We start from the raw sequence: 57,671 nt of genomic DNA on the forward strand, positions 1-57,671 counted from the left end.
GCGCTTCTTCATCTGGGTGAGTGTCTTGGGCAACGCTATCTCCGTATCGAGTGCTTGGGCACAATTTTGCTCATCTGGACGCTCATTGTTTCCAGGCAGGTACCGCGCTTCGTCACCGAACCGCCTGCTGATTGAGGCTCAAATAGCCATCCGCAAGGGGGTTATTTGACCTGCGTTTCGAGGTCGGAATACAGGGTGGGTAATAGCATTGCCCATTCCAGGAGTTAGTCCTCTTCGTCGCCAGCTGGGAAGGCATCAGTCGGCGCTCCAAATGCCTGTGCAGGGCATCGTTGAGATGCCTTTCGCGCTTCATGAAGTCAACTGGTGCTCCCCAATTGGGAACTTGGGGAGCCATGATTTTGGCAGGGGCTCCGGTTACTTGTGGACCAGCATGATGATTGCAGCGAACCAAGGCAGAATGGCCAGAAACGACCACAGCATCCCGTGTCGGACCCAGCGAAACTTCTCGCAGGCAATTTGAGCGTTGCGGTGAATTTGAGATGTCCAATCCGTGAGAAGTGCGTCAATGGAAGCACCTTTAAAGCTGTTGATGTAGTCGGCCTCCTCAGTTTTTCCTACGCGCCCAAAGAAAAGCAAGGATGCAGCGGGCCCGCTAACGCGAGGCAGAACTGCAAAAGCTGCGCAAACCAGACCGATACCCAAGCAAAGTGCCGCCCCCAGGGTGAGCAAATAGGCCCACTGCGTGCGCATAGCCACATCAGCCGTGCTGAAAGCTGCCCCTAGTCCTCCCAGCATAGCGGTGTCGATGGCGACGATGACGCCCACTTTTACTTCGGCGGCTGCAACCCATCCAAGATTGCGCTCCAATACCCACTGCGCCGTTTGCAGGCGCTCATTTTCTGTACTCACGTTGATCTCCTCGAAATTCTCTGCGAAAGCGTTTGACCGACGTGACAGCCCCTTGATCATGCTGCAAGGATCGCCCTAGCCCCGTTCTGCTGAAATCCACCTCTTCTTGAACAGATACACCGTCGGGTGCACCTAGCCTGACGCGAATCGGTGCGTGCGCTCTACGAAAGGCATGGGTGGACCCCACCAGCCGGCCGCTCCCGCCAAGCTTGACGATCAGCAGCACGAGAAATGTCGAAGTCTGTTCAGGATCATGCATTTCCAAATGCATGTTCCACACGTCAGGTGGACTCGGCAACGCCAAAAAGCTGGGATGGGAGTGCCACTCGCCGAGATAGTTGAATCGCTCAGGATTGTTCCCTGTGAGCATGCGGAAGCGCCGCATGAACCTGCGATGCTGCAACGGATCGCGCACAAACGACGTCGGGGTGCCATCGCGCTGCACGGAAAGATCTCTGACGAGAAACTGGCCGTCCGCAATCTGCTCAGCGGCCATCACGCCACCGATTTCGTTGCGTCCCGCAGCTTTTAACTCCCTTTTGAGCTTGCGCACGCATCTGGCGCTAAGAATGATGTCGATCATTGTTCAGACGGAGGCACAAGGTCTGGCAGAACTGTGGCAGCCGTCGAAAGGAAGGCGCCAATCGCTCCCAAAGCTGGTGGCGGCTTAAGCTTAATTGGGAATGTTTGAAATGGCTCTGCGAAGATCCACTCTGCGCGCAACCCGATGACATAAGCCGAATACGGATAGTCCGATTCGTTGGCGGGAAGCATTGCATCAAGAGCCATGCGCGCCAAATGGGCGGCGATGACCGACACATCCGCATCATCAGCAATCATGCTCGGCTGGTTGTCAGGCTCAACTCCATAGTCAATGTCACTGTCCTTGGGCGGCTTTGGAAACTCGGGATTGGTCATCCAAGTATAGATTTCATGCCGCACATCAAGTGCATCTGCTTCAAGGCCAGGCCGACTACGCGCAACGTAGCCGCCATATCCTCCGCCGAACACGCGCCCCCACACCATTGGGATGTCATCCATCGTCGCAACCTGGGCGGCCATACCGAAACCTTGGCCACTGGCTGTGGTCTCGACAATCAAATCGCACTCGGCCAGCTTGCTCAGGCAAGTAACAAGGTTTGCCGTGGAAAACTGGCCTCCAAGATGGCCAATCCAACCATCAACTTTGATCTCCGGATTGATCGCTTGCAGCCTCTCTGTCACACCATCCACTTTGTGCGCACCAACTGCCGTCCAGTCGAGATCGTTGCGCACAATGTTGGCGATCTTCATTACATCGCCATCTACGAGGTAGAAGTCCGTGACGCCGGCACGAGCGAGACTAGCAGCGACCTTGCTTCCCATTGAGCCGCAGCCTACGATGGCCACACGCTTGCCAGCCATCGCAGTGTTCCGAGCTGGCGCTCGTTGTTGGTAGTCCATAGGAACCTTGGCTAAGTCGTAGGCCTTTTCTCCCAGCCATTTGGCGAGCACTTGTCCATCCAGGAGGCCGATGGCGACACCGTATCCTGAATACGCAATCGAAGAAAACCGCGCCCAAACCTCGTCAGGGGAGAGCTTCTTGTCAAGCAGTGCGAGGTGGCGCGCATCGCCTTTCTGGAGCACAGCGACTCTCGCCAGCCGATTCGCCTTGGCTCGTAAACGCGAGGGGATTCCCTCATCTACCCAAGCGTTGTGTTCGGCAGATCCGACCAGGCCGACTGCGAAATGCACTACGCAGTTTTCGTGATCGACAGCCGTGAGGTCCATGCCATGTACATCTCCTCCTCGCCGGATCACTTCAGCAATCATTGCGTCGCTGATGACAAGACGCGCAGCTTTGAAATGCAGTAATTGCGCCGGTGTGACGTGATGGGTTGTTGGCACCCGCATTGCATTGCCGACATCATCGACCTGCGCTTCGGTACCAAGCAGATTGCGTGCGCTGATCAGCATGTCAGCCCCATTGAAGTCTGTGTGCCAGTTGTCCGCACGCATCTCCAAACACAGCTCACCACTCGGCCACTGGTGGATTGACCAACGCTCTCCCTCCGCCCGAGGTAACACCTGTATCGGGCAGAAGGGATAGACAAACGGATAGACGAGTCTGACTTCTCGCAGCCAGCCGCCCGCTTCAAAATCGACCTCAGCCGATACCGTCCCTGCCGACTCATCGACCGCCCAAACTACTCGCTTTACCCATCCTTGAGGGAGCAGATTCTCAAGGGCTTCCTGTTCGTGCACAAGACGGTCAGGAAACCGCTGAAACCAGTTCAAGCAAAGCCTCGCTGGCTATTGGAGGGCTGCGCTGCGACCTTGCCAAAGGCGAAGCCAGCCGCTGCTGCTGTGGCCGTGGCGGGCTGCAGAAGCCCACCACTGAGTGTGGCGGCCTTCTTCGCTTCGGTTTTGGGGTTGAGCGCCTCTTCTGCCGCGACATAGTCGAAGTCGGCGCGGCGCCGGTCGGCACCGAAAAGCGTCTGGAACTGCTCAGGAGCATGTTTGTAGAGTTCGGGACCCATGGCTGTCTGGCGGCCATTGCAGCGCTTCTGCTCCCCCTCGGAGGCAAGCACTGAGCGGCTGATGCAGCAACGAGTACGCTCACCTTTGATGCCAAGGCGGGTGACCGAGATAACGCCGTGCTCCACGCCGATCGCCAACCCAAGATCGCCCGCGTCGATTTCTGCCGCCTTGAGCTCACTCATCGCCAGATTGAAGCTGCTACGCATTGCCGCGGCGCACAGCAGAGCGTTCTTGGCTGTCTCGGCGTCGTCGGTGGTTTGGGCAGTACCCTCAACCAGGACGCCGTGTATGCAGTCTCCGATGAAGCGGATCTTGCGGCCCGCGAAATCGTCATAGAGTACCGAATCGAGCTCGCCGCGCAGTACGTGGAGTGTCTTGACCACACTTGCTGCACTTTCATCGTCTTCAATTCGATCTGTGATGTAGCGCGTGAAGTTGTCGATGTCGGCGTAGACGGACGCGCTTTCCTGGCGACGCGAGTTGCCAGGCGTCAGCTTCTCCAGGTCGATATCCTTGAACGGTGGAGTATGGCGAGAGAAGTCAAACGACCCGATCGGATTGTTCGCCAGATCAGCCTCCCAGCTTTTGACAACGCTGCTGACGGTCACAGGAAGGTCTGCTGCCTTCTGTGCTTCTTCGATCTGGGCTTGGGTCACTTCCGTCTCGTCCATATCGATGACTTCGTCCCACCCGAGTACCGCACGGGCAGTGTTGGTCATGTAGATACCCTCAACATCGCCCCCAGCTCGCTTGGCAGCCTGATTGGCGGGATCGCCGAGAAACAGCGGCTCGCGGCTTGACCGCCGGCCATTGTTTACAGCCAGGGCCTTGCCGGAGTCAATGCCGACACGCGTCTTTGCCGCAGGCAATGGGTCGTCACCACCTTCACCGGTCTTGGTCAGCACATCACGGATCAATTGAGCCGTGGCCACCGCCTTGAGGATGCGCGCTTTCTCATCCCCGTAGGGCTTGGCGAACACGGCGTGCAATCGCTGGTTGTGGAAATCGATCTCGATTGCATCAACATCCGCCAGAATGTCGCGTACAGCGCGGTAGTGCAAGTTCAGAAACCTGAGCGTACGGCGATGGCTTGTGGTGCCCTCGTAGTCCGTGACATTGAGCATGTCACCGATGTTCAGGATGTCGATGTACAGGTGGACACCATCCACTCGATAGGCAACCCCATTTGCGATCCCCTGCAGGTCAGTGGTTCGCACGTACTCCTTGATGGTCACCGTACTGACTTCGGCCAATCGCGCTGTGATGCGCTTTTTCGCCGCAGCTTCGCTCCAACTCCGTTTCGCCATACTCGCTCCAACTGGTTGAATTTTCCCCGGGGCACTTGGCGCCAGGTAGCTCTCCTCAGCAGCGCAAATCAGGGCCGAGTCTGAGAATTCAAGCCACCAGCGCGGACAAAGCGCGGGGAGGCAGTCTCTGGGGAGAACGCGAGCCATCATCGCGCTCGCTTTGGTTATCGCCCCACTGTTGCCTGCGGCAGCCCTAAACCTCAGTTTTCCTTCATCGCTTGGGCCCGATTGGATCAAATTTCCAAGAGATGCGCAAAACGATAACAACGCTACCTATAGTGTTTTCGTGATTGAAGAACACTACATATAGTGTTTTTATGGTTTTCGGATTGAAGAGGTCCGGGTCCCGGCAGTCGTCTCCAGCAATGAGCGAACTGGAATGTGGGGTCGATCATTTGCCTGGGGGAGATCGAAGCGCGTCCAGGCGATTCATCAACTCTGTCGTGAGTTGCTGACGAGCGGCATCTGCTGCGACGGTTGCTGAAAGCTGTCGCTCCAGCTCCAGATTGCGCTGAGTGGCCTGGAGCAGATCGGCCTGCAAACCTCTTCTGGCGTCGTTGCCGGATCTTGTCGTACTACCCGTACTGCCTGCGACGCAGTGCCTAGCCAGAACCGCTTCGCTGAGTTTTGTTAGCCGCTCTCAGCGCAGCAGCGATCCATCCGCGCCGCCAAACATTGCCAGGATCTCCACGCGGGGCGCGGCAGAACACCGCCTTGTCGTCCCACACCTCACCCAGAAAGCCGAAGTCGCCGACTTGAAGGTCTCCACATTGCCGGTGTGCGTCTTGGTCATGCTGCGCGCGGCGTTGGGCTAATTGTTCGGACTGTAGACCCGTCAGCGCTTGGCCGAGAGCGGCGCCTTGCAGATGCCCCCCTGGCGCGGCGGCGGTGCCTGGCACGCCAGCACCATGCGCGCCGAAAAGCTGCCATTGCCCACGCCGCTGGACGAGCCGCGCAGCCAGGGGGCTTGCTCGCGTACGCGGGCCAGTGCGGCCCTGGCATCGGCGTCGCTGGCACGGCCTTCGAGCAGCACCACGCCGCCCTCGCGCAACTGCAGCCGGGTCAGGTCCACCTGGGGGCCCAGCAGGGGCAGCAATTCGCCCCGGATCTGCTCCTCGGTGTAGGCGGCACTGCTGTTGCCGCTGCCGTTGCCCGGCAGGCAGATGCTGGGCTCGCCGGGGGCCTGGCAGGCCAGGTCGAACAGCACGCGAAAGGCCACCTGCGTACCCTGCGGGCGGGTGTAGCCAACCTGGGCATAGACCACGTCGGGCGAGCGGCCCAGCGACTGCACCAGCGTGCGCACGGTCGCCACATCGGGGGCCGTGCCCTCCATTGCACCACCGGCTTTGTGCAGGTCCACGGAGGCCAGTTCCACACCGGGCGGCAGGTAGGGCCGAAAGCCGTCGGCCACCAGCTGGCGCGGTGCGGTAGCCACCGGTGGGCCGGGCACCAGCGCTGCGGGCCCGGGGGATGATGGCAGTGCTGGCGAGGGCCCAGCGCGGCCCAGCACCTCGTTGCGCAGGGCCAAGGCCTCGCGGCGGATCTCTGGCGTCAGCGCCATGGGGTGCACGCGGCTGGCGGGTATGTTCAGCGCGTCCTGCGGGCCGTCGATCCAGATCGGGTACAGATCGGCCAGGTTGCCGGGGGCCCGGGCGGGCTGGTAGTAGCCTGCCTTGGTGTCCGGGCCAATGCGGATGGAGTAGCGCGCCCCGGGGGTCAGGCTGCTCACGCCGATGTGCCGGGCGTTCACTTCGTGGAACAGCATGGCAGTGCTGCGTCGGTTACTGGTGAGCTTCAGCCACTGCACCTGGCCGGTGCCGCCAGCAATTGCACCGGCGTTGGATTCCACGCTCAGCAAGCCCATCTTCACGTCCTGGAACCACACGCGCAGCTGCGAGCTGGGGTTCAAGAAGACCCGCATCGCCGGCTGCTCCACCCGGTCGAACAGGTAGGTGGCACCGTCGCCACTGAGGAGAAAATAGTCCGCCGTGGCCACCTGCAGCGTGAAGCAGGGCGCGCCGCGGCCCTGTTGCTGCTGCTGCTGCGCACCGCCGCGCATGCGCAGCACCACATCGCGCGGCACGGTCTTGTCGCCCGGTATGTAGTTGTCCTCGCCCACGTCCACCTTGTCGCGCGGGCCGATCAGCCGGTTGTCTGGCCCCGAGATCACGCGCACCGTGCAGCCCTCGGCCACGATGCGCACCTGCCGCAGGTTGCCCAGTTGCCCCGAAGCGGGGTCCCACGCCCGGTCGCGCGACTCGCGCACCAGGCGCGACTTTTCGATCAGGGTGTCCGGCATGTCGGGCAAAGGTGCCGCCGTGGCGGCCAGGCCGGAGCCCAGGGCCAGAGCAGTCAGGCCGGCACGCAGGTAGGAGGGCGAAACCATGCAGGCATTGTGTGCCGTTATCGGGTATTCAGGCTGCGCTGGCGGGCCGCTCGGCGCCTTCGGGGTGCGGAAACACCACACCCTGGGTGCCATCCACCCAAGCGTCAAACTTGGGCATCACGCCCTCGAACAAAGCACTGGCCTGCCACTGTGCCAGCCAAGCCTGCAGCTTGGGCCAGGGCTGCGCCACCCACCAGTCGGCATCGATGCCCGCAAACTGCCGCACAAAGGGCGCAATCGCCATGTCGGCCAGCGCCGCATGGTCCCCAAACAGGAACGGCTGGCCCGTCAGCCGCGCCTCCAGCCCCTGCAGCCAGTCCACGGCCTGCACCCGCGCCTGGGCGCCATCGGCCTCGGGGTAGCGGCTCGGGTACTTGCACTGGTCCAGAGCCTGCTTGAAGGGGCCGTCGCACTCGGCGATCAGCGCCAGCATGGCGGCCTCGTCGCCCTGGCCGGGGCGCAGCCAGCCGGCGGGGTCGTTCTGGGCCAGGGCCCAGCGCATGATGTCCAGGCTTTGCTCCAGCACCGTGCCATCGGGCAGCACCAGCACGGGCACCGTGGCCTTGGGCGATGCCTGCAGCAGGCCCTGGGGCTTGGCGCGCAGCACCACCTCGCGCAGCTCGCAGACCTGGCCGCTCACGGCCAGGGCCAGGCGGGCGCGCATGGCATAAGGGCAGCGGCGGAAGGAGTAGAGGACGGGGAGGGCGGTTGTGCTGCTCATGCAGGGTCGTCCTCCGCCCTGCTGCGGGCTGGCGTGCCGGGCTGGCGGGCGCCGATGTGTTCCTCACCGCGCGCCTTGGCCAGTTGCATCTGCCGCTCGCGCTCGGCCAGGGCCTGTTCCTGCTCGGGCGTGCGGGTGCCGTGGCAATACGGGCAGCTCACGCCGGCCACATAGTGGGGCGAGGCCAGTTCGGCCGCGCCCAGCGGCATGCGGCACGAACGGCACAGCTGGTGGTGGCCGGGCGCCAGGCCGTGGCCTACCGACACGCGCTCGTCGAAGACAAAGCAGTCGCCATGCCACAGGCTGTCTTCCTCGGGCACGGTCTCCAGGTATTTGAGGATGCCGCCTTCGAGGTGGTAGACCTCGTCGAAACCCTGGGACTTGAGCAGCGCAGTCGATTTTTCGCAGCGGATGCCACCGGTGCAGAACATGGCCACGCGGGGCTTGCCGGCCAGGGCGCCGCCGGGTTGGGACTGCGCCTCCACCCAGGCCGGAAACTCGGCAAAGCTCTTGGTGTGCGGGTTTATGGCGCGCTCGAACGTGCCTATGCCCACCTCGTAGTCGTTGCGCGTGTCCACCACCACCACGGCGGGGTCGGCGATCAGGGCGTTCCAGTGCTCGGGCTTGACGTAGGTGCCGGCGTTGCGCGCGGGGTTCAGGCCAGGCACGCCCAAGGTGACGATTTCGCGCTTGAGGCGCACGCGCATGCGGTAGAAGGGCTGGCGCTCGCCCAGGGCCTCCTTGTGCTGCAGGGCGGCAAAGCGCGCATCGCTGCGCAGCCAGGCCAGCACGGCCTGCACGCCCTCGGGCGGGCCGGCGATGGTGCCGTTGATGCCTTCGGGCGCCAGCAGCAGCATGCCGCGCACGCTGTGGGCATCGCACAACGCCTGCAGTGGGTCGCGCAGGTCCGCAAAGTCCGGCAGGTCAACGAACTGGTAGAGGGCGGCGGTAAGGAAGCGGGGCGTGACGGACTGCACGGAGCGGCTTGTAAAACTGGACAGAAAGGGCTGATGATAGCGGTCACTTTTGGTTACGATGGGTGGTCGCCAACGTTGCAGCCAGGGTCGCTTCATGAGCAAGGAATCCACCGTCCACCTTTTTCGCCGGCTTGAGCAGCTCAACGGCATTGGTGCGGCGCTTTCGCGCGAGCGCGACATCGACCGGTTGCTGGAGAACATTCTGGAGGCCGCCAAGGCCATCACCGGGGCCGATGGCGGCACCCTGTACAGCGTGACGGAGGAGGGCGATGCGCTGAAGTTCGAGATCGTGCGCACCGATTCGCTCGACATCCGCCTGGGCGGCACCACGGGGCGGCCCATTGATTTTCCGCAGCTGCCGCTGCGCAATGCCGACGGCTCGCCCAACGATTCGCTGGTGGCGGCTTACGCTGCCATCCACGACCGCACGGTGAACGTGGGCGACGCCTACAGCGAAGAGGGCTTCGACTTCTCGGGCACGCGCCTGTTCGACCAGCGCACGGGCTACCGCTCCAAGTCGTTTCTCACGGTGCCCATGCGCAACCATGACCGCGAGCTCATCGGCGTGCTGCAGCTCATCAACGCGCGCGACCCCGAGACGGGCGAAGTGACCGAATTCTCCACGGCCGACCAGAGCCTGGCCGAGTCGCTGGCCTCGCAGGCGGCCATTGCGCTGACCAACCGGCTGCTCATTACCCAGCTCGAACGCCTGTTCGAGTCGTTCGTGAACCTGATCAACCTGGCCATCGACGAAAAGTCGCCCTACACCGGCGGCCACTGCCAGCGCGTGCCGGCCCTGACCATGATGCTGGCCGAGGCCGTGAACGCCACGCAGGAAGGGCCGCTGGCGGGTTTCACCATGACCGAGCGCGACCGCTACGAGCTCAAGATGGCAGGCCTGCTGCACGACTGCGGCAAGATCACCACGCCTGTGCACGTGGTGGACAAGGCCACCAAGCTGCAGACCATCTACGACCGCATCGGCCTGGTGGACACGCGCTTCGAGGTGCTCAAGCGCGATGCCGAGCTGGCCGCCCTGCGCCGCCAGCTGGCACTGCGGCCCGTGGTGGACGCGGCGGCCGAGGCACAGGAGCTGCAGGGCCTGCAGCAAAGCATCCACACGCTGGAGGAAGAGCGCGAGTTCATGCGCCGCAGCAACCAGGGCGCCGAGGCCATGCGCGCCGAAGACCAGCAGCGCGTGCGCGACATCTCGGCCGCGCGCCAGTGGCGCAACCCCCAGGGCGTGCAGACAAGCTTTCTCACGGCCGAGGAGGTGGAGAACCTGACCATCCGCTCGGGCACGCTCACCCAGGCCGAGCGCGATACCGTCAACTACCACATAGTCGCCACCATCAAGATGCTGGAGACGCTGCCCTGGCCGCGCCACCTGAAGAACGTCCCCGAGTACGCGGGCGGCCATCACGAGCGCATGGACGGCAAGGGCTACCCGCGCGGCCTTACGCGCGACCAGATGTCGGTGCAGGCGCGCATGATGGGCATTGCCGACATCTTCGAGGCGCTCACCGCAGCCGACCGGCCCTACAAGAGCGGCATGACGCTGTCGCAGGCCCTGGCCATCATGTGCAAGATGCGCGACAACGGCCACATCGACCCCGACCTGTTCCAGGTGTTCGTGCGCGAGGGCGTGTATGCGCGCTACGGGCAGGAGTTTCTGGAGCCCAACCAGGTGGACGAGATCCCGGCCGAAGTCATTGCCAAGGCTTTGGGCGGCTGAAGCTCACCCCACCTGCGCCATCAGCCACCGGTGAAAGGCCTCCATCGCCGGGCTGGGCGTGCGTGATTTGAGGCGCGTGAGCCAGTAGGCCCCGTGCTGCAGTTCCAGCGCAAACGGGCGCACCAGCCGGCCTTGCTGCAGCTCGCGCGTGAACATGCTCACCGGCAGCAGCGCCACGCCCGCGCCCTGCACGGCGGCTTCGGCCAGGGTCAGCGACGAGTCGAACACGGCGCCGCGCACCACGGGGCAGGGCGCGCCTGCGGCGTCGAACCAGGCCGCCCACTCGTCCACGCGGTAGGTGCGCAGCAGGGGCTGGCGTGCCAGGTCGGCCGGGTGGCGCAGGTGGTGGGCCAGGGCGGGGGCGCACATGGCCGTCATGGGGGCGTGCAATATGCACTGCGCCTCGGTGCCATGCCAGGCGCCGTCGCCAAAGCGGATGGCGTAGTCCAGGCCCTCGCCGGCCATGTCCACCCGGTTGTTGTGCGTGAGCAGGCGCAGGTCCACGAAGGGGCAGGCCTGCTGAAAGTCGCGCAACCGCGGCAGCAGCCAGCCCACGGCAAAGGTGCCCACCACGCCCACGGTCAGCACCTCGCGCGGGCGCGTGTCGCTCATGTGCTCCAGGGCGGCTGCTATGCGCTCGAAGGCATCGCTGAGCACGGGCAGCAGCGCCTGGCCCTCGTCGGTGAGCGCCAGGCCCCGGGGCAGGCGGCGGAACAGGGGCTTGCCCAGCCGGTCCTCCAGGTTGCGGATGTGCTGGCTCACGGCCGTCTGGCTCACGTTGAGTTCGTCGGCAGCGCGCGTGAGGTTCAGGTGGCGGGCCGACACCTCGAAGGCGCGCAGAGCGTTGAGCGGCAGGTGCATGGCAGTAGTGGGCATTGGAGCGGGCAACAAAACTCAGCGAAGCGGTTCTGGCTAGGCGCTGCGTCGCAGGCAGTACGGTAGTACGACAAGACGCGGCAACGACGCCAGAAGAGTTTTGTTGATCGCTCCAAGTTTTTCTTGGGTCTCGGGGAGATTATTGTCGATAGTGCTTTGGACCCGCCATAGGTATCGTTGCGTCCATTCCAACAACCACTGCACAGGTAAGAAAATGCAACGACGCGATTTTGTGGCCGCTATCGGCCTGCTGCCCCTGGCCACCTGGGCCCAGACCAGCCCGCAGAAAAACAGGGACTCCGCAGCCGACACCGCCTGGAAAGCCGAGCTGGCACGCATCGAGGCCAGCATAGGCGGGCGCGTGGGCGTGGCCGCACTCGACACCCACACCGGCCGCCAGATCGCCCACCGGGGCGGCGAGCGCTTTCCCATGGCCAGCACCTTTAAGCTGCTGCTGGCCGCCCAGACCCTGCGCCGCGTGGACCAGGGCCACGACAAGCTGGACCGCCGCATCACCTACGCCAAGAAAGACCTGGTGACCCATTCGCCCGTGACCGGGCCGCACGCCGATGGCGCAGGCCTCACGATGGAAGAGCTGTGCGCAGGCACCATGACCCTGAGCGACAACACCGCCGCCAACCTGCTGCTGGCCAGCAACGGCGGCCCGCCAGCCCTCACGGCCTATGTGCGATCGCTGGGCGACAGCATCACGCGGCTGGACCGCATCGAGCCCGCGCTCAACGAGGCCAAGCCCGGCGACCCCCGCGACACCACCACGCCCGTGGCCATGGTGCACTGTATCCAGGCCCTGGCGCTGGGCGAGGCCCTGTCACCCGCCTCGCGCGAAAAGCTGCAGGGCTGGCTGCTGGCCAACAAGACGGGCGACAAGCGCCTGCGCGCCCGCCTGCCCGAGGGCTGGAAGGCGGGCGAGAAGACCGGCACCGCATCGCGCGGCACCAGCAACGATGCCGGTGTGTTCTGGCCACCGGAGCGCAAGCCCATCGTGGTGAGCTGCTACCTGACCGGCGGCGAGGCCCCGCCCGAACAGCGCGACGCGGCCATGGCCGAGATCGGTGCGCTGGTGGCGCAGTGGGCCCTGGCGGCGTGAGTGTGGCTGTCCGCTACTGCAGGCTGCAATCCGCACGAGCGCTTTGAAACTGGCGCGCCCAATGCCAGTGCCCCCGTGCAAGGGCCGCCCCGCCGCACTGGGGGCGTCCCCCTGGGGGGATGGCGCGCAGCGCCTCAGGGGGGCAGCAAATGTTTTGCGTGGAGGGCCATCATCTTCTCTTCGTTGGCAGCGATGACCAGGGTCTCGAATTTGCCCAGCATGGGCAGCCTGGCCAGGATGGCGGCGCGCACGGTGTCGGCGTTCTCGCCGATGCCGCCGGTGAACACCAGGGCATCGACGCCGCCCATGGACACTGCCAGCATGGCCGTGTACTGGGCCACCTTGAGCGCAAAGTAGTCGATGGCAAAGGCCGCCTGCGGGTCGGTGCTGGCCTGCAGGGCCTGCATGTCGCTGCTCACGCCCGACAGGCCCTTGAGGCCCGACTCCTGGTACAGCAGGTGCTCGACCTGGTCCGCATCCATGCCCAGTGTGCGCTGCAGGTAGAGCACGGCGCCGGCGTCGATGGCGCCGCTGCGTGTGCCCATGGGCAGGCCGTCGAGGGCGGTCATGCCCATGGTGGTGTCCACACTGCGGCCGCCCTGCATGGCGCACAGGCTGGCGCCATTGCCCAGGTGGGCGGCCACCACGCGGGCCTGGGCCAGGTCGGGCCGGGTGCGCGCCAGTTCGTGGGTCAGCCACTCGTACGACAGGCCGTGGAAGCCATAGCGGCGCACGCCCTGGTCGCGCAGGGCCTGGGGCAGAGCGAAGGCCTGGAACAGCGGGTCCATGCGCGCGTGGAAGGCGGTGTCGAAGCAGGCGATGTCCAGCGCATGGCTGGCCAGGCGCTGCGATGCGGCAATGCCGGCCAGGTTGTGCGGCTGGTGCAGGGGCGCCAGCGGGGCCAGCGCCTGCAACTGGGCCAATATCTCGGGGGTGACGACCACCGGCGCATGGAAGGCCGCGCCGCCATGCACCACGCGGTGCACCACGGCGGCCAGGCGCCAGCCGTCGTCGTGCTCGTCGATCAAGGCGACCACGGCGGCCATGGCGCTGTCGTGGTCGGCCGCGGGCAGGGCAGTGCGCACGGGAGCCTCCGCACCGGTGATCTTGGCCGATAGCTGGGCGCTGGTGCCGATGCCGGTCACCTTGCCCGCCATCAACACCGCCAGCGATGCGCGCTCGAACACCTGGAACTTGATGCTGGACGAGCCGACGTTGAGCACCAGCAGCACGGGGACCAGCGGCTGTTGCGTCATTTGATCTGCCCCTTGCTGCGCGCATGGGCCAGCAGCAGCGCCACGGCGCACGACAGCAGGCGCGCGCGCTGGCTGTCGGCCCGGCTGGTCAGGATGACGGGCACGCGCGCACCGAGCACGATGCCGGCGGCCTCGGCCCCGCTCATGAAAATGAGCTGCTTGGCCAGCATGTTGCCGGCCTCGATGTCGGGCACCAGCAGGATGTCGGCGTCGCCCGCGACCTGCGAGACGATGCCCTTGGTGCGTGCCGCCTCGGCGCTGATCGCGTTGTCCAGGGCCAGCGGGCCGTCGATCAGGCAGCCGGTGATCTGGCCGCGGTCGGCCATCTTGCACAGGGCCGCGGCATCGAGCGTGGCCACCATCTTGGGGTTGATGGTCTCCACCGCCGCCAGCACCGCCACCTTGGGCAGCACCGACACGCCGAAGAGGGCATGCCACAGCTCCAAAGCGTTCTGCACAATGTCGGCCTTGGTGGGCAGGTCGGGCGCGATGTTCACGGCCGCGTCGGTGATGATGAAGGCCTTGGGGTAGCTCTCCAGATCCATCAAAAAGGCGTGGGAGATGCGCCGCTCGGTGCGCAGCCCGGCATCGCTCTTGACCACGGCGGCCATCAGCTCGTCGGAATGCAGCGATCCCTTCATCAGCGCATCCACCTCGCGCGCGGCGGCCAGCGCCACGGCCTTGGCCGCCGCGTCGTGGCTGTGCTCGGCGTCGATCAGCTGCCAGCCCGAGATGTCCACCGACGCGGCCTCGGCCGCCTCGCGCGTGCGTGCCGCGGGCCCCACCAGCACGGGGGTGATGAGCCCTTGCTGCTGGGCTTCCTGGGCGGCGCTCAGCACATTGGCCGTGACCGGGTGGACGATGGCCGTGCGTGCCGGCGCAAGCGTACGGCAGTGGGCGAGCAGGGAGTCGGCGTCAAAGCTGTTCATCGTCCATCACGAAAGTTGAGGAAGACAACAAGGGTACAGGGCCCGGCCTCACCGGTGGCCCAATACCCATTCGGCAATGCCCGGCCAGGCGCTCTTGAGCGTGCCGCCGCCCATGAACAGACCGATGTGCCCGCCGGGCACCAGCTTGCGCACGATGTTGTGCTTGGGCGTGCCGATCAGGTCGGCCGCGGCAAAGACCTGCTCGGGCGTGGTGATGTCGTCCGCCTCGCCGCCCAGCAGGTAGGTGGGGATGGTGATGTCGCGCAGCGCCAGCGTGCGCCCCAGCCCGACAAACTGGCCTTTGGCAAAGCGGTTCTCCTTGAACAGCTGCTCGATGGCCTGCAGGTAGTAGGCGCCGGGCAGGTCCACCGGGTTCTCGTACCAGCGCTCGAACTGCTCGGTGCGGGCGACCTGGCTCTTGTCCTCGATGTGCTGGTACAGCGTGGCGTACTTGTTCGCGTACTGCTCGGCCGGGTGCATGTTCTTCCAGCCGGCCAGCATCAGGCTGCCGCGCATCAGGCCCTGGCCTGCGGCCACCATGTCCCGGTAGGTCGAAAGCGGCAGGCTGTGCGCCAGGCGCTTGATAGGGCCGTCGCCCGCATCGGTGTCGATGGGCGAGCCCGCGAGCACCAGGCTTTGGACCTTGCCCGGAAAGCGCGCCGCGAACATCGCACTGAGCCAGCCGCCCTGGCACAGGCCGATCAGGTGCACCTGGCCGCCCAGGTCGTCGATGGCCACGTTGAGCTCGGCCAGGTAGGTGTCGATGTCGAAATAGCGCATGGCCGGCGTGGCGCTCTTCCAGTCGGTCACCAGCACGCGCGGCGCTCCGGCGGCCATGAGCACCTGCACCAGGCTCTGGCCGGGCGCATAGTCGGCAATGGTGGAGCTGTGCCCCGCAAAGGGCGCGTCGACCAGGATGGGGATGCCCTGGGCCGCACTGTCGGTGAACTCGCGCAGCCGCATGGTGGGCAGCTCCAGCCGCACCTGGTTGGGCGTAGCCCAGGCGGGCTGCGGCGGGTGGTCGATGACGGCGGCCTCGGTGGCGAAGTCGGCGCTGCGCTGCATCAGCGCAAGGGCCTGCCCACCCAGGTGCCAGGCGGCCGCCATGGGCCAGAAGAGGGGGACGCTGTGCTCGGCGGGCAGGGGCGCAGCAGCAGCGCCCGCGCCGTGTGAAACCTTGCCGTGATCGGACATGGAAAGCTCCCAGTAGGGTACCCGGCAGGCGGCGCCCCAAGACCTGGGCGCGCGGGCACGGGCATTCTGTTGCGGTGCAGCAATCAGCTTAACATGCGCATGTGGCGCTTTTTTCCGGGTGCCGCAAGCCCTACTGGAGAACACCGCATGGACCACGAAGAGCGATTCACCGCGTCCCACTGGGAAGAGCTGCTGCAGGAGATCGACCTGGAGGTTGACCAGATGGCCATCGTCTGCCAGGTGCCGCTGGCCGCACCCGGTGTGGCCGAGCGCGTGCTGTCCAACGACGGCTTCGTGGCCGGCCACGACAACCCGGCCGCCTTCAAGAAGCTGCGCGGCCTGCTGGCCATGCACTACGCCGTCACGCGCCAAATGGTGGGCGAGTTGGGCGGCGACGCCACAGCGGCCATTGCCGAGCATGTGCGCCAGCACCTGGCGCCGCGCATCGGGCACCAGCTGGATGCGCCCAGAACCGACTCCTGACCCACGCAAGCCCTTCGCTTCGCCCCTTCACTTCGCGATGGCACGGGCGGTTGTGCTCCAGAGGGCCTGGCCCAGGCTCCCGACACCCTGCAGGCGTTTGCGGACGCGATCCAGTGGATGCTGAGCGATGTGCGCTCTGGCAGGCAGGGGCGTGGCCGCAGCGCTGGCGGGTGGAGGCGGGCGGGTGGAGGCGGGCGGGACTGTCTTGCACGGAATGGATCTGTGACCGGGTTGTGAAAATTTATGTACATAAATTTACTTTGATGATTAAATTGCCATATAAATTTTCATTCATATGGCACACGAACCCATCACCTCCGAACATCCGGTCCTGCGGGCCGTCCTTCCCTCATATGGGCACCTGACGCAGTTGCGACGTGACTTTCACGCTTGGCCCGAGCTGGGTTTCGAAGAAGTCCGCACCGCCCAGCGGGTGGCCGCCGAGCTGCGCCTGCTGGGCGTCCAGGTGCACGAGGGCGTGGGCCGCACGGGCGTCGTGGGGGTCATCGAGGGGCAGAGCACGGCCAGCGGCCGCAGTGTGGGCCTGCGTGCCGACATGGACGCGCTGGCCCTGTGCGAGCTCAACACCTTTGGCCATGCGTCCCAGCGCCCTGGCGTCATGCACGCCTGCGGCCACGACGGCCACACGGCCATGCTGCTGGGCGCGGCCCGCTACCTGGCGCACAACCGCCGGTTCAACGGCACGGTCTTCCTGATCTTCCAGCCCGCCGAAGAAGGGCGCGGTGGGGCGCAGGCCATGCTGGCCGACGGCCTGTTCGAGCGTTTTCCGGCCGACGAGATCTATGCGCTGCACAACTCGCCCGTGCTGCCCGTGGGCACGGTGGCCGTGGCGCCCGGCGCCTGCCTGTCGTCGGCCGACATGTTCACCCTGCGCATCACCGGCCGGGGCGGGCACGGGGCGCATCCGCATCTGGCCGCCGACCCGGTGCTGGCGGCGGCGCACGTCGTTTCGGCCCTGCACCATATCGTGCCCCGCAACGTGCCGCCAATGGAGAACGCCGTGCTCAGCCTGTGTGCCATCCAGGGCGGAGACATGCTGGCGCGCAACGTAATTCCGGACACGGTGGAGATCGGCGGCACGGTGCGCACCTTTTCCGAGCCCGTGCGCAGCCTGATCGAGCGGCGCATCGCCGAAGTGGCCCAGGCCACGGCCCAGGCGCACGGCTCGCGCGCCGAACTCGACTACGCCCGCCTGTTTCCGCCCACCGTGAGCACCGAGCGCGAGGCGCGCTTTGCCGCCACGGTGGCCACCGGGCTCGTGGGGGCGGCAAAGGTGATCACCCAGCCCATGCCCTCCACGGCATCCGAGGACTTCGCCTGCATGCTGGAGCAGCGCCCCGGCGCCTACCTGCGCGTGGGCCAGGGCGGGGCCGAGCAGGGTCGCACCCTGCACAACCCGCACTACGAGTTCAACGACGCCATCCTGCCGCTGGGCGCCAGCCTGCTGGCCAGCCTGGCGCTGGAAGCCCTGCCGCTGTAACGGCCTGCCCCCCAAAGAAGAAACCACCAGGAGACAAGACCCATGAACCCCGTTCGCCCCCCCACGCTGCGCCGCCTGGCCGCAACCCTGGCCTTTGCTGCGCTGGCCCCCTGGGCCACCGCCGCCACCCTGCGTTTCGCCGACCAGGGGGACGCCATGTCCATGGACCCGCATTCGATGCAGGAGTCCTTCCAGCTGAGTTTCCTGGCCAACATCTACGAGCCGCTGGTGGGGCGCGGGCGCGACTTCCAGCTCATCCCCATGCTGGCCACGCAGTGGGAGCAGACGGCGCCCACCGTCTGGCGCTTCCAGCTGCGCCGGGGCGTGCGCTTCCAGGACGGCACGCCGTTCACTGCCGACGACGTGCTCTTCAGCTACGAGCGCACGCGCTCGGAACCGTCCGACACCAAGCTCTACGTGGCGCCGCTCAAGGAGATGCGCAAGATCGACGCCCACACCATCGAGATGGTGACCCGGGACCCGTTCCCGACCCTGCCGGACCTGATCTCGGGCTGGCTGATCATGGGCAAGGCCTGGTCCGAGAAGAACCAGTCCGCCGTGCCCACCGACGTGCGCAAGGGCAAGGAGAACTTCGCCAGCCTCCATGCCAACGGCACCGGCCCCTTCATGCTGGTGTCGCGCCAGCCCGGTGTGCGCACGGTGCTCAAGGCCAGCCCCAGCTGGTGGGGGCAGAAGGAGCACAACCTGGACGAAGTGGTGTTCACGCCCATCGCCAACGATGCAACGCGGGTGGCGGCGCTGGTGTCGGGCGAGGTCGACCTGATGGAGCCCGTGCCCTTGCAGGACATCCAGCGCCTCCAGTCCGACCCCAAGCTCAAGGTCCTGCAGTCGCCAGAGCTGCGCACCATGTACCTGGGCCTGGACGTGGGGCGCGATGAGCTGCTGTTCTCCAGCGTCAAGGGCAAGAACCCGCTCAAGGACCTGAGGGTGCGGCGCGCGCTCTACCAGGCCATCGACATCGAAACCATCCGCAGCAAGGTGATGCGCGGCGCGGCCCTGCCGGCCGGGCTGCCGCTGGCCCCCGGGGTGCGCGGCCACGAGGCCGACCTGGACAAGCGCCTGCCCTACGACCCTGCCGCCGCGCGCAAGCTGCTGGCCGAGGCGGGCTACCCCGAGGGCTTCGAGCTGGGCCTGCATTGCCCCACTGATCGCTATGTCAACGATGCCGAGATCTGCCAGGCGGTCTCCTCCATGTGGACCAAGGTGGGCGTCAAGACCACGCTGTCTGCGGAGACCAAGTCGCTGTACCTGCCCAAGGCGCTCAAGCGCGAGGTCTCGGCCTTTCTGCTGGGCTGGCAGCCCGCCAGCAACGACGCCCACAACACGCTGTGGGCCTTGCTCAACACCCCCGGCAAGGACGGCCAGGGGCGCTTCAATCTGGGCAGCTATTCCAACCCCAGGCTCGACGAGCTGACCCAGCAGATCGGCGTGGAAGCCGACCCTGCCAGGCGGCAGGCCCTGATGCGCACCGCATTGACGCTGGTGAACACCGAGCTTCCCCTGCTGCCTTTGCACACCCAGAACCTCGCCTGGGGCGCCCGGCGTGCGATGGACCTGGTGCAGCCGCCGGACAACAGCGTGCCGCTGCGCTACATCCTGATGAAATGAGGCCGACCACCCTTGTGCGGCTTCGTCCTGGCAGGGGCCGCACCGGTTTCGCGCCTCGCGGGGAGCCCAGCGCCATGCGCAACTGACATAACATCGGTCGACATCGCTTCGGACCTCCCCCTGTGAACGCTGCCCGCCACCTGCAATCCCGTTATGCCGACCTGACCGCGCAGCAGCGCCAGGTGGCCGACCACATGCTCGCGCACCCCTTCGAGGCGGCCACGCTGGCCATCGATGCGATGGCGGAGCGCTGCCATGTGTCCGTGGCCACGATGAACCGCTACGCCCGGGCGCTGGGCTACCCAGGCTACAGCGCCTTGCGCAAGGACTGGCAGCAGGTGCTGCATGGCGCAGCGCCTCCGGTCGACAAGCTGCAGCAGCAGCGTACCCAGGCCACGCAGCCGGCGCAGCGCCTGCAGGCGGCGTTGGAAGACGGGGTGGAGCAACTGCGTTCGGCTGCGGCACTGCTCCATGCCGACACACCGCAGCAGGTGGCGCAACTGCTCGCGCAGGCGCCGCGCGTGGGTGTGCTGGGCAGCGATGTCAGTGCCTATCTGGCGAGTTACTTCGTGAGCTATGCCAGCCTGTTCCGGGGCGGGGTCGACGCCATCAGCGGCCTGGGCGGGGCGGGCGAGGCGCAGCGCCGGGTGCTGGCGCTGCAGCAAGGCGACATGCTGCTGGCCATTTCGCTGCCCCGCTACTCCACGCTCACGGTCGAGCTGTGCGCCCTGGCCCGCGAACGGGGCGTGTGGGTCGTGGCCATCACCGACAGCCCCGCATCCCCCGCGGCGCCCCACGCCCACCATGTGCTGCTGGCACCGTCGCAGCATGCCGTGCTGCCGGCCGGCGGCATGGGCGTGCTCGGCCTGCTCGAAGGCCTGTGCGCGCTGATTGCCGCACAGAGCCCGCGCTCGCGCGAGGAACTGCTGGAGCTGGCGCTGGGCGCATCGCGGTTCCACACCGACGCGCTGCCGCGCCGCCCCCGTTCCTGAAGAAAACCCAGCGCTCGTGCAGCAGGCGCTGGCAGCCATCCGTCGTGATGGTCAGAGCTTCTTGACCAGCACCTGGCTCTTGCGGTCCCAGTTGTACTTGCGCTTGCGCGCGTCGGGCAGCCAGTCGGGGTCCACGGGCTGGAAGCCGCGCTTGATGAACCAGTGCATGGTGCGCGTGGTGAGCACGAAGATGCTCTCCAGCCCCGCGGCGCGGGCGCGCTGCTCGATGCGCTTGAGCAGCTTTTCGCCATCGCCCGTGCCCTGGCTCTGCGGCGACACGGTGACGGCGGCCATTTCGGCCGTCTTGGCCTCGGGGTAGGGGTAGAGCGCCGCGCAGCCGAAGATCACGCCATCGTGCTCGATGATGGTGTAGGCGGCGATGTCGCGCTCGATCTCGGTGCGGTCGCGCTTGACCAGCGTGCCGTCCTTCTCGAAGGGCTCAATCAGCTGCAGGATGCCGCCCACGTCGTCGATGGTGGCCTCGCGCAGCTCTTCGAGCTTTTCGTCGATCACCATGGTGCCGATGCCGTCGTGCACGTAGACCTCCAGCAGCAGCGAGCCGTCCACCGCAAAGGGCAGGATGTGGCTGCGCTCCACGCCGGCCTTGCAGGCCTTCACGCAGTGCTGCAGGTAGAAACCGGTGTCCGTGGGGTTCTGCGCCACCGGCAGCGTGGCCAGCAGGGCCTGGGCGGCCGCCAGCGGCAGCTCGGTGTCGATGGGGTTGTCCTCGCTTTCGGGCTCGCCGGGCTGCATGCGGATGCCGGGCACCTCGGTCAGGAAGATCAGCTTGTCGGCGCGCAGCTCGATGGCCACGCTGGTGGCCACTTCTTCCATGCTCAGGTTGAAGGCCTCGCCCGTAGGCGAGAAGCCGAACGGCGAGAGCAGCACCAGCGCCCCCATGTCCAGCGTGCGCTGGATGCCGGCAACGTCCACCTTGCGCACCAGGCCCGAGTGCTGAAAATCCACCCCGTCCATGATGCCTACGGGCCGCGCGGTGAGGAAGTTGCCCGAGATCACGCGCACCGTGGCACCGGCCATGGGCGTGTTGGGCAGGCCCTGGCTGAAGGCAGCCTCGATCTCGTAGCGCAGCTGGCCCGCGGCCTCCTGCGCGCAGTCGAGCGCCACCGAGTCGGTGATGCGGATGCCATGCGAATACTTGGCCGCGTGGCCCTTGGCCGCCAGCTGCTCGTTCACTTGCGGGCGAAAGCCGTGCACCAGCACGATCTTCACGCCCATGGCCTGGATCAGCGCCAGATCCTGCGCGATGCTGTGCAGCTTGCCCGCGGCGATGCCTTCGCCCGTCAGCCCGATCACGAAGGTCTGGTTGCGGAACTTGTGGATATAGGGCGCCACCGAGCGGAACCAGGGCACGAAGGTGAAATTGAAGACGGCGGACATGGCGGCGAAGGGTGGGGCGACCGGTGTAATAAGAATATTGGCAGGCGCGCATCATAAGGGCGTACCCCGCCCCCTGCTGCAGGGCGCATCACACGCCCTTGCGGAACGCCCCCAGTTTGGCGGCAAACGGCTCCAGCACCAAGCCTTCATCGGGCAAACCGCCGGGCGCCGGGGGTGCGAGGGCAATGCCGCACTCTGCCAGCAGGGCCACCATCTCCACGGGGGCGATGGTGCCCTGGCGTAAGAGCGCGTCCACCGTGCGGCCCAGGGCTTCGCGGTGGGTCTGCAGCAGCTCCTGGGCGCGGCGGTATTGCTGCTGCATCAGCGTCTCGATGGCGTCGTTGCTCGGCCCCACATCGGTGTTGACGTGGTTGTCCATCTCCACCGTCACGTCCGTGCGCGCCAGCCGGGCGCCAAAGCCGTGGTTGCGGATGTAGCGCGCCGCATCGGCCGTCACCTGCTTGTAGTCCTGCTCGGCGCCCGTGGTACAGGCCATCTCGCCAAAGACCAGCTCCTCGGCCACGCGGCCGGCCAGGCCCACGCACATCATGTCCAGCACGTTCTGGCGCGTGGTGGCCTTGAGGCTGGAGAAGCTGTTGTAGCCGCCCTCGAAGGAGGCGATGTTGATCTTCACCTCCTGCGGGGCATGGCCGAACAGCACGCAGTACGCCAGGCCGTGGCCGGCCTCGTGCACCGCCAGCAGGGCGCGGAAGTCCGCATTGGCGCGCTGCTTGAGCCGGTTGAGCTCCAGCACCACCGGGAAGGTGGTCTCGCAAGGCCCCAGCGGCCCCAGGCCTTGCACCAGCAGTTGGCGCTTGCCGGGCGCCAGGTGGATGGGGAACTCCTGCGACAGCGGCAGTTGCTCCTGCAGCACCCACAGTGCGGCGTTGACCAGGTTGGCGCTCATGATGGCGTGCACCGACGAGAACAGCGGCCGCGTGCCCTGGGCCGGAAAGACCGCATTGGCATACAGCTCGTCGAGCACGTCCTGCCCGATGGCGAAGCGCACGCCGCACTGGGCGGCGATGTCGTCCACGTAGCGCGCGCACAGGTTGCGGATGAGCTGTTCGTAGGTGGCCTTGCTGAACGAGGGGTAGATCACATGCCCGTTGCCCAGGCGCGCGATCTGCTCAGGCTTGAAGCGCTCGCCCAGGGCCTTCTTCACGTCGATCAGCGAGAGCTTGCTCGTGAGGCGGTGGAAGATGTCGGCGTCGGTGTCGCAGTCTTCCACGCGCTGGGCGGTCTCGTGGTACATCTCGTCGAGGTTGCCGCAGACGAAGACCAGGAGCTTGCTGTAGTCGGTCTCCCACGACTGGTGCGACTGCTGGAAGCGCGTGAACAGCGCCTGCACCTTGGCGGGCGGCCACTGCATGATCTCGGCCAGCGGCTCCTGCAGCTTGAGCATGCGCTTGAGTTCCTGCGCGTCCCAGGCGTCGAGCTGGAAGCGGTAGGGGGCCTTGCCCGCCCGGTCATCGTCGCCGTCTTCTGCGCGCTCGGCTTCGTAGTGGGCGTCGGCCAGCTTGCGCTCGATGTTGGACAGTGCGCTCAGCGCGGGCGGCAGGCGCCCGTCGGAGAGCAGGGTCCAGACATCCTGGTAGCGCTCGACCTTGACGTCCTCGCCCTTCCTGTCCATGGTGCGAAAGCGCTGGAACTCGTCGAGCACCAGGATGCCGGGCGCTCCCTCGGTGATGCCCGAGTCGCCCAGCATGCCCGAGATGGTGGAGCTGCGGTAGCTGGCGCCATGGCTGAAGCCGTCCATCTGCACTTCCACGAAGCGGTCGTAGTAGCCGAGCAGCTGCGCCAGGCGCCGTGTGAGCTGGGTCTTGCCGGTGCCGGTCAGGCCCCAGAGGCAGACGATGACCGGGCGGCTGATGAGCTGGGGCAGCACGTACCAGGCGCGCACGGCATCGATGACGCGGTCGATCACGTCGTCGATGCCCACGAGCTCGGCCTTGAGCTGCACGGCCGCCAGGGCCAGCGCCTGCTGGCGCAAGGCCAGGTCCGCAGCGCTCACCGCGCCGGTGGATGCCCCGCCGTGGGCGTGCACCGGGGCCGGCGCATGCGTTGCCGGGGTGGGCACCCCGCCCGCAGCCAGGGCCGCGGTGGGGTGCAGGGGGTGCCGCAGGTGTGGCGGCACGTCGTTGGTGAATGGATTCATATCGTCAATCAATCGCTTTGCAGCTTGCCTTGGATCGCCTTGCGCAGGGCGACGTTGTCCGCGCGGCGCTGGGCCCCGCGGCTGCGTATGTGCTTGCCTGCCGCACTGGACAGGCTGCGCTGGGCCAGCGCGGTGGCCACAGGGTTTCGGGGCGGGCCCGAGGATTCGAGCTTCAGTACCAGGGGCTGCTTCATGCGGCGCAGCTTCTTGATTTCACCCTGGGCGTAGGCTCGGGACAATTTTTGGGCACTCATGTGTGCACTTCCACAAACAAAAAACCCCGGCGATGTAGCCAGGGCTTGTGGAGCGCCGCACTGGGTGCGAAAGAGCGCTTGTTTGCCGTGGCTGGACTCGTGAATGCACAGTCCAGCCGGGGCGGTGGACTGTGGTCAGGCGGGAGCGAACAAGGGAACAAACATAGCGGTGACCTCCAGTGGATGCTTTCAGCGGCGGCCGACAGGGCCGTGCATGGCTGAAAGAAGGCGCAATTGTGCCGAGCCATGCAGCGCGTGGCAAGCCGGGGCGCTGGCCGAAGCGACGGACTGTCGCGCGAAAGGAACAGTGCGGTATGCCCTGTTCAACCCGGTCGGTGCGGTCAGCGCAGTCAATCGCCCTGGCGGTAGACCCAGCCCGCCGCATGCAGCCACTCCTGCTGGTCCTGGGTGCGCACGACCAGCTCGACCAGGTCGCGGCCTTCCTGCAGGGGCACCCGCACGGCCATGCCGGCGCGGTCTGGCGACAGGGGCAGCAGGAACTGCCGGTCATCCCAGAACAGGTAGCCGCGCAGCTCGGGCAACTCTCTCAGGGTGGCGGTGGCCATGCCGCCGGTGGCGAGCAGGATGGACTCCGGCGCCTCGTTGGCCTGGATCCAGGTGCTGTCCAGGCGGTCGGCCCAGGCGGCAGGCAGCGGGGCGGCGGCGCGCGGCATCTGCTGGGCCATGGGCGTGGTGACCCAGTAGTGCCCGGCGCGGGCCGGTTCGCGCGACAGCAGGTAGCGGCGGCCGTCGGCTTCTTCCCAGCGGTAGTGCGTGCCGGGCCTGGCGTCGGACCACCACCAGCCGTCGCTGCGCAGGCGCAGCCCCTCGCACAGCGGCTCCCAGCCCTTGAGCGTGGCGGACCACACCAGGAGGTCGATCAGCTGGCTGTCGGGCGAGACCACCTTCAGCGGCTTGGACGCACGCCCATAGATGCCGAGCACGGCATCGACATCGGTGGTGGAGGTGGTGGCCATCGAGGGCACGGTGGTGCTCACCTTGGACGGCAGGGCCTGCAGCTGCCCGACTTCCTGCAAGGCCCGCAGCAGAATGCCCTCGGCGATGGGGCCGGGGCGAAAGCCCGGGGCGTTGCCCGTGAGCAGCAAGGCCATGCCGGCCTGGGGCAGCACATAGAAGTCGCTGGCGCAGAACACCGTGCTGCCGCTCTTTTGCCAGGCCCGCACGCCGGCGGGGCCCAGGCCCGGATGCTGGGTGCTGTCCCAGCCCAGGCCCCAGTGCCAGTCGGGCGTGAGGTCGATGCGCATGGCCGGGTTCTGGTCGTTGCCCATCTCCAGCACGCCCGCCTTGGAAACGATGCGCTGGCCATCCTGTTCCCCGCCCTGGATCAGCAGGGCGGCCAGGCGCATCATGTCGCCCGGCGTGGTGCACAACCCGCTCGTGGCATAGCCCATCACGAATTCCTGGCCCTGCCGGGCCTGGCCGATGTAGCCCGGCGCGAAGCTGCCTTCGGCCAGGGGTTGCAGCGTGAACCCCGAGCGGCCCATGCTCAGCGGGGTGAGGATGGCAGACTGCACGAAGGCGGTATAGCTCTGGCCCGTGACCGCCTGCACGATGCGCTCGATGAGCGTGAAGCCATCGTTGCAATAGACCGCCATGGCCCCGGGGGCGTGCTTGAGGTGCATGTCGGCCAGGGCGGCCTCCAGCCCGGCGGCATACCCGGGCAAGGGGGCAAAGGCGAACATGTTGCGCAGGTAGGTGCCGGGCAGGCCCGAGGCGTGGCTCAGCAGGTGGCGCACGGTGATGTCGCGGTAGCCCGGCGAGAGCATGCTGAACTGCGGCAGGTAGCGCACCACTGGCGCATCGAGCTGCACCAGCTGGCGGTCCACCAGGATCATGACCGCCAGGGCCGCGACCACCTTGCTGACCGAGCCGACGTTGAAGCGCGTTTCCGGCGTGGCGGGTGTGGCCGGTGACTCGCGCAGTACCCCGAAGGCCTCCTGCCAGACGATGCGGTCGCCGTACATCACCGCAATCGAGGCGGCCCGGGTTTCGCTGGCCTGCATGGCCTGGCGGATCTGGCGGCGTCCCCAGGCCATGGTGGCATCCAGGTTGGGCGTGGGGGCGCCGCTGCCGCCGCAGCCGGGCAACCACGGGGCCACGGCCGCCGTGCCGGCCCAGGCCAGCCAGTCGCGGCGCGATGGGCTGGGGAGCTGCTGCGGGTCCAGGGGCGGCGTGGGAGCAGGGGGCTGCAAAGGCATTCGGGGTGATCTTGGCTGCGCGCGGCGTGAAGAAATGGCCGGGGGTGATTACATCCTGAAAATCACCCCTTTCAGGCCTCGCCGGGGGTCGGCGAGGGTGGCTTTTTTGCACAGCCGCCGGCCAGGGGTCGCCGGCCATGCCCGGTGTTGCACCGGGCCAACGCAGGCCTCCGATAATGCAGGCCTTCATGACCGACTCCACGCCTCCCATTTCTGCCGTTTCCCCGCCTGCCGCCCCGCGCGCAGCGCCGCTGCGCATCACGTTCCCCGAATCCCTGCCCGTATCGGGCAAGCGCGACGAGATCATGCAGGCCATGCGCCAGCACCAGGTGGTCATCGTCTGCGGCGAGACCGGCTCGGGCAAGACCACGCAGCTGCCCAAGATCGCGCTGGCCCTGGGCCGGGGCAAGTGCAATGCGCCCGCGGGGCAGAAAGGCCGGCTGATCGGCCACACCCAGCCGCGCCGCATCGCGGCCAGCAGCGTGGCCAAGCGCATCGCCGAAGAACTCGAAACGCCGCTGGGCGACGTGGTCGGCTTCAAGGTGCGCTTCCAGGACCGGCTCTCGCGCGACGCCTCGGTCAAGCTCATGACCGATGGCATCCTGCTGGCCGAGACGCAGACCGACCCGCTGCTCAAGGCCTACGACACCATCATCATCGACGAGGCGCACGAACGCAGCCTGAACATCGACTTCCTCCTGGGCTACATCCGCCAGATCCTGCCGCGCCGGCCGGACCTCAAGGTGGTGGTGACCTCGGCGACCATCGATGCCGACCGGTTTGCCAAGCATTTCGAGTCGGCCAAGGGGCCGGCGCCCATCATCTATGTCTCCGGTCGCACTTTTCCAGTGGAGCAGCGCTGGCGCCCGTTCGAGGAAACGCGTGACCATGGCCTCAACGAAGCCATCGCCGACGGGGTGGACGAGCTGTGGCAGGGCAACGCCTCGGGCGACATCCTGATCTTTCTGCCCGGCGAGCGCGAGATCCGCGAGGCGGCCGACCACCTGCGCAAGCACCTGTCGCACCACCCGGTGATGCGCAGTGCCGAGGTGCTGCCCCTGTTTGCGCGCCTGTCGCAGGCCGAGCAGGACCGCATCTTCGACGGCCACACCGGCCGGCGCCTGGTGCTGGCCACCAACGTGGCCGAGACCTCGCTCACGGTGCCGGGCATCCGCTACGTGATCGACGCAGGCACGGCCCGGGTCAAGCGCTACAGCTTTCGCAGCAAGGTGGAGCAGCTGCTGGTCGAGCCCATCAGCCAGGCCGCCGCCAACCAGCGCGCGGGCCGCTGCGGCCGGGTGGCCAACGGCATCTGCATCCGCCTGTACGACGAGGCGGATTTCAATGCCCGCCCGCGCTTCACCGACCCTGAAATCCTGCGCAGTTCGCTGGCCGGCGTCATCCTGCGCATGAAGTCGCTGCACCTGGGTGACGTGGTGCAGTTCCCCTTCATCGAAGCGCCCTCGGGTCGTGCCATTGCCGACGGCTACCAGCTGCTGGGCGAGCTGGGTGCGGTGGACGATGCCAACGAACTTACGCCCATGGGGGTGGAGCTGTCGCGCCTGCCGCTGGACCCGCGCGTGGGCCGCATGATTCTGGAGGCGCGCGACCGCAAGGCGCTGGACGAGGTGCTCATCATCGCCAGCGCCCTCAGTGTGCAGGACGTGCGCGACCGCCCCATGGAGGCGCAGCAGCAGGCCGACCAGGCACATGCCAAGTTCGACGACGAGAAAAGCGAGTTCAGCGGCTACCTCAAGCTGTGGAAATGGATCAACGAGGCCCGGGGCGGGGCACCCAGCCTGCCATCGGCGCGCGCGCAAAAGGCCATGGCCAACCAGCGCGCGCCCTCGCACGCCCATCTGCCCGTGGCCCAACGCTCGGTGGCTGCAGCCGCGCCCGCGCCCGCGCCCGCCGTGGCCGCCGCAGCCACAGCGCCCACGCACAAGCTGAGCAACCGCCAGTACGAGCAACTGCTGCGCCAGAACTTCATCAGCATCCGCCGCTTGCGCGAGTGGCGCGACATCCACACCCAGCTGCTCACCGTGGTGACCGAGCACAAGTGGGCCATCAACACCCAGCCCGCGAGCTACGAGCAACTGCACCTGTCCATGCTGGCGGGCCTGCTCGGCAACATCGGCGCCAAGGGCGAAGAGGAAGACTGGTACCTGGGCGCGCGCGGCATCAAGTTTTACAAGCACCCAGGGGCCCACCTGTCTAAGAAGCCCGGCCGCTGGATCGTGGCGGCCGAACTGGTGGAGACCACGCGCCTGTTCGGCCGGGGCATCGCCGCCATCGAGCCGCAGTGGTTGGAGCAGGTGGGCGGCCACCTGCTCAAGAAACAACTGCTCGACCCGCACTGGGAAAAGAAGTCGGCCGAGGTCACGGCGCTGGAGCGTGCCACGCTCTACGGCATCGTCATCTACAGCGGCCGGCGCATCAATTTCGGCAAGATCGACCCGCATGCCGCGCGCGAGATCTTCATCCGAGAAGCCCTGGTGGGCGGCAACTGGGAGAGCAAGCTGCCCTTCCTGGCGGCCAACCAGAAGCTGATCGCCAAGGTCGAGGAACTGGAGCACAAGTCGCGCCGCCAGGACGTGCTGGTGGACGACGAGTTGATCTACGCCTTCTACGACCAGCAGCTGCCGCCCGACGTGTGCAGCGGCCACGGCTTCGAGGCCTGGTACCGTGAGGCCTCGCGCCTGCAGCCGGACCTGCTCAAGCTCACGCGCGAGGAGCTCATGCGCCACGAGGCGGCGGGCATCACCAGCAACGCCTTTCCCAAGACCGTGCGCCTGGGCGGCGTGGACTGTGCGGCCACGTACCTGCACGAGCCGGGCGATGCGCGCGACGGGATCACGGTGACGATTCCACTGTTCGTGCTCAACCAGGTGAACGAAGAGCGCTGCGAGTGGCTGGTGCCCGGCATGCTCAAGGACAAGATCCAGGCCCTGCTCAAAAGCCTGCACCAGCGCCCGCGCAGCCGCTTCGTGCCGCTGCCCGAGAACGCCGCGCGCCTGGCCGAGCTGCTGGGCGCGCCCGAGCGCTTTGGCCAGGGCGGGCTGACCGACGTGCTGCTCAAGCAGGTGCGCGACGAGACCTCGCTGGACGTCAAGCGTGCCGACTTCAAGCTCGACATGCTCAGCCCCCACCTGTTCATGAACTTCCGCGTGGTGGACGAGCACGGCCGCCAGCTGGGCCATGGCCGCAACCTGGGCGCCCTGAAGGCCGAGTGGGGCGCCAAGGCGCGCGGCGCCTTCCAGGCGCTGGCCGGGCTCAAGCTGGCTGCCGGTGCGCCCACCCCACCGGCGCCAGCCCCTGCCGCGCCCGCACCAGGCAAAACGGCTGCTGCGACGAAGGCACCGGCGGCTGTCGCGCCTGCCAAACCCGCTGCGCCGGCTGGCCAGCGCTACACAGCCTGGACCTTTGGCGAGCTGCCCGAGCTGATGGAGATCCGAAAGGCCGGGCAGACGCTGATCGGTTTTCCGGCGCTGATCGACGGCGGCGATGCCGTGACCATCGAGGTCTTCGACGAGCCCGAGGTGGCTGCGGCCAAGCACCGCGCCGGCCTGCGCCGCCTGTTTGCGCTGCAGATCAAGGACGCGCTCAAGTACCTGGAGAAGAACATCCCCGACCTGCAGAAGATGGCCGTGGCCTACATGCAGGTGGGCCGCAATGCCGACGGCACCGGCGGCGGCACGCAGGAGGAGCTGCGCAACCAGATCATCGACGTCGCGCTGGACCGCGCGTTTTTGCTCGACCCGCTGCCCACCGACGAGTTCGCCTTCAAGCGCCGGATGGAGGAGGGCAGGGGACGCCTGACCCTGATCGCCAACGAGGTGGCGCGCCTGGCGGGCACCATTTTGATCGAGTTCGCGGCTGCCGCGCGCAAGATCAAGGACACCAAGAACGCCCCCGAGGCCACGCAGGACGCCCAGCAGCAACTGGCTCGGCTGATGCCCAAGAACTTCATCGCCGTGGCGCCCTGGGCGCAGCTGGCGCACTACGCGCGCTACCTCAAGGCCATCACCCTGCGCCTGGACAAATACCGCGCCGACCCCGCGCGCGACGCCGCCAAGCTGGCCGAGCTGCGCCCGCAGGAGCAGCGCTACTGGCGCCTGGTGGCCGAACGCAAGGGCCAGGTGGACGGCCGCATGCAGGAGTTGCGCTGGCTGCTGGAGGAGTTGCGCGTGAGCTTCTTCGCGCAGGAACTGCGCACACCCCAGCCGGTGAGCGTGAAGCGCCTGGAAAAGCTCTGGGCACAGGTCAACAGCTGAGCCACTGCCGACGCCTTGAGGTCAGCCCACGGTGCGCATGTGCAGGCCGGGCTTGCCAGCCACCAGCGTCTGGTCGATCTCGGGCAGCAGGGCCGCGGCCCGGTCCACCAGCGCGCCGTAGTCCTCCGGCGCCAGCGCGCGACCAGCGGCCCATGGCAAACCACCGCTTGAACAGCGGGTGCTGGTACAGCTCGTGGTACCGGGGCAGGTAGTGCACCCAGATGGCGTCCCGGGCCACCGGGCCTGCGGCGTGCTGGATACCGGCGTCCGGTGCCACGCCCAGGTTCAGCCGGAAGGCGGCGCGGCGGCGGTCGAGCTGGATTTCCACCAGGTCATGGCCGCCCTCGCGCGGTCGGCGCAACTGGCCCAGGGGGAAACTGGTGCGGATCTCGGTGCTGCGGGCGTCTTCGCCAGCCAGCGGGTGCTGCACAAAGCCCCGGCCCTCCAGCGCGGGGAGCAGGCGCGTGCGCAGGCCGTCGAGAAGCCACTGTCGAGAGAGGTCTGCCATGGGTGCGAGAGCTTGGGCGCGCGGGGCGGAGTCTCGCTTGTACCGCCCCTGACCGGCTTTGGACAAGGGGTTTGTGCAGAGCCGGGCCATTGGAGTTACAATAAACAATCCATCCAGATGGTTTGTTTTTAGCCGTGACCCAAGCCCACCGCCGCCAGAAGCACCCCGAACTCGTGCGCAGCCAGCTGCTGGCCGTGGTGCGTACGCTGCTGGTCGAGCAGGGCGCGCACGCCGTCACGCTCGATGCCGTATCGACCCGCGCAGGCGTGACCAAGGGCGGCCTGCAGCACCACTTTCGCAGCAAGCAGGCTCTGCTCGACGCGCTCAACGACCAGCTGTTCGAAGAGTTCCTGCAAGGCTATGCGCGCGCCCTGGCGCTCGAAGAAGAGGGCCGCCCCGGCCGGCATGCCCGTGCCTACATCCGCACCGCCTTCGATGGCTTCAGCGATTGCAACCGCGTGGAGGCACAGCGCGCCATCGGACTGCTGGCCCTGACCCTGCCGGCCGCGCGCGAGCGCTGGAGCGCCGAGATGCAACAAGCCCTGGCCCACGATGGCAACGACCCGCATATGGCCGACCGCCTGCTGGCCTGCCGCATGGCGGCCGACGGCTACTGGTTCAGCCAGATGCTCGACGTCTACCCCCTGGACGCGGCGCGCAGCGCCCGTGTCCTGCAACTGCTGCTGGACCTGTGCCAGCCACCCCAAGAAGAACCCGCACCATGAACCTGACCACCGCCTACGCCTTGCTGGGCGTCGCCATCGTCTCCGAGGTGATCGGCACCTCGGCGCTCAAGGCCTCCGACGGCTTCACCCGCCTGGGGCCGAGCGCCATCACGGTCGTGACCTACGGCCTGTCGTTCTACCTGCTGTCGCTCACGCTCAGGACCTTGCCGGTCGGCATCGCCTATGCCATCTGGTCGGGCGTGGGCATCGTGCTGATCTCGGCCGTGGGCTGGGTGGCCTTCGGGCAGAAGCTGGACCTGCCGGCCGTGATCGGCCTGGGCCTGATCATTGCCGGCGTGCTGGTCGTGAATCTGTTCTCCAAGAGCGTGGGCCACTGAGTCCGCTCCTGCTCTGCCTTTCTGATTTCGGGTGCTGCCATGACCGCCTCCTACGCCTGCTCTTCATCCGCTGCTGCCGCGCCCGCGGTGGTTCCCATCACCGGCCAGACCCTGTCGCGGGCCGATGTGCTGGCTCTGCTCGAACAGCGCGGGCCGGGCCCGCTGCACTTCGAGCAGTGCGATTTCGAGGGGGCCGACCTGTCGCGGCTTGCACTGCGCGGCGCGCAGTTCACCGACTGCATGCTGGCCGAGGCCTCGTTCGAGAGGGCCGATCTGGCCGACAGCTGCTGGCTGGGCTGCCGCGCCGGGCAGGCCAATTTCCAGCTGGCCGACCTGACCGATGCACGCTGGTACCGCTGCGACCTGAACAACACCAGCTGGGTGCGCAGCAAGCTCGGCTCTGCGGTGTTCGCCGAAGTCAAGCTCACCGGGGCCAGCTTTCGCGAGGCGCACACCCTGGGCCTGGGCTTTCACGACTCGCTGCTCGTGGGGGCCGATCTGCGTGGCATGTCGTTCAGAAAGCAGACCATCGGCCAGCTCGACATGGGCGACGCCGACCTGGGCGGCTGCGATTTCCGCGATGCGGTGTTCGAGGGTGGCAGCCTGCGCGATGCCAACCTCAAGAACGCGCGCTTCGATGGCGCGGACCTGCGCGCCGTGGACCTGGCGGGGCTGCGCATCGCCCACGTGGCGCAGTTCTTCAAGGGAGCGGTCATCTCGCAAGACCAGGCCGCAGCGCTGGTGAGTGAGCTGGGGGTGCGGGTGATGTGAGGTCGCCCCGTCTGGTGCGGGCTTCAGGGAATGGAACCTGCGACGTACTTCAGGCAGAGCATGGGATTTCTCGCCAATGTCTTCATCGAGCCGCAACTGCTCTGGATGAGGGCGGACGCGGGAATGTAGTTCTCTTCCGGATCCAGTGCCATGAACGTGGCGAATTGCTCCTTCATGAATTCGGAGAGGCTTTTTGGCCCTGCGCGCCTGGTGATGATGGCGTCGATCTCATGCAGCTGCGCCGATTCTTCCCTGGATCCATTGGGCAGCACCCGTCCATCGACCGTCAGCGGGTAAATCTCCCCGGTCAGGGTGCGCTTCACTTTCAGTGTGGTGAGGCCGTCCTTGCAGGGGCGCTGTATCCAGATTTCGACCGAGCCGCCGTCCGAATACACCCCGCCACCCTGGTAGGTCGTATGGCCATTGCAGTTGGGCGTCTGCCCAAATGCCAGACCGCTGGCAAACCAAGCCCCTGCAATCAGAAAAACGGCATTGCGAGCGACTGCCAATGCGGTACCTCACGCGGCTTGTCGGTTCCGGTCAGCTTTGGTCGCGATGGATCTGATCCGGCTCTGGCGAGAACAGGTCCCAGGTCGCCATGAACAGCGCCGCGATCACCGGGCCGATGACAAAGCCCGTGAGGCCGAACAGACCCAGCCCGCCCAGGGTGGAGATCAGCACCACATAGTCGGGCATTTTCGTGTCCTTGCCGACCAGGATGGGGCGCAGGATGTTGTCCACCAGGCCGATCACGAAGATGCCATAGGCGATCAGCACCACCCCCTGCCAGATGGCGCCGGTGGCCAGGAAGTAGATGGCGACGGGCACCCAGATCAGGCCCGCGCCCACGGCAGGCAGCAGCGACAGGAAGGCCATCAGAACGCCCCAGAGCACGGGGCCCTGGATGCCCAGGATCCAGAAGATCAGCCCGCCCAGGGCGCCCTGGGAGGCGGCCACCACGATGTTGCCCTTGACGGTGGCGCGGATCACGGTGGTGAACTTGCTCACCAGTTGGCGCTTGTGGCCTTCTTCCAGGGGGATGGCGCGGCCGATGCGGGCCGCCAGTGCGGCGCCATCGCGCAGCAGGAAGAACAGCAGGTACAGCATGATGCCGAAGCCCACGAGGAATTCGAGCGTGTTCTGGCCGATGTTGACGGCCTGCGTGGCCACGAACTGGCTGGCCTGCACGGCCACGGACGAGAGCTTGGCCTGGATCTGGGCGATGGAGGTCAGGTCGAACCGGTCGAGCAGGTTCACGGCCCACTGGGGCAGGGCGGCGATCACCTGCTGGAAGTACAGGCCGAAATTGAGCTGCCCCGAGCGCGTGCGCTCATAGATCGCCGTGGCCTCCTGGACCAGCGAGAGGGTGAGGAAGACCAGCGGCAGGATCACGACCACCAGGCACAGCCCCAGCGTGATCAGGGCCGCGAGGTTGACCCGGGGGCGCACGCGGCGCAGCACCTTGCGGTGCAGGGGGGCGAACAGGATGGCGAGCACCATGCCCCAGAACACGGCGCCGTGGAATTCCCAGAGGATGGCACCGAAGGCCACGGTGACCAGCACCAGTAGCAGCAGGAAAGTCTTGTCTTGGAGTGTGTTGGAGCTCATTGAAACCCGTTGCAGCAAAACGCCGTGTACCCGCAATGTACGCGAGGCGCAACAGCGCCCTCCATTTCCATGGAGCACCGATACATATGCCGCCGCTTTTTGGCCTGGATGCAGATCAGTGGCACAATGCAGCCCGTACCAAGGCCCTTCCCCAGCCACAGTCGCATCCGCCAATCGGTTCAGCCGTGTCGCGGAAGGTTTACCAACCAGCTAATGCTTTCCCAAGGAAAGCGGAGGTCAGCGGAATATGAGCGATACGCCATCTGTCTACCAAGCCTACCAAGGCAACACCTACCTCTTCGGCGGCAACGCGCCCTATGTCGAAGAGATGTACGAGAACTACCTCGCCAACCCCGGCAGCGTGCCTGACACCTGGCGCGAGTACTTCGACGCACTGCAGCATGTGCCTGCCGTCGACGGCTCCAATGCCAAGGACGTTCCCCACCTCCCCGTCATCAATGCCTTTGCCGAGCGTGCCAAGCAGGGCGGCACCAAGGTCGTCGTGGCCACGGGTGCAGACTCCGAGCTGGGCCGCAAGCGCACCGCCGTCCAGCAGCTGATCGCCGCCTACCGCAACGTGGGCCAGCGCTGGGCCGACCTCGATCCCTTGAAGCGCACCGAGCGCCCCGCGATCCCTGAACTGGAGCCATCCTTCTACGGCTTCAGCGATTCCGACCAGGAAGTCGTGTTCAACACCAGCAACACGTTCTTCGGCAAGGAATCCATGCCGCTGCGCGAGCTGATCAACGCGCTGCGCGAAACCTACTGCAGCTCCATCGGTGCCGAGTACATGTACGCCACCGACCAGAACCAGAAGCGCTGGTGGCAGGAAAAGCTGGAAACCATCCGCAGCAAGCCCAATTTCGGCGGCGACAAGAAGCGCCAGATCCTGGACCGACTGACGGCCGCCGAAGGCCTGGAGCGCTTCCTGCACACCAAGTACGTCGGCCAGAAGCGTTTCTCCCTCGAAGGGGGTGAGAGCTTCATCGCCGCCATGGACGAGCTGATCCAGTCCGCCGGCGCCAAGGGCGTGCAGGAAATCGTGATCGGCATGGCCCACCGCGGCCGCCTGAACGTGCTGGTGAACTCGCTGGGCAAGATGCCTGCCGACCTGTTCGCCGAGTTCGACCACACCGCCCCTGAAGACCTGCCATCGGGCGACGTGAAGTACCACCAGGGCTTCAGCTCCGACGTGACCACCCCTGGCGGCCCGGTCCACCTGTCGCTGGCGTTCAACCCGTCGCACCTGGAAATCGTGAACCCCGTGGTCGAAGGCTCGGTGCGCGCGCGCATGGACCGCCGCGCCGACCCCCTGGGCAAGCAGGTGCTGCCCGTGCTGGTGCACGGCGACGCGGCCTTTGCCGGCCAGGGCGTGAACCAGGAAACCCTGGCGCTGGCCCAGACCCGTGGCTATTCCACGGGCGGCACGGTGCACATCATCATCAACAACCAGATCGGTTTCACCACCTCCGATCCGCGCGACGCACGTTCCACGCTGTACTGCACCGACATCGTGAAGATGGTCGAGTCGCCCGTGCTGCACGTCAACGGCGACGATCCCGAAGCCGTGGTGCTGGCCACCCAGCTCGCCCTCGAGTTCCGCATGGAATTCCAGAAGGACGTGGTCGTGGACATCATCTGCTTCCGCAAGCTGGGCCACAACGAGCAGGACACGCCAGCCCTGACCCAGCCGCTGATGTACAAGAAGATCGGCCAGCACCCCGGCACGCGCAAGCTGTATGCCGACAAGCTGGCCACGCAAGGCCTGGGCGAGACCCTGGGCGACGACATGGTCAAGGCCTACCGCGCCGCCATGGACGCGGGCAAGCACACGGTCGATCCGGTGCTGACCAACTTCAAGAGCAAGTACGCGGTGGACTGGAGCCCGTTCCTGGGCAAGAAGTGGACCGATGCCGGTGACACGGCGATCCCGCTGGCCGAGTGGAAGCGCCTGGCCGAGAAGATCACCACCATCCCCGAAAGCGTGACGCCGCACCAGCTGGTCAAGAAGGTGTACGACGACCGCGCCGCCATGGGCCGTGGCGACACGCCCGTGGACTGGGGCATGGGCGAGCACATGGCGTTTGCCTCGCTGGTGGCCAGCGGCTTCCCTGTGCGCCTGTCGGGCGAGGACTGCGGCCGTGGCACGTTCACGCACCGCCATGCCGTGATCCACGACCAGAAGCGCGAGAAGTGGGACATCGGCACCTACGTGCCGCTGCAGAACGTGAGCGAGAACCAGGCTCCGTTCGTCGTGATCGACTCCATCCTGTCCGAAGAAGCCGTGCTGGGCTTCGAGTACGGCTACGCCTCGAACGACCCCAACACCCTGGTGATCTGGGAAGCCCAGTTCGGCGACTTCGCCAACGGCGCGCAGGTCGTGATCGACCAGTTCATCGCCTCGGGTGAAGTCAAGTGGGGCCGTGTCAACGGCATCACGCTGATGCTGCCGCACGGCTACGAAGGCCAGGGCCCCGAGCACAGCTCGGCCCGCCTGGAGCGCTTCATGCAGCTGGCCGCCGACGCCAACATGCAGGTGGTGCAGCCCACCACGGCCAGCCAGATCTTCCACATTCTGCGCCGCCAGATGGTGCGTGATCTGCGCAAGCCGCTGATCATCATGACGCCCAAGTCGCTGCTGCGCAACAAGGACGCCACCTCGCCGTTGTCCGAGTTCACCAAGGGCAACTTCCAGACGGTGATCCCGGAGCAGGACGAAGCCATCGTGAAGAAGGCCGCCAAGGTCAAGCGCGTGATCGCCTGCTCGGGCAAGGTGTACTACGACCTGGTCAAGAAGCGCACCGAGCGCGAGGACGACGACGTCGCCATCATCCGCGTCGAGCAGCTCTACCCCTTCCCGCACAAGGCCTTCGCAGCCGAGCTCAAGCGCTTCCCCAACGCCACGGACATCGTGTGGTGCCAGGACGAGCCACAGAACCAGGGCGCCTGGTTCTTCATCCAGCACAACATCCACGAGAACATGCTCGATGGTCAGAAGCTGGGCTATGCCGGCCGTGCCGCTTCCGCGTCGCCAGCCGTGGGCTATGCCCACCTGCACCAGGAACAGCAAAAGGCCCTGGTGGATGCCGCTTTCGCCAAGCTCAAGGGTTTTGTCCTGACCAAGTAAGGCCAGCTACCCGAACGTACACAGAACAGAACCCTACTGAAAGAATTCAAAATGGCTATCGTAGAAGTCAAAGTCCCCCAGCTGTCCGAGTCCGTGGCCGAAGCCACCATGCTCACCTGGAAGAAAAAGGCCGGCGAAGCGGTCGCAGTGGACGAGATCCTGATCGAAATCGAAACCGACAAGGTCGTGCTCGAAGTGCCCGCTCCCTCGGCTGGCGTGCTCGCCGAAATCATCCAGGGCGACGGCGCCACCGTGGTGGCCGACCAGCTCATCGCCAAGATCGACACCGAAGGCAAGGCCGGTGCTGCGGCTCCCGCTGCCGCTCCTGCGGCGGTCGCACCGGCACCCGCCGCTGCAGCAGCTGCGCCTGCCGCCGCCGGTGGTTCCAAGGGCGATGTCGCCATGCCCGCCGCTGCCAAGCTGCTGGCCGACAACAACCTGTCCGTCTCGGCCGTGGCCGGCACGGGCAAGGATGGCCGCGTGACCAAGGGCGACGTGCTGTCGGCCGTGGCCGGTGGTGCCAAGGCGGCCGTGGCGGCCCCGAGCAGCATCCCCACGGGCGTGCCCACCAAGGCGCTGCCCCAGGTGTCCGCCCCAGCTGCCAAGGAAGACCTGAGCGGCCGTCCCGAGCAGCGCGTGCCCATGAGCCGCCTGCGCGCCCGCGTGGCAGAGCGCCTGCTGCAGTCGCAATCGACCAACGCCATCCTGACCACGTTCAACGAAGTGAACATGGCCCCGGTGATGGACCTGCGCAAGAAGTTCCAGGACAGCTTCACCAAGGAACACGGCACCAAGCTGGGCTTCATGTCCTTCTTCGTCAAGGCCGCCGTGCACGCCCTGAAGAAGTACCCCGTGCTGAACGCCTCGGTCGATGGCAATGACATCGTCTACCACGGTTACTTCGACATCGGTATCGCCGTGGGCTCGCCCCGTGGCCTGGTGGTGCCCATCCTGCGCAACGCCGACCAGATGAGCTTCGCCGACATCGAGAAGAAGATCGCCGAATTCGGCAAGAAGGCGGCCGAAGGCAAGCTGGGCATCGAAGAGATGACCGGCGGCACCTTCTCCATCAGCAACGGCGGCACCTTCGGCTCCATGCTGTCCACGCCCATCATCAACCCGCCACAGTCGGCCATCCTGGGCGTGCACGCCACCAAGGACCGCGCCGTGGTGGAGAACGGCCAGATCGTGATCCGCCCGATGAACTACCTGGCCATGTCCTATGACCACCGCATCATCGACGGCCGCGAAGCCGTGCTGGGCCTGGTGGCCATGAAGGAAGCGCTGGAAGATCCATCGCGCCTGCTGTTCGACATCTAAAAGTACGCGAAATGACCCACCCGCGTGGCCGGCCCCAGGCCAGGCCCGCCGGTGGGTCTTTTTTCCAATGAACGATTGAGTGAGTGAGACCGACATGAGCAAACAATTCGACGTGATCGTCATCGGCGGCGGCCCCGGCGGCTATGTGGCTGCCATCCGCGCAGCGCAGCTGGGCTTCAACGTGGCCTGCATCGACGAGTGGAAGAACGACAAGGGCGGCCCCGCACCGGGCGGCACCTGCACCAACGTGGGCTGCATCCCCTCCAAGGCGCTGCTGCAATCGTCCGAGCATTACGAGCACGCCAACAAGCACTTTGCCGAGCACGGCATTTCTGCCAGCGACGTGAAGATCGATGTGGCCAAGATGCTGGCGCGCAAGGACACCGTCGTGAAGCAGAACAACGACGGCATCCTGTACCTGTTCAAGAAGAACAAGATCAGCTTCTTCCACGGCCGTGGCTCGTTCGTGAAGGCGGCCGAAGGCGGCTACGAGATCAAGGTGGCTGGTGCCGCCGAAGAGAGCATCACCGGCAAGCAGATCATCATCGCCACCGGCTCCAACGCCCGTGCGCTGCCCGGCACGCCGTTCGACGAAGAGTTCGTGCTGTCCAACGACGGCGCGCTGCGCGTGGGCGCGGTGCCCAAGAAGCTGGGCCTGATCGGCTCGGGCGTGATCGGCCTGGAAATGGGCTCGGTGTGGCGCCGCCTGGGTGCCGAAGTCACCATCCTCGAAGGTCTGCCGACCTTCCTGGGCGCGGTGGACGAGCAGATCGCCAAGGAAGCCAAGAAGGCCTTCGACAAGCAGGGCCTGAAGATCGAGCTGGGCGTGAAGGTCGGCGAGATCAAGACCGGCAAGAAGGGCGTGAGCATCGCCTACACCAATGCCAAGGGCGAAGCCCAGTCGCTGGACGTGGACAAGCTCATCGTCTCCATCGGCCGCGTGCCCAACACCATCGGCCTGAACCCCGAAGCCGTGGGCCTGGCCCTGGACGAGCGTGGCGCCATCGTGGTCGACGGCGACTGCAAGACCAACCTTCCCGGCGTGTGGGCCGTGGGTGACGTGGTGCGCGGCCCGATGCTGGCGCACAAGGCCGAGGAAGAAGGCGTTGCCGTGGCCGAGCGCATTGCCGGCCAGCATGGCCACGTGAACTTCAACACCGTGCCCTGGGTCATCTACACCAGCCCCGAGATCGCCTGGGTGGGCCGCACCGAGCAGCAGCTCAAGGCCGACGGCGTGAAGTACAAGGCCGGCAGCTTCCCCTTCCTGGCCAACGGCCGCGCACGCGCGCTGGGCGACACGACCGGCATGGTCAAGATGCTGGCCGATGCCGAGACCGACGAAATCCTGGGCGTGCACATCGTGGGCCCGCAGGCCAGCGAGCTGATCGCCGAGGCCGTGGTCGCCATGGAGTTCAAGGCCAGCAGCGAAGACATCGCGCGCATCTGCCACGCCCACCCCAGCCTGAGCGAAGCCACCAAGGAAGCGGCCCTGGCCGTGGACAAGCGCACGCTGAACTTCTGATGATCTGATCTCCACCCCGTGGAGATGGATGGCGCCGTCGCCCTGAGAAGGGCGGCGGCGCCTTGTGCATTGTTCAATCCCAGCAGAGGCGAGCGCACCGTGACTGTCAAACAGGCCTACCTGGCCGAACTCGAGGCCAAGGGCTTCCAAAGCGACCCCGCGCAACTGCGCGCCGTGGATGCGCTGCAGCGCTGCGCCGACGAGTGGGCGACCTACAAGGAGCGGCGCTCCAACGCCTTCAAGAAGCTCATCAACCACCCCGACATCCCGCGCGGCGTCTACATGTACGGCGGGGTGGGGCGGGGCAAGAGCTTCCTCATGGAATGCTTCTTCAATGCCGTGCCCTTGAAGCGCAAGGTCCGGCTGCACTTCCACGAGTTCATGCGCGAGGTGCACCGCGAGCTGGCGGCCCTGCAGGGCACGCAGAACCCGCTCGATGTGCTGGGCGAGCGCATCTCCAAGCGCTACAAGCTCATCTGCTTCGACGAATTCCACGTGGCAGACATCACCGACGCGATGATCCTGCACCGCCTGCTGGTCTCGCTGTTCGAGAACGGCGTGGGTTTCGTCACCACCTCCAACTTCATGCCCGACGAGCTGTACCCGGGTGGCCTGCACCGCGACCGCATCCTGCCGGCCATTGCGCTGCTCAACGAACGCCTGGAGGTGGTGAACGTGGACAACGGCACCGACTACCGGCGCCGCACCATGGAGCAGGTCAAGCTCTACCACACGCCCCTGGGCCCCGAGGCCGACGCCGAGATGAACGAGGCCTTCAACCAGCTGGCCGAAGTGCACGACGAAGACCCGGTGCTGCACATCGAGGCGCGCGAGATCCGCGCCAAGCGCAAGGCCGGCGGGGTGGTATGGTTCGACTTCCGTGAACTGTGCGGCGGGCCGCGTTCGCAGAACGACTACCTGGAGATCGCCACGCAGTTCCACACCGTGCTGCTGTCCGACGTGCCCTACCTGCCGGTGGCCATGGCCTCGCCCGCGCGGCGCTTCACCTGGCTGGTGGATGTGCTGTACGACCGGCGCGTCAAGCTCATCATGTCGGCGGCCGTGCCGCCCGAGGCGTTGTACACGGAAGGCCCCCTGGCACACGAGTTCCCGCGCACGGTGTCGCGCCTGAACGAAATGCAGTCCAAGGAATTCCTGGCGCTCGAGCGCCGTGTGGTGGATACAGGGTTGACATGACGACAAGCAAGACGACGATGCGGCGTTTCCTCTCCATTTCCGCGCTGTGCCTGGCCGTGCAGGCGGGCCTCTTGGCGCCTGCCCTGGCGCAGGACGATGTGCCCCCCGACGCCACCCCCGAGCGCAAGGCGGCCCACGCCCAGCGCAAGGCCGAGCGGGCCCACATCGAGGCGGAGCGCAAGGCCCTTGCCGAGCGCCAGCTGGCCGCCGACAAGGAGTGCTACAAGCTGTTTGCCGTGGAGGACTGCCTGCGCACCTCGCGCAATCGCGCGCGCGAGGCCGAGGCCGGGCTGCGCAAGCGCGAAATGCAGATCAACGATGCCGAGCGCAAGGAAAAAGCCGCCGACCGCCGCCGCAGCATTGCAGAAAAACAGAGTGCCCAGCCCGGCCCCCCGGGGGAGGCTGCAGAGGTCGGGATCGGCGTGCGCGGCCAGCCGCATGTGCAGGCCCCGCGCCCGCCGCGCACCCCCAAGACCCCGGTGGTGCCGACCCCGCGTGCCCAGGACATCCAGCAGCGCGAGGCCGAACAGGCCCAGCGTGCTGCCGAGACCGCCCAGCGCGCCGATCGCGCGCGCGAACGCCACGCCCAGGAGCTGAAGGCCGCCGAGGCGCGCCGCGCCCGTGTGGCCCGCGACCAGGCCGCCGCGGCGGCAGCGGGTCGCAAGCCGGCGGCGCCGCTGCCGGTGCCAGCCCCGGACGCGGCCCGTTAAAGGGAGTCATCTTTGTTCGCCTCGCGCCGCATGCCGGGCCCGAGGTGGCAAGCAAGCGCCTCGTCGCGCGCCGTCAGGCCTTGCTGGTGCTGGCGCCCGCCGCCGCAGCGGGGGCACCACCGGCGGGCACAGGGCGTGCCCCCATGCCCAGGCCCTGCATGGGCTTCTTCTCTTCGACCAGGGCCTCGATCTTCACGATGACCAGCGACAGGTTGTCGCCGCCCCCGCGGGCCCGCGTGCGTGCCTTCTCGATCAGGAACTCGGTCGCCTCGCGCGGTGAGAGCGATTCCACCACCGAGGCCAGCTCGGTGGGCGAAAAGTAGTGCCACACGCCGTCGCTGCAGGCCATGAGCGTATCGCCCGGGTGCAGCTGGGAAATCAAGTGCGTGGTGATGGGTGGGTCGCTCTCGGTGCCCAGGCAGCCCACCAGAATGTTGGAATGGGGGTGGTTGTTGGCCTCGGCCTCGGTCAGCTCGCCACGGTCCACCAGGGCCTGCACATAGGAATGGTCGCTGGTGCGGTGTGTCAGGCGCGCGCCCTGGAAGTGGTAGATGCGCGAGTCGCCTGCATGCACCCAGTGGCAGTCACCGCGCGGATTGATGAGGAAGGCCGCGACGGTGCTGTGCGGCTCCTGCTCGGCCGCGATGGCCGTGAGGCGGATGACGATGTGCGCTTCTTCCACCATGCTCTTGAGCATGGCGGCCGCGTCGTCGGTCTCGGGGGAGTAACGCTCGAACAGCTGGCGCGCCGTCATCATGACCTGGTCGGATGCCTTGCGGCCACCGCTGCGCCCCCCCATGCCATCGGCCACGACGCCCAGCACGCAGCCGTTGTGTCGGGCGTGCGCGATCAGGGCGACCTGGTCTTGCTGGTACTCGCGGTCACCCTTGTGGATGCCGGTGGAGGCGATAAGGCGAAACGCTTTGGTGCTCATGCTGGTGATTGTGGTGTGTCAACGGGCCTGGCTGTCGTTCGAAGGGTCTGATGCGCGTATTATCCGCCCGCCTGTGGCATTTTTGCCATGACTGCCACGCGCCTCCCTTGAAATCAACCCACCCTCTGCTCCCTCGCCACGCCCTTGTGCTGTGCATGGAGCGCTTGCTACACCCCGGGGAGCCTGCCTGATGCCGCTGCCCGAGATGGTGCAGGAGGTGTTCGCACCCGGCGGCCTGCTGGCGCGCGCGGATGCGCAGTTCCGCCCGCGCGAAGGCCAGACCCGCATGGCCGCCGCCGTGGCCCGCACCATGGAGGAGGGCGGTCTGCTCGTGGTCGAGGCCGGCACAGGCGTGGGCAAGACCTTCTCCTACCTGGTTCCGGCCCTGCTCAGCGGCGAACGCGTGCTGCTCTCCACCGCCACCAAGGCCTTGCAGGACCAGCTGTTCGCGCGCGACCTGCCGCTCCTGGCCGATGTGCTGGGCGTACCGGTGCGGGCCGCCTTGCTCAAGGGCCGGGCCAGCTACCTGTGCCTGCACCGCATGGTGCAGGCCCGCCAGGACGGTGCGGTAACAGATCGTAATGTTGCGCGCGTGCTGGCCAAGGTGGAAGCCTGGTCGCACAGCACGCGAAGCGGTGACCTGGCAGAACTCACGGGCCTGGATGAGCGCTCGCCGGTGATTCCCCTGGTGACCTCCACGCGCGAGAACTGCCTGGGCGCAAGCTGCCCGCGCGCGCGAGAATGCCATGTGAACATCGCCCGGCGCGAGGCGCTGGCGGCCGATATCGTGGTGATCAACCACCACCTCTTCTTTGCCGACATGGCGGTGCGCGAATCCGGCGTGGCCGAACTGTTGCCCACGGTGCGCGTAGTGGTCTTCGACGAAGCCCACCAGATCAGCGAGACCGGCGTGCAGTTCCTGGGCCTGCAGCTGTCTTCGGGCCAGTTGCTCGACTTTGCGCGCGACCTGCTCGCCGCCGGCCTGCACCATGCCCGGGGCCTGGCCGACTGGGTGACCCTGGCCGGCCGGGTGGAGCAGGCCGTGGGTGAGCTGCGTGCGGCTGGCGGCAGCGCCCAGGGCAAGCACGGCTGGACCGGGGCCGCCCCCGAGGGCGCACAGGCCGACGCCTGGGACGCCGCGCTGCGCCTGCTTGTCACCGCCTGCGCCCAGGCACAGGAGACGCTCGACCAGCTGAGCGAGACCGCCCCCGATCTGGAACGCCTCTACGAGCGCAGCACCGAACTGCTGGCCCGCCTGGGCCACTTTGCGGGCGATTGCAGCCAGGAGGCGGTGCGCTGGATCGATCTGGGCGGCAGCAACCAGGTGCGCCTGGTGGAATCGCCGCTGGACATCGCGCACGCCATGCGCACCCGCCTGCTCACCCAGCCCGCACAGAGCGTGCGCGATGACGAGTGGCCCGATCCCGAGGGCGAACGCGGCCGTGCCTGGATCTTCACCTCGGCCACCCTGGGCGCCGACGAGGGCCTGACCTGGTTCGTGGAGCGCTGTGGCCTGGAGGGCGCCGAGATCCTGCGCGTGGACAGCCCTTTCGACTACGCCACGCAGGCCGCGCTGTACGTGCCGCGCTACCTGCCCAAGCCGGCGGACCCGGCCCACAGCGCCGCCATCGCCCGCCTGGCCGGCGACGCTGCGGCGCGCATCGGCGGGCGCACCCTGGTGCTCACCACCACGCTCAGGGCCCTGAACACCATCGGAGACCTGCTGCACCAGCGCTTTGGTGGCGGCCAGGACCTCGCGGTGCTGGTGCAGGGCGAGTGGCCCAAGCGCCGCCTCATGGAGCGCTTTCGCGAAGGCAGCGCGCACGGCGGGGCAGGTTGCATCCTGGTGGCCTCGGCCACGTTCTGGGAGGGGTTCGACGTGCCGGGGGATGCGCTGCAGCTGGTCATCATCGACAAGCTGCCGTTCCCGCCGCCGGGCGATCCGCTGGTCGAGGCACGCAGCCAGCGCATCGAGGAAGCGGGGGGCAGCTCGTTCCAGCAGTATTCGGTGCCCGAGGCGGCCGTGGCGCTCAAGCAGGGGGCCGGTCGGCTGATACGGCGCGAATCAGACCGGGGGGTGCTGGTGGTCGGCGACACGCGCCTGGCCACCATGGGCTATGGCAAGCGGCTGCTGCGGGCCCTGCCGCCCATGCGGCGCCTGGAAACCCCGGAAGATTTCGAGGCCGCGCTGGACGATCTGCGGGCAGCGCGTTCAGACCCGGGCTGAGCGGGTCGTCAGATGCTGCTTACCAGAACTTCCACCACGGATCCGACTTGCCCTTGAAGCCGGTGCGCGTGTATTCGCTTTGCGGGTACGAGGCATCCATCACGCGGCGGGTGTCGTCGCGCAGCTGGGTCATGCCCAGGGCGTCGTAGGACTGCAGCAGGATGTATAGCGCCTCTTCGACCGCCGGCACGCCCTGGTAGTCGGCCACGGCCACCTGGGCGCGGCTGATGGCGGCCACGTAGGCGCCGCGCTGGTAGTAGTAGCGTGCCACGTGCACTTCGTACTGCGCCAGCGAGTTCACGATGTAGGTCATGCGCTGGCGCGCGTCCTGCGCGTAACGCGAGTCAGGGAAGCGCGTGGTCAGTTCGCTGAACGATTCGAAGGAGTCCTTGGCGGCCTTTTGGTCGCGCTCGGACAGGTCCTGGCGCGACAGCCAGGAGAACATGCCCAGGTTGTCGTTGAAGTTGACCAGGCCCTTGAGGTACAGGGCGTAGTCCAGCGCGGGGCTGGCGGGGTGCAGCTTCATGAAGCGGTCCAGCGTGGCCACGGCCTGGGCCTTTTCGCCCGCCTTGTAGTGGGCGTAGGCCTTGTCCAGCTGGGCCTGCTGGGCCAGCGGCGTGCCGGCGGCACGGCCCTCGAGTTTCTCGAACAGCGGCACGGCCTTGTCGTAGCCGCCGGAGTTCATTTCGTCCTTGGCTTCGGAGTAGATGCGGTTCGGGCTCCAGTTGGCGGTCTTGTCTTCCGTGGTGGTCGAGCACCCGGCGAGAACGCCTGCAGCCAGCAGGGCGGAGATAAACGGCAGTGGGGCACGAAGCATCGCAAGCAGCTTTCAGGCAAAAAAGAAACGGAATGTTCCCGGGAACCTGCAGCGCGCGGCAACCCTGCCGCGCCCATTCCCGGTGGGTCACCCAACAGGGCATTGTACCGGCGGCATCCGGGCCTGGAATCTCCCTGTCGCAAACGTTTCGGTTACGGGATGCACCGGGCTTTCTACAATGGAGCCCATGTTTGTCCACCTGCGCCTGCACACCGAATTTTCCGTCGTCGACGGGACCACCCGCATCGATGAAGTCGTCAAGGCCGCTGCCGGCGACGGCCAGCCCGCCCTGGCCATCACCGACCTCAACAACCTCTTTGGCGCCATCAAGTTCTACAAGGAAGGCCGCGGCAAAGGCGTCAAGCCCCTGCTCGGGGCCGAGATCTACCTGGAGGGCGAGGGCACGGCCCCGCCCTCGCGCATGATCGTGCTGGTGCAGAACCGCCAGGGCTACCTGAACGTGTCAGAACTGCTGGCCCGTGCCTGGACGCGCAACATCGTCAAGAACCTCGCCGTCTGCACCTGGGAATGGCTGCAGGAGCTGTCCGAAGGGCTGATCGTGCTCTCGGGCGCCCAGGCCGGCCCCGTGGGCCAGGCCCTGGTCAAGGGCGATGATGCCGGCGCCGCCAGCCTGGCGCTGCGCCTGGCGGGGATCTTCCCGCACCGCTTCTACATCGAGCTGCAGCGCGCCGGTCGCCCCGACGACGAGGCCCATGTGGTGGCCGCGGCCCAGTTGGCCGCGCGCCTGCACCTGCCCGTGGTGGCCACCCACCCGGTGCAGTTCCTGGAGGACGAGGGCTACGAGGCGCACGAGGCGCGCGTGTGCATCGCCGAGGGCGAGATCCTGGCCAACCCGCGCCGCGTGCGCCGCTTCACGCGCGAGCAGTACTTCAAGTCCTCCGCCCAGATGCAGGCGCTGTTCGCCGACATCCCGTCGGCGATTGCCAACACGGTCGAGATCGCCCAGCGCTGCAACCTCACGCTGGTGCTGGGCAAGCCGCAGTTGCCGGACTTCCCCACGCCGGGCGGCATACCGATCGACGAGCATTTCCGCAACGAGTCCTTCGCAGGGCTGGAAGAACGTCTCAAGCTGCTGTTTCCGAAAGAAGCCGACCGGGAGGCCCAGCGCCAGCGTTATGTGGACCGGCTGGAGTTCGAGATCGGCACCATCCTCAAGATGGGCTTTCCGGGCTACTTCCTCATCGTGGGCGACTTCATCCAGTGGGCCAAGGAAAACGGCTGCCCCGTGGGGCCGGGCCGGGGGTCGGGTGCCGGCTCGCTGGTGGCCTATGCGCTCAAGATCACCGACCTCGATCCGCTCGAATACAACCTGCTGTTCGAGCGCTTCCTGAACCCGGAGCGGGTGTCCATGCCCGACTTCGACATCGACTTCTGCCAGTCCAACCGCGACCGCGTGATCGACTACGTGAAGGACAAGTACGGCAAGAACGCCGTGAGCCAGATCGCCACCTTCGGGACGCTGGCGGCCAAGGCCGCCATCCGCGACGTGGGCCGCGTGATGGACATGAGCTACACCTTCTGCGACGGCATCTCCAAGCTCGTGCCCGGCAAGCCCGGCATGTCCTACACCCTGCAGTATCCGCCCGAGACCAAGAAGGACGGCGACAAGAACAACTACGCGCTGGAGCTCGAGCCCATGCTCTATGAGCGCGTGCGCAAGGAAGAGGACGTCAAGACCGTCATCGAGATGGCGCAGAAGCTCGAGGGCATGACGCGCAACATCGGCATGCATGCCGGGGGCGTGCTGATCGCCCCGGGCAAGCTCACCGACTTCTGTCCGCTGTACCAGCAGCCCGGCAGCGAATCGGCCGTGAGCCAGTACGACAAGGACGACGTGGAGGCCATCGGCCTGGTGAAGTTCGACTTCTTGGGCCTGGCCACGCTGACCATCCTGGAGATCGCGCGCGAGTTCATCATGAAGCGCCACAAGGGGCAGGAGAACTTCGCGTTCGAGGCCATCCCGCTGGACGACGGGCCCACCTACAAGCTGTTCTCCGACGGCAAGACCGAAGCCGTGTTCCAGTTTGAAAGCCGCGGCATGCAGGGCATGCTGCGCGAGGCGCGCCCGAGCCGGCTGGAGGACCTGATCGCCCTGAACGCGCTGTACCGCCCGGGCCCCATGGACCTGATCCCCAGCTTCGTGAACCGCAAGCACGGCAAGGAAGTGGTGGAGTATCCGCACCCGCTGGTGGAGAAGGTGCTGGCCGAAACCTACGGCATCATGGTGTACCAGGAGCAGGTGATGCAGACCGCCCAGGTGCTGGGCGGCTACAGCCTGGGCGGCGCCGACATGCTGCGCCGTGCCATGGGCAAGAAGAAGGCCGAGGAGATGGCCGAGCACCGCCTGATCTTCCGCGCCGGTGCCGCCAAGCAGGACATCAGCGAGGATAAGGCTGACGAGGTGTTCGACCTGATGGAGAAGTTCGCGGGCTACGGCTTCAACAAGTCGCACGCCGCCGCCTACTCGCTGCTGGCCTACCACACGGGCTGGCTCAAGGTGCACTACACGGCCGAGTTCTTCTGCGCCAACATGACCGTGGAAATGGACGACACCGACAAGCTCAAGGTGCTGTTCGAGGACGCGCGCAAGAACTTCGGCATGACCTTCGAGCTTCCCGACGTGAACCGCGGCATGTACCGCTTCGAGCCGGTGACGGACAAGGTCATCCGCTATGGCCTGGGGGCCGTCAAGGGCGGAGGGCAGGCGGCCATTGAGGCCATCGTGGCCGCGCGCGAAGGCCGCGGCGAGGGCCCTAACGGCTCCACCAAGGGCCCGTTCAAGAGCCTGTTCGACTTCTGCCTGCGCGTGGACCGCGCGCGCATGAACAAGCGCACGGTGGAGGCCCTCATCAAGGCCGGCGCCTTCGATTCGCTCAACCTCAACCGCGCCTCGCTGCTGGCCTCCATCGACCGGGCCTTCGACTTCGCAGCGGCCTCGCTGGCCAACGTCAACCAGGGTGGCCTGTTCGACATGATGGGCGACGACGCCCATGGATCGAGCACGCAGGAGCCCGACCTGGTGGATGTGACGCCCTGGGGCATCAAGGAGCGCCTCACGCTGGAGAAGACGGCCGTGGGCTTCTACCTCTCGGGCCACCTGTTCGACGAGGTGGCCGTGGAGGTGCGCCGCTTCGTGCGCACGCAGATCGACGAGCTCATCGACAGCCGCGAACCGCAGATCCTGGCCGGCATCATCAGCGACCTGCGGGTGATCAACGGCCAGCGCGGCAAGCTGGCGCTGTTCAAGATCGACGACAAGTCGGCCGTGATCGAGGCCTCGGCCGACGAGGCGCTGATCAACACCTACAAAAACCAGCTCAAGGACGACGAGTTCGTGGTGATGATGGGCCGCCTGCAGCTCGACCACTTCAGCGGCGGCCTGCGCGTCAAGGTGCAGCAGGTCTGGGACCTGGCCGGCGCGCGTGCGCGCTTTGGCAAGTACCTGCATGTGGTGGTCAACGACAAGGCACCCGAAGTGCAGAAACTGCTGCGCGAGTTCCCGCCACGCCGCGAAGAGGCGCCCGAGGGCGATCTGCTGCACGGCCTGCGCGTGCGCATGGGGCTGCGCTGCACCGGCACGGCCCAGGGGGCCGCCAGCAGTGCCACGGCCGTCGCCGAGATCCAGCTGTCCGACAGCAGCCGCTTCTACCCCAGCGATGCCGCGCTGGCCGCCTGGAGCGCCCAGGTCGGCGCTGGTTCCGCCACGGTCGTTTATGAATGAAGCACCCCCTGAGTTGCTACGCGCCTTCCCCCCTCTCTCGACTCGCTGCGCGAGTCGGGAGGGGGACGCCCCCAGCGCAAGCGCTGGACACGCCGCCTTCGCGGCGGGGCGGCCCTTGCGCGGGGGGCGCTGGCCTAGGTCGCGCCAGTTTCAAAGGTTGCGGAGGATGGGCAATGCAGCTCCGAGATGGCACACAGCCCCATCGCTGCATATGCCTGCGCCGACCGTTTCGCAGGTCTGGATATGGCCTGGCAGGAATATTGCTGAGGGTGGCCTTGAAAAAAAACGGACCAACATCAGATTTCTCCTGCGGCAGCGGTACGCGCGGGTCGCTAGAATGAAATTCATGGCAACAAAACCACCTTCTCCCAAAGCCGCGCCGCCTGTCACCAGGCCTGCGCGGGATGACGGCGGTTCGGTCGTGCTGGAAAGACGCACGCAAAAGACCCAGCCCCCCCAGATGTACCAGGTGGTCATGCTCAATGACGACTACACGCCCATGGAGTTCGTCATCGTGGTGCTGCAGGAGTTCTTCAGCAAGGACCGGGAGCAGGCGACCCAGATCATGCTCAAGATCCACCTTGACGGCAAAGGCGTCTGCGGCGTGTATTCGCGGGACGTGGCCGCCACCAAGGTCGAACAGGTGCTCGACGCGGCCCTCAAGGCCGGGCACCCGCTGCAATGTGTCAGTGAGCCTGTTGAATAACAGGTCTTTGATCCCGATCTACAGTTATCCCTTCCACGCAAGCACAAAGGAGTTCACATGATTGCCCAGGAACTGGAAGTCAGCTTGCACATGGCCTTTGTTGAGGCCCGCCAGCAGCGCCACGAATTCATCACCGTGGAGCATCTGCTGCTTGCACTGCTCGATAACCCCAGCGCAGCGGAGGTGCTGCGCGCCTGCTCGGCCAACATCGATGACCTGCGGTCGTCGCTGTCGAATTTCATCAAGGACAACACCCCCCAGGTCGCCGGCACCGACGAGGTGGACACGCAGCCCACGCTGGGTTTCCAGCGCGTGATCCAGCGCGCCATCATGCACGTGCAGTCCACCGGCAACGGCAAGAAGGAAGTCACCGGCGCCAACGTGCTCGTGGCCATCTTCGGCGAGAAGGACTCGCATGCCGTGTACTACCTGCACCAGCAGGGCGTGACGCGCCTGGACGTGGTCAACTTCATCGCCCACGGCATCAAGAAGGGCGAGCCGCCGGAACCCGCCAAGGCCGAGAACCAGGCCGAGGGCGAGGAGGGCGGGTCTGCCGAGCGCAACGAGAAGGCCTCGCCGCTCGAGCAGTTCACGCAGAACCTCAACCAGGCCGCCAAGGATGGCAAGATCGATCCGCTGATCGGGCGCAACTACGAGGTGGAGCGCACCATCCAGATCCTGTGCCGCCGCCGCAAGAACAACCCGCTGCTGGTGGGCGAAGCCGGCGTGGGCAAGACCGCGATCGCCGAGGGCCTGGCCTGGCGCATCACGCAGAACGACGTGCCCGAGATCCTGGCCGAGGCCGTGGTGTACTCGCTCGACATGGGTGCGCTGCTGGCCGGCACCAAGTACCGCGGTGATTTCGAGCAGCGCCTGAAGGGCGTGCTCAAGTCGCTCAAGGACAAGCCCAACGCCATCCTCTTCATCGACGAGATCCACACCCTGATCGGTGCGGGCGCAGCCTCGGGCGGCACGCTCGATGCATCCAACCTCTTGAAGCCGGCGCTCTCCAGCGGCCAGCTCAAGTGCATCGGCGCGACCACCTTCACGGAGTACCGCGGCATCTTCGAAAAGGACGCTGCGCTGTCGCGCCGCTTCCAGAAGGTGGATGTGGTCGAGCCCACCGTGGCCGAGACCATCGACATCCTCAAGGGCCTGAAGTCGCGCTTCGAGGAGCACCACAGTGTGAAGTACGCCACGGCCGCACTGCAGGCCGCGGCCGAGCTCAGCGCCAAGTACATCAATGACCGCCATCTGCCCGACAAGGCGATCGACGTCATCGACGAAGCCGGTGCCGCCCAGCGCATCATGGTGCCGAGCAAGCGCAAGAAGACCATCGGCAAGGCCGAGATCGAAGAGATCGTGGCCAAGATCGCGCGCATTCCGCCGGCCAACGTCTCCAACGACGACCGCAGCAAGCTGCAGACGCTGGAGCGTGACTTGAAGAGCGTGGTGTTCGGCCAGGACAAGGCCCTGGAAGTGCTGGCCAGCTCGGTCAAGATGGCACGTTCGGGCCTGGGCAAGGGCGACAAGCCGATCGGCTCGTTCCTGTTCAGCGGCCCCACGGGCGTGGGCAAGACCGAGGCCGCCAAGCAGCTGGCCTACATCATGGGCATCGAGCTCTTGCGCTTCGACATGTCGGAGTACATGGAGCGCCATGCCGTGAGCCGCCTGATCGGTGCGCCTCCGGGCTATGTCGGCTTTGACCAGGGTGGCCTGTTGACCGAAGCCATCACGAAGAAGCCGCACGCGGTGCTGCTGCTCGACGAGATCGAGAAGGCCCACCCGGACATCTTCAACGTGCTGCTGCAGGTCATGGACCATGGCACGCTGACGGACAACAACGGCCGCAAGGCCGACTTCCGCAACGTCCTGATCATCATGACGACCAACGCTGGCGCCGAGACCATGAACAAGGCGACGATCGGCTTCACCAACCCGCGCCAGGCGGGCGACGAGATGGGCGACATCAAGCGCCTGTTCACGCCCGAGTTCCGCAACCGGCTGGATGCCATCGTCAACTTCAAGGCACTGGACGAGCAGATCATCCTGCGCGTGGTGGACAAGTTCCTGCTGCAGCTGGAAACGCAACTGGCCGAGAAGAAGGTGGAAGTCACCTTCACCGACACGCTGCGCAAGCACCTGGCCAAGAAGGGCTTCGATCCGCTGATGGGTGCTCGCCCGATGCAGCGCCTGATCCAGGACACCATCCGCCGTGCGCTGGCCGACGAACTGCTGTTCGGCCGGCTCACCGAAGGTGGCCGCCTCACGGTGGACATCGAGATGAAGGCCGACGAGAAGGGCGTGGAGCAGCCGGAAGTGCTGCTGGACATCCAGCCCCTGCCGAAGAAGGACCGCACCGCCAAGTCGGAGCCTGCGGAACCCGAAGAGGCCACCGCCGATTGAGCGAGCCACTGGCTCCATGCCAAAAGCCCACAGCACCCGCTGTGGGCTTTTTTCATGGCGCGTGCGCCTGGCCGTGCCCTGCCGGAACACGCCGCCCTGAGTGCACCGTTGCGCAGGCAACACGTCAGGCTATCACACGCTTTGTTGCATCAAAAAGAAAGCCCGCTCAGTGTTTTCCTTCAGGATTGCGCCATGTTTCTTGGGTAGAGTGGCATGGAGCGCATCACATCAATGAAGAAGGAGTAATTACATGAGCCAGAAAGTCGCGTACGTCACCGGGGGCATGGGGGGCATCGGAACGGCTATCTGCCAGCGCCTGCACAAAGAGGGTTTCAAGGTCATTGCGGGCTGCGGCCCGACGCGCGACCACGCCAAGTGGCTGGCCGAGCAAAAGGCCCTGGGCTATACGTTCTACGCGTCCGTGGGCAATGTGGGCGACTGGGACTCCACCGTCGAGGCCTTCAGCAAGTCCAAGGCCGAGCACGGCAGCATCGACGTGCTGGTGAACAACGCCGGCATCACGCGCGACCGCATGTTCCTCAAGATGTCGCGTGAGGACTGGGACGCCGTGATCGAGACCAACCTCAACAGCATGTTCAACGTCACCAAACAGGTGGTCGCCGACATGGTCGAAAAGGGCTGGGGCCGCATCGTCAACATCAGTAGCGTAAACGGTGAAAAAGGCCAGGCCGGCCAGACCAACTACTCGGCCGCCAAGGCCGGCATGCACGGCTTCTCGATGGCCCTGGCCCAGGAACTGGCCACCAAGGGCGTCACGGTGAACACCGTGAGCCCGGGCTACATCGGCACCGACATGGTCAAGGCCATCCGCCCCGACGTGCTCGAGAAGATCGTCGCCACCGTGCCCGTCAAGCGCCTGGGCGAACCCAGCGAAATCGCCTCCATCATCGCCTGGCTGGCGTCGGAAGAGGGCGGCTACGCCACCGGTGCGGACTTCTCGGTCAACGGCGGCCTGCACATGGGCTGATGCCTCGGCGGAGTCATCTGCCGACCAACAAAAAAACCCGCCAAGGCGGGTTTTTTCATTTCTGATCAAAGAGGTACCGACGCCAGAAGCGCTTTGTTCAGGCCTCAGCCCACGAACTTGCCGTTGGAGCCCATGATGCCCAGATCGATGAATTTCGACCCCACAAAGGGCGTACCGCCTGCGAAGTCCACCAGGAAGCCGCCCATGTCGTTGTTGCGCATGCCGGCCAGCGCGCTGCGCAGCTTGGCGCGACTGAGGTCCTTGCCGGCGCGGTCCAGGCCGTCGATCAGCACGCGGGCGTTGACGTAGCCCTCGAAGCTGCGCGCCGAAAACTCCTGCTGGCCAGCAGCGCGCATGGCGCGCTGGTATTCACGCACCAGGGCCACGCTGGTGCGCGTGGCATCGGGCATGACCATCGACACGGCCAGGCCGCCGGCCTTGGCGCCCAGCTGGCGGAGGTTCTCACCGCTGAACGCCACGCTGGTGGCGGCCAGCGGCGTGCTGGCCGAGACCTTGCGGAACTCGTTGACCAGCGCAGCGCTGACGTCGCCGGCCGTGCCCAGCAGCACGGTCATGGGCTTGGCGCCGACGGCCTGCTGCACCACCTGGGCCACCTGCTCGCCCTTGGCGTCGAGCTTGAAGGCCTTGGGCGCGGGCTGGTTGACGGCCTTCAGTGCATTGTTCACATCGGCCAGGAACTCACGGCCGAACACCGTGTCCTGGTAGACCACGGCCAGGTCGGTGATGCCCATGGCAACCAGCTTCTTGGCCAGGCGCTGGGCTTCGTCGGAGTAGCCTGCGCGCACGTGGAAGACCGAGCGGTACTCGGGCTTGCGCAGCGAGGATGCGCCGCTCTGCGGGGCCACGTAGGGAATCTGCGCTTCATCGACCAGCGGCATGATGCGCTGGTTGTTGGGCGTGCCCATGCACGACAGCAGGGCTGCGACATTGCCGTCGGCGATCAGCTTGCGCACATTCTCTTCCGAGCGTGCGGGCTCGTAGCCGTCGTCCAGCGCCAGCAGGCGCAGTTCACGGCCATGCGTGCCACCGCTGCGCGCATTCGCCTGTGCGATGCCGGCATCCAGGCCTTGCTTGAGTTCCTTGCCCAGGCTGGCCAGGGGGCCGGTCATGCCCAGCGAGCAACCGATGGTGACCACCTTGGCGTCGATGGGGTCCTGGGGGCCGGCCCATGCGGCAGGGGCGAGCGAGAGGCCGGTGGCGGTGGCAAGAAGGGACTGGGTGAACTGGCGGCGTTGCATGAGAAAAGTGGCGATGGTCGAAAAGGAGGGCGCTGCCACGGGATACCGTGGTGGCCAGGGGCCCCTGGCTGCATGGATAGCGCAACCATAGGGAAAACCCTGATTTTATCGACCAATCGTGAGCGGCGTCAAAAAACGTTTCAGCTCAAAGGACAAGTGGCGGCGTCCGGAGGACGGCCGGTGCCCCGGCTCAGCGCGCGCAGCGCGCCAGGTATGCATCCTCGAAGCGCTTGAGATCGCTGCGCTCGCCCTCGCTGAGGTCGGTGCGTGCCTTCTTGAGCGTCAGGATGCGGCGCGACTCGGCGCATTGCTGGCCGCGGCGGGCCGCGTCGGCTTCGGAGGCCTGCTGTGCCTGCTGGGCCTGGCGGTCTTCGTCGCGCCGCTGCTGGCGTGCCTCGCGTTGCTCACTGAAATAGCGGGACGAGGCTTCGCTCTCCTCTTCCCGGCAGTCGCGCTCGAATTCGCGGCGCATGCCCTCTTGCACGTCAGCCTTGATGTTGCGGGAGTAGGCCGTGCGCAGGGTGTCCTTCAGGCTGCGGCAGCGCTCGCTCATGTACTGCTGGTGGTCGGCGGCGGGCGCGGTGGACACCGTGCGGCTGGGCGAACGTTCCTGGCGGTACTCGCTTGCTGCAGGGCCAGCCGATACCGACGTGGTCTTCATGCCTTGCGGACAGGCCCGGAAAGAGGTGTAGGTGTTGCCACTGTCGTCCCGGCAGGTGTAGCGTGTCTGCGCGCTCGCAGCGACGGGCGCAAGGGCTCCCAGGGCCGCCAGCAGCAGGGCGGCGCAAGCAAGGCGCAGGGCGTGCCGGACACGCGCTGCTCGGGCCGAGCTGTGGTGGTACGTCCGCATTGGTGGTCTTCCTTTCCATGGTTGAAATCCCGGATGCCAGCGAGGGCTCGCCAGGGGCGCACCGGGAGGTGCAATGCATGGATTGTTCGATGACCGGTCCTGGAGGGCGTTCTCCGCCTTGTCCACTGGCGCTGCGGGGCGCTTGACAATGTGTCCACTGGGTCGGAATCGGGCGCCCTGGGGGGAAGGCGGTCTGCGCCGGAGCAATGCGCAGAGCAGGTGGAAAAAAGGAGAAGGCGCGGCCTTGGCGTGCGTGGCTGCAATCCGCGCCGGGCGCCGGACGCAAAAAACCCCGCGGTGGCGGGGCTTTCCTGCTGGAGGAGTAGTGGGAACAGTAGGAAGAGGGGGCGGCCCGGGTGGAATCCCGGGGCTGCCACACCCTCAGAAGCGGGCCGGGGCGCGCTTGCGGTCGCGTTCGTCTTCGGGCCAGGCGGACAAGATTGCGGTGGTGTTCATGTTGGAAAACTCCTGTGATGTACCAACAACGCACCCGCTTCCCGTCCGGTTGACAGCGTTTCGCAAAAAAATGCAACCCAAAATCAAAAAATTTCCAGCCCCGGATTGCTTCAAAAAATATAGCAAGCGATTCAAGCAGGACAACATGTAAATCCTGGAAACAGGGGCAATGAATTACAGGGTTTTACAACTCAGGCGCCCGCAGCAGTCGAAATTTCTTCAAGCGCCGACGAAATTTCCAGCCAGCGCTCTTCGAGTTGCGCCGTTTCGTCGTTGCCGGTTTTCAGCCGGCGCCCGCACTCGGCGATCTCGGCCGGGGGCAGGGCTTCGGTGAGCCGGCGCTCCAGTTCGGCGCGCTCGGTGGACAGCGCGGCCAGCCGCTTGTCGATCTGTTCGAGCTCCTTTTTCAGCGGACGGGTCTTTTCCGCCAGCTGTTGGCGGCTCTGGGCGTCGAGCTTGCGCTGGTCGCGGCCGCCTGCTGCGGCAGGCGCGGCCGCCTTGGGAAGGGTGGCTGCAAGTGCTACCGGTGCGGGGGCGGGTGCCGGTGCAGGGGCTGCCGCCGCCTTCGCGGCCGCAGCCTCGGCCTGGCGCGAGAACTCGCGCAGGCGCTTGGCCTCGTCGAGCAGGTAGCGCTGGTAATCGTCCAGGTCGCCGTCGAACGGGCCAACCACGC

44 protein-coding genes and 1 pseudogene (2 of these 45 cut by a window edge) are annotated in these 57,671 nt (G+C 66.4%); 20 read left to right on the forward strand and 25 right to left on the reverse strand.

Features of this window, described 5'->3' with window-relative positions; all coding sequences use genetic code 11:
• From AC3WOH_RS14430 to trhO, 9 genes and pseudogenes are all read right to left on the reverse strand, one after another.
• On the reverse strand, positions 1-12 hold the start of the coding sequence (locus AC3WOH_RS14430; protein WP_492229996.1) for an H-NS histone family protein. Its footprint begins 312 nt before the window's first position; 12 of the gene's 324 nt are visible here — the first part of the coding sequence; it begins with the start codon at positions 10-12; its stop codon lies off the left edge, out of view.
• A 363-nt stretch (positions 13-375) separates the two neighbouring features.
• Positions 376-870, reverse strand: coding sequence for a Pycsar system effector family protein (locus AC3WOH_RS14435; protein ID WP_492229997.1), 495 nt, complete (start codon positions 868-870; stop codon positions 376-378).
• Positions 854-1,453 (reverse strand): Mov34/MPN/PAD-1 family protein, encoded by a 600-nt coding sequence (locus tag AC3WOH_RS14440; protein ID WP_492229998.1) that lies wholly within the window; start codon positions 1,451-1,453, stop codon positions 854-856. The genes AC3WOH_RS14435 and AC3WOH_RS14440 overlap by 17 nt, the downstream gene beginning before the upstream one ends.
• The gene (locus tag AC3WOH_RS14445) at positions 1,450-3,147 is read right to left on the reverse strand and encodes a ThiF family adenylyltransferase (RefSeq protein WP_492229999.1); all 1,698 of its coding nucleotides are present in this window, start codon (positions 3,145-3,147) and stop codon (positions 1,450-1,452) included. Before AC3WOH_RS14445 ends, AC3WOH_RS14440 begins: the two co-directional genes overlap by 4 nt.
• Positions 3,144-4,697 carry an adenylate/guanylate cyclase domain-containing protein gene (locus AC3WOH_RS14450; RefSeq protein ID WP_492230000.1) on the reverse strand — a complete coding sequence of 518 codons (1,554 nt, stop codon included), beginning with the start codon at positions 4,695-4,697 and terminating at the stop codon, positions 3,144-3,146. The genes AC3WOH_RS14445 and AC3WOH_RS14450 overlap by 4 nt, the downstream gene beginning before the upstream one ends.
• A gap of 643 nt (positions 4,698-5,340) precedes the next feature.
• A pseudogene (locus tag AC3WOH_RS14455) lies at positions 5,341-5,505 on the reverse strand (asparaginase); the annotation flags it as partial.
• A 27-nt stretch (positions 5,506-5,532) separates the two neighbouring features.
• On the reverse strand, positions 5,533-7,083 hold the full coding sequence (locus AC3WOH_RS14460; protein ID WP_492230001.1) for a hypothetical protein: 1,551 nt from the start codon (positions 7,081-7,083) through the stop codon (positions 5,533-5,535).
• A 28-nt stretch (positions 7,084-7,111) separates the two neighbouring features.
• Entirely contained in the window at positions 7,112-7,804 is a 693-nt protein-coding gene (locus tag AC3WOH_RS14465; protein WP_492230002.1) for a glutathione S-transferase, read from the reverse strand.
• On the reverse strand, positions 7,801-8,781 hold the full coding sequence (gene trhO, locus AC3WOH_RS14470; protein ID WP_492230003.1) for an oxygen-dependent tRNA uridine(34) hydroxylase TrhO: 981 nt from the start codon (positions 8,779-8,781) through the stop codon (positions 7,801-7,803). Before trhO ends, AC3WOH_RS14465 begins: the two co-directional genes overlap by 4 nt.
• Positions 8,782-8,875: 94 nt before the next feature.
• Between trhO and AC3WOH_RS14475 the strand changes: the two genes are divergently transcribed.
• Positions 8,876-10,516 (forward strand): HD domain-containing phosphohydrolase, encoded by a 1,641-nt coding sequence (locus tag AC3WOH_RS14475; RefSeq protein WP_492230004.1) that lies wholly within the window; start codon positions 8,876-8,878, stop codon positions 10,514-10,516.
• Positions 10,517-10,519: 3 nt separating this feature from the next.
• Here AC3WOH_RS14475 and AC3WOH_RS14480 read toward each other — a convergent pair whose 3' ends face one another.
• Positions 10,520-11,377, reverse strand: coding sequence for a LysR substrate-binding domain-containing protein (locus tag AC3WOH_RS14480; protein ID WP_492230005.1), 858 nt, complete (start codon positions 11,375-11,377; stop codon positions 10,520-10,522).
• Between the two features lie 229 nt (positions 11,378-11,606).
• Here AC3WOH_RS14480 and bla point away from each other — a divergent pair, with 229 nt between their 5' ends.
• Positions 11,607-12,500 (forward strand): class A beta-lactamase, encoded by an 894-nt coding sequence (bla, locus tag AC3WOH_RS14485; protein WP_492230006.1) that lies wholly within the window; start codon positions 11,607-11,609, stop codon positions 12,498-12,500.
• A gap of 134 nt (positions 12,501-12,634) precedes the next feature.
• Here bla and AC3WOH_RS14490 read toward each other — a convergent pair whose 3' ends face one another.
• From AC3WOH_RS14490 to AC3WOH_RS14500, 3 genes are read right to left on the reverse strand one after another with little or no spacing between them, the layout of a single operon-like run.
• The gene (locus AC3WOH_RS14490; protein ID WP_492230007.1) at positions 12,635-13,756 is read right to left on the reverse strand and encodes an acetate/propionate family kinase; all 1,122 of its coding nucleotides are present in this window, start codon (positions 13,754-13,756) and stop codon (positions 12,635-12,637) included.
• The gene (locus tag AC3WOH_RS14495) at positions 13,753-14,685 is read right to left on the reverse strand and encodes a bifunctional enoyl-CoA hydratase/phosphate acetyltransferase (RefSeq protein WP_492230008.1); all 933 of its coding nucleotides are present in this window, start codon (positions 14,683-14,685) and stop codon (positions 13,753-13,755) included. The genes AC3WOH_RS14490 and AC3WOH_RS14495 overlap by 4 nt, the downstream gene beginning before the upstream one ends.
• 48 nt (positions 14,686-14,733) lie before the next feature.
• A complete protein-coding gene (locus AC3WOH_RS14500) occupies positions 14,734-15,879 on the reverse strand; it encodes an alpha/beta fold hydrolase (protein ID WP_492230009.1) in 1,146 nt (381 codons plus the stop codon).
• A gap of 147 nt (positions 15,880-16,026) precedes the next feature.
• Here AC3WOH_RS14500 and AC3WOH_RS14505 point away from each other — a divergent pair, with 147 nt between their 5' ends.
• The 4 genes from AC3WOH_RS14505 to AC3WOH_RS14520 all read left to right on the forward strand — a co-directional run bounded on the left by AC3WOH_RS14505 (position 16,027) and on the right by AC3WOH_RS14520 (position 20,484).
• Positions 16,027-16,362, forward strand: coding sequence for a hypothetical protein (locus AC3WOH_RS14505; RefSeq protein WP_184856186.1), 336 nt, complete (start codon positions 16,027-16,029; stop codon positions 16,360-16,362).
• A gap of 295 nt (positions 16,363-16,657) precedes the next feature.
• Positions 16,658-17,863 (forward strand): amidohydrolase, encoded by a 1,206-nt coding sequence (locus tag AC3WOH_RS14510; protein ID WP_492230010.1) that lies wholly within the window; start codon positions 16,658-16,660, stop codon positions 17,861-17,863.
• Positions 17,864-17,905: 42 nt separating this feature from the next.
• Positions 17,906-19,492 carry an ABC transporter substrate-binding protein gene (locus AC3WOH_RS14515; RefSeq protein ID WP_492230011.1) on the forward strand — a complete coding sequence of 529 codons (1,587 nt, stop codon included), beginning with the start codon at positions 17,906-17,908 and terminating at the stop codon, positions 19,490-19,492.
• Between the two features lie 122 nt (positions 19,493-19,614).
• A complete protein-coding gene (locus AC3WOH_RS14520) occupies positions 19,615-20,484 on the forward strand; it encodes a MurR/RpiR family transcriptional regulator (RefSeq protein ID WP_492230012.1) in 870 nt (289 codons plus the stop codon).
• 51 nt (positions 20,485-20,535) lie between these two features.
• Here the strand turns inward: AC3WOH_RS14520 and argA are convergent, their stop codons facing one another.
• The 4 genes from argA to AC3WOH_RS14540 all read right to left on the reverse strand — a co-directional run bounded on the left by argA (position 20,536) and on the right by AC3WOH_RS14540 (position 26,513).
• Positions 20,536-21,882 carry an amino-acid N-acetyltransferase gene (gene argA, locus AC3WOH_RS14525; protein WP_492230013.1) on the reverse strand — a complete coding sequence of 449 codons (1,347 nt, stop codon included), beginning with the start codon at positions 21,880-21,882 and terminating at the stop codon, positions 20,536-20,538.
• 88 nt (positions 21,883-21,970) lie between these two features.
• Complete coding sequence (locus AC3WOH_RS14530) at positions 21,971-24,040, reverse strand: AAA family ATPase (RefSeq protein ID WP_492230014.1); 2,070 nt, start codon at positions 24,038-24,040, stop codon at positions 21,971-21,973.
• Between the two features lie 8 nt (positions 24,041-24,048).
• Positions 24,049-24,294 carry a hypothetical protein gene (locus AC3WOH_RS14535; RefSeq protein WP_184856180.1) on the reverse strand — a complete coding sequence of 82 codons (246 nt, stop codon included), beginning with the start codon at positions 24,292-24,294 and terminating at the stop codon, positions 24,049-24,051.
• Between the two features lie 350 nt (positions 24,295-24,644).
• The gene (locus AC3WOH_RS14540) at positions 24,645-26,513 is read right to left on the reverse strand and encodes a serine hydrolase domain-containing protein (RefSeq protein ID WP_492230015.1); all 1,869 of its coding nucleotides are present in this window, start codon (positions 26,511-26,513) and stop codon (positions 24,645-24,647) included.
• A gap of 188 nt (positions 26,514-26,701) precedes the next feature.
• Between AC3WOH_RS14540 and hrpA the strand changes: the two genes are divergently transcribed.
• Complete coding sequence (gene hrpA, locus AC3WOH_RS14545) at positions 26,702-30,787, forward strand: ATP-dependent RNA helicase HrpA (protein WP_492230016.1); 4,086 nt, start codon at positions 26,702-26,704, stop codon at positions 30,785-30,787.
• 21 nt (positions 30,788-30,808) lie between these two features.
• Here hrpA and AC3WOH_RS14550 read toward each other — a convergent pair whose 3' ends face one another.
• On the reverse strand, positions 30,809-30,946 hold the full coding sequence (locus AC3WOH_RS14550; RefSeq protein WP_492230017.1) for a hypothetical protein: 138 nt from the start codon (positions 30,944-30,946) through the stop codon (positions 30,809-30,811).
• A 483-nt stretch (positions 30,947-31,429) separates the two neighbouring features.
• On the opposite strand from AC3WOH_RS14550, the gene AC3WOH_RS14555 reads away from it, so the two are divergent.
• From AC3WOH_RS14555 to AC3WOH_RS14565, 3 genes are read left to right on the forward strand one after another with little or no spacing between them, the layout of a single operon-like run.
• Positions 31,430-32,020, forward strand: a complete 591-nt coding sequence (locus tag AC3WOH_RS14555) for a TetR/AcrR family transcriptional regulator (RefSeq protein WP_492230018.1) — start codon at positions 31,430-31,432, stop codon at positions 32,018-32,020.
• On the forward strand, positions 32,017-32,358 hold the full coding sequence (locus AC3WOH_RS14560) for an SMR family transporter (RefSeq protein WP_492230019.1): 342 nt from the start codon (positions 32,017-32,019) through the stop codon (positions 32,356-32,358). The genes AC3WOH_RS14555 and AC3WOH_RS14560 overlap by 4 nt, the downstream gene beginning before the upstream one ends.
• A gap of 39 nt (positions 32,359-32,397) precedes the next feature.
• Positions 32,398-33,129 carry a pentapeptide repeat-containing protein gene (locus AC3WOH_RS14565; RefSeq protein ID WP_492230020.1) on the forward strand — a complete coding sequence of 244 codons (732 nt, stop codon included), beginning with the start codon at positions 32,398-32,400 and terminating at the stop codon, positions 33,127-33,129.
• Positions 33,130-33,152: 23 nt separating this feature from the next.
• Here the strand turns inward: AC3WOH_RS14565 and AC3WOH_RS14570 are convergent, their stop codons facing one another.
• Together AC3WOH_RS14570 and AC3WOH_RS14575 are read right to left on the reverse strand one after the other, a co-directional pair.
• On the reverse strand, positions 33,153-33,638 hold the full coding sequence (locus AC3WOH_RS14570; protein WP_492230021.1) for a hypothetical protein: 486 nt from the start codon (positions 33,636-33,638) through the stop codon (positions 33,153-33,155).
• Positions 33,639-33,669: 31 nt separating this feature from the next.
• Positions 33,670-34,737 carry an AI-2E family transporter gene (locus tag AC3WOH_RS14575; RefSeq protein WP_492230022.1) on the reverse strand — a complete coding sequence of 356 codons (1,068 nt, stop codon included), beginning with the start codon at positions 34,735-34,737 and terminating at the stop codon, positions 33,670-33,672.
• 247 nt (positions 34,738-34,984) lie between these two features.
• Between AC3WOH_RS14575 and AC3WOH_RS14580 the strand changes: the two genes are divergently transcribed.
• The 5 genes from AC3WOH_RS14580 (at position 34,985) to AC3WOH_RS14600 (ending at position 42,613) form a co-directional block, all read left to right on the forward strand.
• Positions 34,985-37,864, forward strand: coding sequence for a 2-oxoglutarate dehydrogenase E1 component (locus AC3WOH_RS14580; RefSeq protein ID WP_492230023.1), 2,880 nt, complete (start codon positions 34,985-34,987; stop codon positions 37,862-37,864).
• Between the two features lie 51 nt (positions 37,865-37,915).
• Positions 37,916-39,184, forward strand: coding sequence for a 2-oxoglutarate dehydrogenase complex dihydrolipoyllysine-residue succinyltransferase (gene odhB, locus AC3WOH_RS14585; RefSeq protein WP_492230024.1), 1,269 nt, complete (start codon positions 37,916-37,918; stop codon positions 39,182-39,184).
• A gap of 94 nt (positions 39,185-39,278) precedes the next feature.
• The gene (gene lpdA, locus AC3WOH_RS14590) at positions 39,279-40,706 is read left to right on the forward strand and encodes a dihydrolipoyl dehydrogenase (protein ID WP_492230025.1); all 1,428 of its coding nucleotides are present in this window, start codon (positions 39,279-39,281) and stop codon (positions 40,704-40,706) included.
• A 99-nt stretch (positions 40,707-40,805) separates the two neighbouring features.
• Positions 40,806-41,903 (forward strand): cell division protein ZapE, encoded by a 1,098-nt coding sequence (gene zapE, locus AC3WOH_RS14595; RefSeq protein ID WP_492230026.1) that lies wholly within the window; start codon positions 40,806-40,808, stop codon positions 41,901-41,903.
• A complete protein-coding gene (locus AC3WOH_RS14600) occupies positions 41,900-42,613 on the forward strand; it encodes a hypothetical protein (protein ID WP_492230027.1) in 714 nt (237 codons plus the stop codon). The genes zapE and AC3WOH_RS14600 overlap by 4 nt, the downstream gene beginning before the upstream one ends.
• A 73-nt stretch (positions 42,614-42,686) precedes the next feature.
• Here AC3WOH_RS14600 and AC3WOH_RS14605 read toward each other — a convergent pair whose 3' ends face one another.
• Complete coding sequence (locus AC3WOH_RS14605) at positions 42,687-43,547, reverse strand: PP2C family protein-serine/threonine phosphatase (protein ID WP_492230028.1); 861 nt, start codon at positions 43,545-43,547, stop codon at positions 42,687-42,689.
• 190 nt (positions 43,548-43,737) lie between these two features.
• On the opposite strand from AC3WOH_RS14605, the gene yoaA reads away from it, so the two are divergent.
• Positions 43,738-45,774 (forward strand): DNA repair helicase YoaA, encoded by a 2,037-nt coding sequence (yoaA, locus tag AC3WOH_RS14610; RefSeq protein ID WP_492230029.1) that lies wholly within the window; start codon positions 43,738-43,740, stop codon positions 45,772-45,774.
• A gap of 19 nt (positions 45,775-45,793) precedes the next feature.
• Here yoaA and AC3WOH_RS14615 read toward each other — a convergent pair whose 3' ends face one another.
• The gene (locus AC3WOH_RS14615) at positions 45,794-46,591 is read right to left on the reverse strand and encodes an outer membrane protein assembly factor BamD (RefSeq protein WP_492230030.1); all 798 of its coding nucleotides are present in this window, start codon (positions 46,589-46,591) and stop codon (positions 45,794-45,796) included.
• Positions 46,592-46,778: 187 nt separating this feature from the next.
• On the opposite strand from AC3WOH_RS14615, the gene dnaE reads away from it, so the two are divergent.
• The 4 genes from dnaE to phbB all read left to right on the forward strand — a co-directional run bounded on the left by dnaE (position 46,779) and on the right by phbB (position 54,433).
• Entirely contained in the window at positions 46,779-50,333 is a 3,555-nt protein-coding gene (dnaE, locus tag AC3WOH_RS14620; protein WP_492230031.1) for a DNA polymerase III subunit alpha, read from the forward strand.
• A 337-nt stretch (positions 50,334-50,670) separates the two neighbouring features.
• A complete protein-coding gene (clpS, locus tag AC3WOH_RS14625; RefSeq protein ID WP_035203675.1) occupies positions 50,671-51,039 on the forward strand; it encodes an ATP-dependent Clp protease adapter ClpS in 369 nt (122 codons plus the stop codon).
• 57 nt (positions 51,040-51,096) lie between these two features.
• The gene (gene clpA, locus AC3WOH_RS14630; RefSeq protein WP_184856090.1) at positions 51,097-53,445 is read left to right on the forward strand and encodes an ATP-dependent Clp protease ATP-binding subunit ClpA; all 2,349 of its coding nucleotides are present in this window, start codon (positions 51,097-51,099) and stop codon (positions 53,443-53,445) included.
• A gap of 250 nt (positions 53,446-53,695) precedes the next feature.
• Positions 53,696-54,433, forward strand: a complete 738-nt coding sequence (gene phbB / locus AC3WOH_RS14635) for an acetoacetyl-CoA reductase (protein WP_184856088.1) — start codon at positions 53,696-53,698, stop codon at positions 54,431-54,433.
• Between the two features lie 104 nt (positions 54,434-54,537).
• Here phbB and AC3WOH_RS14640 read toward each other — a convergent pair whose 3' ends face one another.
• The 3 genes from AC3WOH_RS14640 to AC3WOH_RS14650 all read right to left on the reverse strand — a co-directional run.
• Positions 54,538-55,692, reverse strand: a complete 1,155-nt coding sequence (locus AC3WOH_RS14640; protein ID WP_492230032.1) for an ABC transporter substrate-binding protein — start codon at positions 55,690-55,692, stop codon at positions 54,538-54,540.
• A 190-nt stretch (positions 55,693-55,882) separates the two neighbouring features.
• Entirely contained in the window at positions 55,883-56,542 is a 660-nt protein-coding gene (locus tag AC3WOH_RS14645; RefSeq protein ID WP_492230033.1) for a hypothetical protein, read from the reverse strand.
• Positions 56,543-57,189: 647 nt separating this feature from the next.
• Positions 57,190-57,671: the final stretch of an ABC-F family ATP-binding cassette domain-containing protein gene (locus tag AC3WOH_RS14650; protein ID WP_492230034.1), read on the reverse strand. It continues 1,564 nt past the right edge of the window; only the last 482 of its 2,046 coding nucleotides appear in the window; its start codon lies beyond the right edge, outside the window — the gene reads right to left on this strand; its stop codon occupies positions 57,190-57,192.

The sequence above is a fragment of the Acidovorax sp. FW305-C-20-28 genome (genome assembly GCF_058783375.1).

Coding starts and splice junctions, on each gene's coding strand:
- bla (WP_492230006.1), top strand. CDS start 11,607: ATGCAACGACGCGATTTTGTGGCCGCTATCGGCCTGCTGCCCCTGGCC.
- hrpA (WP_492230016.1), top strand. CDS start 26,702: ATGACCGACTCCACGCCTCCCATTTCTGCCGTTTCCCCGCCTGCCGCC.
- AC3WOH_RS14645 (WP_492230033.1), bottom strand. CDS start 56,542: ATGCGGACGTACCACCACAGCTCGGCCCGAGCAGCGCGTGTCCGGCAC.
- AC3WOH_RS14575 (WP_492230022.1), bottom strand. CDS start 34,737: ATGAGCTCCAACACACTCCAAGACAAGACTTTCCTGCTGCTACTGGTG.
- phbB (WP_184856088.1), top strand. CDS start 53,696: ATGAGCCAGAAAGTCGCGTACGTCACCGGGGGCATGGGGGGCATCGGA.
- clpA (WP_184856090.1), top strand. CDS start 51,097: ATGATTGCCCAGGAACTGGAAGTCAGCTTGCACATGGCCTTTGTTGAG.
- AC3WOH_RS14465 (WP_492230002.1), bottom strand. CDS start 7,804: ATGAGCAGCACAACCGCCCTCCCCGTCCTCTACTCCTTCCGCCGCTGC.
- AC3WOH_RS14505 (WP_184856186.1), top strand. CDS start 16,027: ATGGACCACGAAGAGCGATTCACCGCGTCCCACTGGGAAGAGCTGCTG.
- AC3WOH_RS14605 (WP_492230028.1), bottom strand. CDS start 43,547: ATGAGCACCAAAGCGTTTCGCCTTATCGCCTCCACCGGCATCCACAAG.
- odhB (WP_492230024.1), top strand. CDS start 37,916: ATGGCTATCGTAGAAGTCAAAGTCCCCCAGCTGTCCGAGTCCGTGGCC.
- yoaA (WP_492230029.1), top strand. CDS start 43,738: ATGCCGCTGCCCGAGATGGTGCAGGAGGTGTTCGCACCCGGCGGCCTG.
- AC3WOH_RS14600 (WP_492230027.1), top strand. CDS start 41,900: ATGACGACAAGCAAGACGACGATGCGGCGTTTCCTCTCCATTTCCGCG.
- AC3WOH_RS14640 (WP_492230032.1), bottom strand. CDS start 55,692: ATGCAACGCCGCCAGTTCACCCAGTCCCTTCTTGCCACCGCCACCGGC.
- argA (WP_492230013.1), bottom strand. CDS start 21,882: ATGTCCGCCGTCTTCAATTTCACCTTCGTGCCCTGGTTCCGCTCGGTG.
- AC3WOH_RS14495 (WP_492230008.1), bottom strand. CDS start 14,685: ATGAACAGCTTTGACGCCGACTCCCTGCTCGCCCACTGCCGTACGCTT.
- AC3WOH_RS14615 (WP_492230030.1), bottom strand. CDS start 46,591: ATGCTTCGTGCCCCACTGCCGTTTATCTCCGCCCTGCTGGCTGCAGGC.
- AC3WOH_RS14540 (WP_492230015.1), bottom strand. CDS start 26,513: ATGCCTTTGCAGCCCCCTGCTCCCACGCCGCCCCTGGACCCGCAGCAG.
- lpdA (WP_492230025.1), top strand. CDS start 39,279: ATGAGCAAACAATTCGACGTGATCGTCATCGGCGGCGGCCCCGGCGGC.
- AC3WOH_RS14510 (WP_492230010.1), top strand. CDS start 16,658: ATGGCACACGAACCCATCACCTCCGAACATCCGGTCCTGCGGGCCGTC.
- AC3WOH_RS14475 (WP_492230004.1), top strand. CDS start 8,876: ATGAGCAAGGAATCCACCGTCCACCTTTTTCGCCGGCTTGAGCAGCTC.
- dnaE (WP_492230031.1), top strand. CDS start 46,779: ATGTTTGTCCACCTGCGCCTGCACACCGAATTTTCCGTCGTCGACGGG.
- AC3WOH_RS14535 (WP_184856180.1), bottom strand. CDS start 24,294: ATGAGTGCCCAAAAATTGTCCCGAGCCTACGCCCAGGGTGAAATCAAG.
- AC3WOH_RS14460 (WP_492230001.1), bottom strand. CDS start 7,083: ATGGTTTCGCCCTCCTACCTGCGTGCCGGCCTGACTGCTCTGGCCCTG.
- AC3WOH_RS14560 (WP_492230019.1), top strand. CDS start 32,017: ATGAACCTGACCACCGCCTACGCCTTGCTGGGCGTCGCCATCGTCTCC.
- AC3WOH_RS14480 (WP_492230005.1), bottom strand. CDS start 11,377: ATGCACCTGCCGCTCAACGCTCTGCGCGCCTTCGAGGTGTCGGCCCGC.
- AC3WOH_RS14580 (WP_492230023.1), top strand. CDS start 34,985: ATGAGCGATACGCCATCTGTCTACCAAGCCTACCAAGGCAACACCTAC.
- clpS (WP_035203675.1), top strand. CDS start 50,671: ATGAAATTCATGGCAACAAAACCACCTTCTCCCAAAGCCGCGCCGCCT.
- AC3WOH_RS14440 (WP_492229998.1), bottom strand. CDS start 1,453: ATGATCGACATCATTCTTAGCGCCAGATGCGTGCGCAAGCTCAAAAGG.
- AC3WOH_RS14490 (WP_492230007.1), bottom strand. CDS start 13,756: ATGACGCAACAGCCGCTGGTCCCCGTGCTGCTGGTGCTCAACGTCGGC.
- AC3WOH_RS14515 (WP_492230011.1), top strand. CDS start 17,906: ATGAACCCCGTTCGCCCCCCCACGCTGCGCCGCCTGGCCGCAACCCTG.
- AC3WOH_RS14500 (WP_492230009.1), bottom strand. CDS start 15,879: ATGTCCGATCACGGCAAGGTTTCACACGGCGCGGGCGCTGCTGCTGCG.
- AC3WOH_RS14565 (WP_492230020.1), top strand. CDS start 32,398: ATGACCGCCTCCTACGCCTGCTCTTCATCCGCTGCTGCCGCGCCCGCG.
- AC3WOH_RS14450 (WP_492230000.1), bottom strand. CDS start 4,697: ATGGCGAAACGGAGTTGGAGCGAAGCTGCGGCGAAAAAGCGCATCACA.
- AC3WOH_RS14530 (WP_492230014.1), bottom strand. CDS start 24,040: ATGAATCCATTCACCAACGACGTGCCGCCACACCTGCGGCACCCCCTG.